General features: G+C 41.8%; 46 protein-coding genes and 2 pseudogenes. 17 read left to right on the forward strand and 31 right to left on the reverse strand.

Annotated elements, in window-relative coordinates; genetic code table 11:
- Window positions 1-70: 70 nt before the first annotated feature.
- Both A9479_RS10765 and A9479_RS10770 read right to left on the reverse strand, forming a co-directional pair.
- A pseudogene (locus A9479_RS10765) lies at window positions 71-955 on the reverse strand (PilT/PilU family type 4a pilus ATPase); the annotation flags it as partial.
- Between the two features lie 9 nt (window positions 956-964).
- A complete protein-coding gene (locus tag A9479_RS10770; RefSeq protein ID WP_013465851.1) occupies window positions 965-2,005 on the reverse strand; it encodes a type IV pilus twitching motility protein PilT in 1,041 nt (346 codons plus the stop codon).
- Window positions 2,006-2,007: 2 nt separating this feature from the next.
- Between A9479_RS10770 and A9479_RS10775 the strand changes: the two genes are divergently transcribed.
- The 8 genes from A9479_RS10775 (at window position 2,008) to A9479_RS10810 (ending at window position 8,992) form a co-directional block, all read left to right on the forward strand.
- Window positions 2,008-2,721, forward strand: a complete 714-nt coding sequence (locus tag A9479_RS10775; RefSeq protein WP_024600821.1) for a YggS family pyridoxal phosphate-dependent enzyme — start codon at window positions 2,008-2,010, stop codon at window positions 2,719-2,721.
- 17 nt (window positions 2,722-2,738) lie between these two features.
- A complete protein-coding gene (gene proC, locus A9479_RS10780; protein ID WP_013465853.1) occupies window positions 2,739-3,560 on the forward strand; it encodes a pyrroline-5-carboxylate reductase in 822 nt (273 codons plus the stop codon).
- A 26-nt stretch (window positions 3,561-3,586) separates the two neighbouring features.
- Window positions 3,587-4,120, forward strand: a complete 534-nt coding sequence (locus A9479_RS10785; RefSeq protein ID WP_008113334.1) for a YggT family protein — start codon at window positions 3,587-3,589, stop codon at window positions 4,118-4,120.
- Window positions 4,121-4,178: 58 nt separating this feature from the next.
- A complete protein-coding gene (locus tag A9479_RS10790) occupies window positions 4,179-4,622 on the forward strand; it encodes a DUF4426 domain-containing protein (protein ID WP_064663412.1) in 444 nt (147 codons plus the stop codon).
- A 2-nt stretch (window positions 4,623-4,624) separates the two neighbouring features.
- A complete protein-coding gene (locus A9479_RS10795) occupies window positions 4,625-5,224 on the forward strand; it encodes an XTP/dITP diphosphatase (protein ID WP_064663413.1) in 600 nt (199 codons plus the stop codon).
- Window positions 5,221-6,357, forward strand: coding sequence for a radical SAM family heme chaperone HemW (hemW, locus tag A9479_RS10800; RefSeq protein ID WP_064663414.1), 1,137 nt, complete (start codon window positions 5,221-5,223; stop codon window positions 6,355-6,357). Before A9479_RS10795 ends, hemW begins: the two co-directional genes overlap by 4 nt.
- A 37-nt stretch (window positions 6,358-6,394) precedes the next feature.
- Window positions 6,395-8,227 carry a DUF885 family protein gene (locus A9479_RS10805; protein WP_064663415.1) on the forward strand — a complete coding sequence of 611 codons (1,833 nt, stop codon included), beginning with the start codon at window positions 6,395-6,397 and terminating at the stop codon, window positions 8,225-8,227.
- Between the two features lie 105 nt (window positions 8,228-8,332).
- Window positions 8,333-8,992, forward strand: a complete 660-nt coding sequence (locus tag A9479_RS10810; RefSeq protein ID WP_013465858.1) for a hypothetical protein — start codon at window positions 8,333-8,335, stop codon at window positions 8,990-8,992.
- On the opposite strand, the gene A9479_RS10815 is transcribed toward A9479_RS10810, so the two are convergent.
- A complete protein-coding gene (locus A9479_RS10815) occupies window positions 8,984-9,700 on the reverse strand; it encodes an SIMPL domain-containing protein (RefSeq protein ID WP_064663416.1) in 717 nt (238 codons plus the stop codon). The two genes, A9479_RS10810 and A9479_RS10815, sit on opposite strands and share 9 nt — an antisense overlap.
- A gap of 380 nt (window positions 9,701-10,080) precedes the next feature.
- Between A9479_RS10815 and A9479_RS10820 the strand changes: the two genes are divergently transcribed.
- Entirely contained in the window at window positions 10,081-12,747 is a 2,667-nt protein-coding gene (locus A9479_RS10820; RefSeq protein WP_064663417.1) for a bifunctional acetate--CoA ligase family protein/GNAT family N-acetyltransferase, read from the forward strand.
- An 8-nt stretch (window positions 12,748-12,755) separates the two neighbouring features.
- A complete protein-coding gene (locus A9479_RS10825; RefSeq protein ID WP_064663418.1) occupies window positions 12,756-13,700 on the forward strand; it encodes an ion transporter in 945 nt (314 codons plus the stop codon).
- 24 nt (window positions 13,701-13,724) lie between these two features.
- On the opposite strand, the gene A9479_RS10830 is transcribed toward A9479_RS10825, so the two are convergent.
- The 3 genes from A9479_RS10830 to A9479_RS10840 are packed head-to-tail and all read right to left on the reverse strand — an operon-like array spanning window position 13,725 to window position 18,873.
- A complete protein-coding gene (locus tag A9479_RS10830) occupies window positions 13,725-18,230 on the reverse strand; it encodes an EAL domain-containing protein (protein WP_064663419.1) in 4,506 nt (1,501 codons plus the stop codon).
- A gap of 25 nt (window positions 18,231-18,255) precedes the next feature.
- Entirely contained in the window at window positions 18,256-18,657 is a 402-nt protein-coding gene (locus A9479_RS10835; protein ID WP_064663420.1) for a GNAT family N-acetyltransferase, read from the reverse strand.
- A 12-nt stretch (window positions 18,658-18,669) separates the two neighbouring features.
- The gene (locus tag A9479_RS10840; protein WP_013465864.1) at window positions 18,670-18,873 is read right to left on the reverse strand and encodes a DUF3283 family protein; all 204 of its coding nucleotides are present in this window, start codon (window positions 18,871-18,873) and stop codon (window positions 18,670-18,672) included.
- Between the two features lie 425 nt (window positions 18,874-19,298).
- On the opposite strand from A9479_RS10840, the gene A9479_RS10845 reads away from it, so the two are divergent.
- Window positions 19,299-19,943 (forward strand): transporter substrate-binding domain-containing protein, encoded by a 645-nt coding sequence (locus tag A9479_RS10845; protein ID WP_064663442.1) that lies wholly within the window; start codon window positions 19,299-19,301, stop codon window positions 19,941-19,943.
- On the opposite strand, the gene A9479_RS10850 is transcribed toward A9479_RS10845, so the two are convergent.
- Together A9479_RS10850 and A9479_RS10855 are read right to left on the reverse strand one after the other, a co-directional pair.
- Window positions 19,940-20,185, reverse strand: coding sequence for a DUF1289 domain-containing protein (locus A9479_RS10850; RefSeq protein ID WP_013465866.1), 246 nt, complete (start codon window positions 20,183-20,185; stop codon window positions 19,940-19,942). The genes A9479_RS10845 and A9479_RS10850 overlap by 4 nt on opposite strands.
- A gap of 102 nt (window positions 20,186-20,287) precedes the next feature.
- The gene (locus tag A9479_RS10855) at window positions 20,288-21,421 is read right to left on the reverse strand and encodes a 1-acyl-sn-glycerol-3-phosphate acyltransferase (protein ID WP_064663421.1); all 1,134 of its coding nucleotides are present in this window, start codon (window positions 21,419-21,421) and stop codon (window positions 20,288-20,290) included.
- Between the two features lie 440 nt (window positions 21,422-21,861).
- Between A9479_RS10855 and A9479_RS10860 the strand changes: the two genes are divergently transcribed.
- Both A9479_RS10860 and A9479_RS10865 read left to right on the forward strand, forming a co-directional pair.
- A complete protein-coding gene (locus A9479_RS10860; RefSeq protein ID WP_013465868.1) occupies window positions 21,862-22,806 on the forward strand; it encodes a D-2-hydroxyacid dehydrogenase in 945 nt (314 codons plus the stop codon).
- 174 nt (window positions 22,807-22,980) lie between these two features.
- Window positions 22,981-23,361 (forward strand): DUF3192 domain-containing protein, encoded by a 381-nt coding sequence (locus A9479_RS10865; RefSeq protein WP_013465869.1) that lies wholly within the window; start codon window positions 22,981-22,983, stop codon window positions 23,359-23,361.
- Between the two features lie 13 nt (window positions 23,362-23,374).
- On the opposite strand, the gene A9479_RS10870 is transcribed toward A9479_RS10865, so the two are convergent.
- From A9479_RS10870 to A9479_RS10935, 14 genes and pseudogenes are all read right to left on the reverse strand, one after another.
- Entirely contained in the window at window positions 23,375-24,274 is a 900-nt protein-coding gene (locus A9479_RS10870) for a diguanylate cyclase (protein ID WP_016900589.1), read from the reverse strand.
- The gene (locus tag A9479_RS10875; RefSeq protein ID WP_064663422.1) at window positions 24,264-28,034 is read right to left on the reverse strand and encodes an ATP-binding protein; all 3,771 of its coding nucleotides are present in this window, start codon (window positions 28,032-28,034) and stop codon (window positions 24,264-24,266) included. The genes A9479_RS10870 and A9479_RS10875 overlap by 11 nt, the downstream gene beginning before the upstream one ends.
- Before the next feature lie 66 nt (window positions 28,035-28,100).
- Window positions 28,101-28,346, reverse strand: a pseudogene (locus A9479_RS10880) (PhoH family protein); the annotation flags it as partial.
- Window positions 28,347-28,608: 262 nt separating this feature from the next.
- Window positions 28,609-29,451, reverse strand: coding sequence for a M48 family metallopeptidase (locus A9479_RS10885; RefSeq protein WP_156520094.1), 843 nt, complete (start codon window positions 29,449-29,451; stop codon window positions 28,609-28,611).
- 5 nt (window positions 29,452-29,456) lie between these two features.
- Window positions 29,457-32,774, reverse strand: a complete 3,318-nt coding sequence (locus tag A9479_RS10890) for a type I restriction endonuclease subunit R (protein WP_064663423.1) — start codon at window positions 32,772-32,774, stop codon at window positions 29,457-29,459.
- A 15-nt stretch (window positions 32,775-32,789) separates the two neighbouring features.
- Window positions 32,790-33,398 carry a histidine phosphatase family protein gene (locus tag A9479_RS10895; RefSeq protein WP_064663424.1) on the reverse strand — a complete coding sequence of 203 codons (609 nt, stop codon included), beginning with the start codon at window positions 33,396-33,398 and terminating at the stop codon, window positions 32,790-32,792.
- Window positions 33,399-33,402: 4 nt separating this feature from the next.
- Window positions 33,403-35,064, reverse strand: a complete 1,662-nt coding sequence (locus tag A9479_RS10900; RefSeq protein WP_082918329.1) for a methyltransferase — start codon at window positions 35,062-35,064, stop codon at window positions 33,403-33,405.
- Window positions 35,064-36,092, reverse strand: a complete 1,029-nt coding sequence (locus A9479_RS10905; RefSeq protein WP_064663425.1) for a radical SAM/SPASM domain-containing protein — start codon at window positions 36,090-36,092, stop codon at window positions 35,064-35,066. Before A9479_RS10905 ends, A9479_RS10900 begins: the two co-directional genes overlap by 1 nt.
- Complete coding sequence (locus A9479_RS10910) at window positions 36,089-37,384, reverse strand: glycosyltransferase (protein WP_064663426.1); 1,296 nt, start codon at window positions 37,382-37,384, stop codon at window positions 36,089-36,091. The genes A9479_RS10905 and A9479_RS10910 overlap by 4 nt, the downstream gene beginning before the upstream one ends.
- Entirely contained in the window at window positions 37,381-38,283 is a 903-nt protein-coding gene (locus A9479_RS10915; protein ID WP_064663427.1) for an NAD(P)-dependent oxidoreductase, read from the reverse strand. Before A9479_RS10915 ends, A9479_RS10910 begins: the two co-directional genes overlap by 4 nt.
- Window positions 38,284-38,304: 21 nt before the next feature.
- Complete coding sequence (locus tag A9479_RS10920) at window positions 38,305-39,192, reverse strand: GIY-YIG nuclease family protein (RefSeq protein ID WP_064663428.1); 888 nt, start codon at window positions 39,190-39,192, stop codon at window positions 38,305-38,307.
- Window positions 39,189-40,451 (reverse strand): restriction endonuclease subunit S, encoded by a 1,263-nt coding sequence (locus A9479_RS10925; protein WP_064663429.1) that lies wholly within the window; start codon window positions 40,449-40,451, stop codon window positions 39,189-39,191. Before A9479_RS10925 ends, A9479_RS10920 begins: the two co-directional genes overlap by 4 nt.
- The gene (locus A9479_RS10930; protein WP_064663430.1) at window positions 40,441-41,961 is read right to left on the reverse strand and encodes a type I restriction-modification system subunit M; all 1,521 of its coding nucleotides are present in this window, start codon (window positions 41,959-41,961) and stop codon (window positions 40,441-40,443) included. The genes A9479_RS10925 and A9479_RS10930 overlap by 11 nt, the downstream gene beginning before the upstream one ends.
- Window positions 41,962-42,062: 101 nt before the next feature.
- On the reverse strand, window positions 42,063-42,926 hold the full coding sequence (locus A9479_RS10935) for a WYL domain-containing protein (protein WP_064663431.1): 864 nt from the start codon (window positions 42,924-42,926) through the stop codon (window positions 42,063-42,065).
- 1,042 nt (window positions 42,927-43,968) lie between these two features.
- Between A9479_RS10935 and A9479_RS10940 the strand changes: the two genes are divergently transcribed.
- Together A9479_RS10940 and A9479_RS10945 are read left to right on the forward strand one after the other, a co-directional pair.
- Window positions 43,969-45,522 carry a PAS domain-containing methyl-accepting chemotaxis protein gene (locus A9479_RS10940; RefSeq protein ID WP_064663432.1) on the forward strand — a complete coding sequence of 518 codons (1,554 nt, stop codon included), beginning with the start codon at window positions 43,969-43,971 and terminating at the stop codon, window positions 45,520-45,522.
- 89 nt (window positions 45,523-45,611) lie between these two features.
- Window positions 45,612-48,905 (forward strand): EAL domain-containing protein, encoded by a 3,294-nt coding sequence (locus A9479_RS10945; protein ID WP_064663433.1) that lies wholly within the window; start codon window positions 45,612-45,614, stop codon window positions 48,903-48,905.
- A 325-nt stretch (window positions 48,906-49,230) separates the two neighbouring features.
- On the opposite strand, the gene A9479_RS19945 is transcribed toward A9479_RS10945, so the two are convergent.
- The 9 genes from A9479_RS19945 to A9479_RS10980 all read right to left on the reverse strand — a co-directional run bounded on the left by A9479_RS19945 (window position 49,231) and on the right by A9479_RS10980 (window position 55,059).
- Window positions 49,231-49,404 (reverse strand): hypothetical protein, encoded by a 174-nt coding sequence (locus tag A9479_RS19945; protein WP_004394002.1) that lies wholly within the window; start codon window positions 49,402-49,404, stop codon window positions 49,231-49,233.
- 10 nt (window positions 49,405-49,414) lie between these two features.
- Window positions 49,415-49,594 (reverse strand): M48 family metallopeptidase, encoded by a 180-nt coding sequence (locus tag A9479_RS19715; RefSeq protein ID WP_331711896.1) that lies wholly within the window; start codon window positions 49,592-49,594, stop codon window positions 49,415-49,417.
- Window positions 49,581-49,967, reverse strand: coding sequence for a cytochrome c (locus A9479_RS10950; protein WP_064663434.1), 387 nt, complete (start codon window positions 49,965-49,967; stop codon window positions 49,581-49,583). Before A9479_RS10950 ends, A9479_RS19715 begins: the two co-directional genes overlap by 14 nt.
- A gap of 108 nt (window positions 49,968-50,075) precedes the next feature.
- Window positions 50,076-50,786, reverse strand: a complete 711-nt coding sequence (locus A9479_RS10955) for an ABC transporter ATP-binding protein (protein WP_004393997.1) — start codon at window positions 50,784-50,786, stop codon at window positions 50,076-50,078.
- A 1-nt stretch (window position 50,787) separates the two neighbouring features.
- A complete protein-coding gene (locus tag A9479_RS10960; protein WP_064663435.1) occupies window positions 50,788-51,993 on the reverse strand; it encodes an ABC transporter permease in 1,206 nt (401 codons plus the stop codon).
- Complete coding sequence (locus A9479_RS10965; RefSeq protein ID WP_064663436.1) at window positions 51,990-53,141, reverse strand: efflux RND transporter periplasmic adaptor subunit; 1,152 nt, start codon at window positions 53,139-53,141, stop codon at window positions 51,990-51,992. Before A9479_RS10965 ends, A9479_RS10960 begins: the two co-directional genes overlap by 4 nt.
- Complete coding sequence (locus tag A9479_RS10970) at window positions 53,138-53,746, reverse strand: TetR/AcrR family transcriptional regulator (RefSeq protein WP_064663437.1); 609 nt, start codon at window positions 53,744-53,746, stop codon at window positions 53,138-53,140. Before A9479_RS10970 ends, A9479_RS10965 begins: the two co-directional genes overlap by 4 nt.
- 105 nt (window positions 53,747-53,851) lie before the next feature.
- Window positions 53,852-54,277 carry a DUF6088 family protein gene (locus tag A9479_RS10975; RefSeq protein WP_064663438.1) on the reverse strand — a complete coding sequence of 142 codons (426 nt, stop codon included), beginning with the start codon at window positions 54,275-54,277 and terminating at the stop codon, window positions 53,852-53,854.
- Window positions 54,278-54,465: 188 nt separating this feature from the next.
- Window positions 54,466-55,059, reverse strand: coding sequence for a tyrosine-type recombinase/integrase (locus A9479_RS10980; protein WP_064663439.1), 594 nt, complete (start codon window positions 55,057-55,059; stop codon window positions 54,466-54,468).
- A gap of 522 nt (window positions 55,060-55,581) precedes the next feature.
- Between A9479_RS10980 and A9479_RS10985 the strand changes: the two genes are divergently transcribed.
- Window positions 55,582-55,950 (forward strand): hypothetical protein, encoded by a 369-nt coding sequence (locus tag A9479_RS10985; RefSeq protein WP_064663440.1) that lies wholly within the window; start codon window positions 55,582-55,584, stop codon window positions 55,948-55,950.
- Between the two features lie 221 nt (window positions 55,951-56,171).
- Window positions 56,172-57,185, forward strand: a complete 1,014-nt coding sequence (locus A9479_RS10990; protein ID WP_064663441.1) for a hypothetical protein — start codon at window positions 56,172-56,174, stop codon at window positions 57,183-57,185.
- Window positions 57,186-57,394: the final 209 nt, after the last annotated feature.

Raw genomic sequence — 57,394 nt, forward strand, 5'->3', positions numbered from 1 at the left:
TCGTTCTTGGTCGAAAGATCGGATCTCGGAACAGGCATTTAGTTCAATTTTCTTAAACGAGATTCAGGTTAATTAGCTCACTGACCATTGGCGTATTAAGTAATACCTCAATGGCAGCAACACGCCCTTCCCCATCAGAGGTCGGAATAAGTTGCTGAGCAATGATAGCGCGTAAATTTAATGCTAAGTCATATTTAAGCTTATCGTGCTTTTCTTTTGGTACTAAGTGCATAATGCGGTCAATAGCTTGGTTAGCATTGTTGGCATGCAGGGTGGCAACACATAAATGACCCGTTTCTGCAAAGCTCAACGCATATTCCATGGTTTCTTGCGAACGAATTTCACCAATTAAAATAACATCAGGCGCTTGGCGCAAAGAGCTTTTAAGTGCCGATTCAAAACTTTCAGTATCTAAACCCACTTCACGTTGGGTAATAATACTTTTTTGATGTTCATGCACAAATTCAATCGGATCTTCTATGGTTAAAATATGCCCACGTTGATTGCGATTTCTATAACCAATAAGTGCCGCCAAAGACGTTGATTTACCGGTTCCCGTACCACCTACAAATAACACGAGTCCGCGCTTTGACATAATCACATCGGTCAATGCAGAAGGTAATCCAAGCTCTTTAACATCGGGAATTTTAGTGACGATTCGGCGAATAACCATGCCCGCTCTGTCGCGTTGCCAAAAAGCCGAAATACGAAAGCGCCCTTCGCTAGTTGCAATCGCAAAGTTACATTCTTTAGTGTTATGAAACTCTGCTTTTTGTTTTTCACTCATCGCTGATTCAACTAACTCTAGCGCTTGCTCATCAGTTAATTTATCGTCATTAAGAGGAGTTAGCTCGCCGTTAATTTTAGCGCTAATAGGAAGTTGGCTCGATACAAATAAATCAGAGCCCTTTTTGTCGATCATTATTTGTAAAAAGTGATTTAAAGATAAAGTCATAATAATTCCTTAAGCGCTAAACTGCGTCTTATCTTGCGCTTTTGTATACGCCGCTGAGTGAGTGATAATGCCACGGTTAACTAAGCTTGTTAAACATTGATCCATGGTTTGCATGCCTTGCGACGCACCTGTTTGAATTGATGAATACATTTGTGCAATTTTATCTTCACGGATTAAGTTACGAATAGCAGGCGTTGCCAACATAATTTCGTGTGCAGCCACTCGCCCTCCCCCTACTTTTTTTATCAGTGTTTGCGAAATAACTGCACGTAATGACTCAGAGAGCATAGAGCGGATCATATCTTTTTCTTCGCCAGGGAATACATCAATAATACGGTCAATGGTTTTAGGTGCAGAGGTCGTATGCAAAGTACCAAACACCAAGTGACCAGTTTCTGCAGCGGTCATAGCAAGGCGAATAGTTTCTAAATCTCGTAACTCACCCACTAAAATAACATCTGGGTCTTCACGGAGTGCGCTGCGTAGTGCGTTAGAAAAGCTATGTGTATCACGATGAACTTCCCGCTGATTAATTAAGCTGAGTTTATTATCGTGAACAAATTCGATAGGATCTTCGATGGTCAGCACATGATGATGCTTGGTCTGATTAATGTAATCGACCATCGCCGCAAGCGTGGTCGACTTACCTGAACCTGTAGGGCCCGTGACTAACACTAGGCCTCGTGGGTTATCTGAAATTTGTTTAAATATTTCAGGTGCGCCTAAATCTTCAAGAGTGAGTACGTCACTCGGGATAGTACGAAACACAGCAGCAGGGCCACGATTAGAGTTAAAGGCATTTACACGAAAACGTGCTAAATTAGGGACTTCAAAAGAAAAATCCACTTCGAGATTTTGTTCATAGTCCTTACGCTGGTTATCGTTCATAATGTCATAAACCAGACTGCTGACTTCTTTATCTCCAAGTGCTGGTATATTAATACGTCGCACATCGCCATCAACACGTATCATAGGTGATACCCCTGATGATAAGTGCAAATCTGATGCTTTATGTTGCACACTAAATGCCAATAATTCGGTGATATCCATTTATGACTCCACAACTAACTGATAAATATATGGTTACAATAGCAGAACGACTCACATCCGCCTACGCTAGAATTGCAGAGGCAGCGCACAAAGCACAACGTAATAGTAACGATATTACGTTACTTGCAGTATCTAAAACCAAACCCGCTACTGATATTATGGCAGCTTATGAGCAAGGGCAACGTCAATTTGGTGAATCTTATGTTCAAGAGGCTGTAGATAAAATAGCGCAACTAGACACATTTAGCGATATTGTTTGGCATTTCATTGGCCCTATTCAGTCAAATAAAAGTGCTTTAGTCGCTGCCAATTTTGCTTGGGTGCAAAGTGTAGACAGACTTAAAATAGCCAAGCGATTAAACAGTCAACGCCCTGAGACAATGCCGCCACTGAATGTACTTATTCAAGTGAATATTAGCGAAGAAGAAGCAAAGTCTGGTTGTCACCCCAATGAAATCACTGAGCTGGCGCAATATATAGATCAATGTGCCCATTTACAGTTGCGCGGACTGATGGCTATTCCCGCTAAAAGCGACGATGCAAACACACAAATTCAATATTTTGAGCAATTACAAACTTGCTTTGATAAACTACAGACCCAATATCCTCATATAGATACGTTGTCGATGGGGATGAGTAACGATGTAGAAGCTGCCATAGCGGCAGGTTCAACCATGGTGAGGATCGGCACAGATATTTTTGGAACACGAACTTAAAAGGTGATAACAGACATATGTCAGATAAAAAAATCGCATTTATAGGCACAGGTAATATGAGCTACGCCATCATTGGTGGCATGGTAAAAAACGGCTTTAACGCAAATAATATTATTGCGACTAACCGCAACCAAGAAAAATTAGCTAAGGTAGCTGCCGATTTCAAAGTGCAAACCACCAGTGACAATAACGAAGCTATGCGCGATGCCGATGTCATTGTTTTGTCTGTTAAACCACAAATGATGGGCGATTTATGCCAATCATTTCAAGATTCAGGTGTCGACTTTAGCGATAAATTATTTATCTCAGTCGCGGCAGGCTTAACCGTTAAGCGCTTACGTGAAATGCTTGGTCAAGATGTAAAAATGGTACGTTGTATGCCAAATACGCCATCATTACTTGGCCGTGGTGTATCTGGCTTATATGGTGCAGGCGAAACCCAAAGCGAGCATGATTTTGTACAGCAAGTATTTGAATGTACAGGCATTGTTGTATGGGTTGAAAAAGAGTCGCAAATAAACGACGTGATTGCTGTTACCGGCTCTTCACCGGCTTACTTTTTCTTATTTATGGAAGCCATTGAAGAAAAAGCCAAAGCGCTTGGGTTTAGTGATGAAGACGCACGCCGCTTAGTGCAGCAAACCGCCCTTGGCGCAGCTGAAATGGCACTTAGCCAAACTGATATTAGCATTTCACAATTACGTTCAAATGTGACATCAAAAGGCGGTACCACGCATGCAGCCGTTGAGCATTTAAAAGCACAAGGTTTAACTAAAACCGTAGGCGATGCAATGGATGCGTGTATTGCGCGTGCAGTGCAAATGGAACAAGAACTTTAAAACCATTTTTTATTGAAGGTTATACTATGAATGCCATGCAATTTTTAATTAGCACCTTGTTTGATCTATTTTTAATGGTGGTACTACTGCGTTTTTGGCTACAGTGGGCAAAAGCCGACTTTTACAACCCAATGAGCCAATTTGTGGTGAAAGCCACTTCGTTTGCAGTTAACCCGCTGCGAAAAATCATTCCAGGGCTAGGCGGGCTTGATTTAGCCTCTTTGTTGCTGGCATTTATAGTGGCTGCGGCAAAAATAAGTACCCTAATGTGGCTGATTTATAGCTCTTGGGCTATTCAGCCTGTGCTTATACAAGCGCTAATAACTGTTTTAAAAGAAGGTTTAAATTTAGTCTTTTGGGTATTAATCATCCGCGCTATTTTAAGCTGGGTAAGCCAAGGCTATAACCCAATTGAAGCGGTATTCCATCAGCTTACTGAGCCAATGTTAAAGCCCATCCGTAAAATTTTACCGCCATTAGGGGGATTAGATTTATCGGTACTGGTACTAATCATCGGCATTCAGTTTTTACAAATGCTGCTAATGGACCTTTTAGCTTAAGCATAACGTAATATAAAAGAGGCCTAGCGCCTCTTTTTTACATACTCAGGAGTTAACCATGCAACGTTTAATAAAGTTTTGTTTTATTGCTTGTCTCGCTTTAGCATTTAATGCACACAGCGCTCAAGAACAAGGCGCCCAATACAAAGAACTAGGCCCTTGGCAAGTTCATTATATAGCCTTTCCATCAACGTTTATTCAACCGCAAATAGCTAAAGCCTATGACCTTGAGCGTAGTGGCTATAAAGGCATTGTTAATATTTCCATCTTAAAAAATGATACTGATAAAACAGCGCAAAAAGCGACATTACAAGGCACCGCTAGAAATTTATTAGGCAATAAACAAAGCCTCAACTTTAAAGAAGTCGTTGAAGGCGATTCTGTTTATTACCTAGCACAAGTAGATTACACCAACGAAGAAATTTTACGTTTTGAAATTGAAATCCAACAAGGTAACCAGTTCCAAACATTAAAGTTTCAGCAAAAATTTTATGTAGATTAAATATGACCAACACCTTAGTACTTGCAACCGGCAATCCCGGCAAAGTAAATGAGCTGGCTAACATGCTCAGCTCGCTTAACATTAACGTAGTACCACAAAGCGACTTTAATGTGGGCGACGTGGCCGAAACAGGCACCACGTTTGTAGAAAACGCGATAATTAAGGCGCGTCATGCAGCTAAAATAACAGGATTACCGGCTATTGCTGATGATTCGGGATTAGAAGTTGATAGCTTAAATGGCGCACCCGGTGTTTACTCTGCTCGCTTTGCTGGTAAAGGCGCAAGTGATCAAGATAATATCGATAAATTACTGGCTGATTTAGGCGATAACCCTAACCGACGCGCTCGTTTTTGGTGTGTGTTAGTACTGATGCGTCACGCCGACGACCCTACCCCACTTATTTGCAGTGCTAGCTGGGAGGGCGAAATTACCCTTAGCCAACACGGTGAAGGTGGCTTTGGCTACGATCCTATCTTTTTTGTGCCATCAGAAAGTTGCACCAGTGCAGAGCTGACAAAAGCGCAAAAAAATACCCTAAGTCATCGTGGGCAAGCACTTAAAATGTTACTGCAAGAGCTACAACACAAAGGCGGCCTGTGAACCTTCCTCCACTAAGTTTATATGTGCATGTGCCATGGTGCGTGCAAAAATGCCCTTACTGCGACTTTAACAGCCACGGACAAAAAGGTGACATCCCTGAAGCTGAGTATGTACAGCATTTAATCGACGATTTAAAAGCTGATTTACACTTAGTACAAGGGCGTAAAATTCACAGTATTTTTATAGGTGGCGGCACACCAAGCCTATTAACCGGCGCGGCATACACCCGTTTACTCAAGGAAGTAGATAGCCTAATTGGCTTAAGCGATAACTGTGAAATAACCCTTGAAGCAAATCCCGGCACAGTCGAAACTGGCCGTTTCAAAGATTATGTAAAAGCAGGCATTAACCGTATCTCTATCGGCGTGCAAAGCATGCAGGACGATAAGTTAAAAGCCCTAGGTCGAATTCATGGTGCCGATGAAGCCAGTTATGCTGCACAGCAAGCCAGTGAAGCAGGGTTAAATAGCTTTAACCTTGACTTAATGCATGGCTTACCAGGGCAGTCTCTTGATGATGCACTGAGTGATTTAAAACAAATTATTGCGCTCAATCCACCGCATATTTCTTGGTATCAGCTCACCATTGAGCCCAATACGCAATTTGCTTCAAAACCGCCGACTTTGCCACAAGATGAAACCTTATGGGATATTCAAGAGCAAGGCCAAGCATTATTAGCACAAGCTGGCTATCAGCAATATGAAATATCAGGGTATGCAAAACCTGGCTATCAATGCCAACATAACTTGAATTATTGGCGGTTTGGCGATTATCTTGGCATTGGCTGCGGCGCTCATGGTAAGGTTACTGATGCGAAAACGGGGGTGATAACACGCACTGAAAAGGTAAAACACCCTCGGGGCTATATGGATATTATTAAACCCTACTTGTACAAAAGCTGGCAAGTAGAGCAAGACGACTTAGCGTTTGAATTTTATATGAATCGCTTTCGTTTAATAGAGCCATGCCCTATAAATGATTTTAATGCGCTGACGCAGCAACCACTGCAAAGCCAACAGCATGCACTAGATAAAGCCATTAATGCCGGTTTACTAACAAAAACAGACAGCCACTGGCACGTTACACTCCAAGGGCAACGTTTTTTAAATGATCTACTTGCGTTATTTGTTTAGTGACAATAATAGGTTTCTAACAACAAAAGGGAAACGAATGCGTAAACTTACTCTAATTGCTGCCACCATTAGTGTGGCACTGCTTGCAGGTTGCCAACAAGCAACACAACAATCAACGCCTGCACCTGCGGTTCAAGCTCAACCTGTTCAAAGTGAAATTGACAAAGCGAATGCTTTTTTTGAAGACACTTTTAATCGTGATGTAATGAACAGCCCGGTTTATCAAACCTACATGGGCATCAAAAAAGATTACGATAAATGGGATGACAACAGCGAAGAAAAAGCCCTTAAAGACTTGGCACAAGCTAAAGCCGATTTGGTCACACTCAACAGCATTGATCGTGCGCAATTAGATACAGCAACCCAAGTAAGTTATGATTTAAAAAAACAAGATTTAGAAGCCAGCATTGCTGATTTCAAATGGCGTTACCATAACTACCCAGTAAACCAAATGTTTGGTACGCACTCTATGGTGCCGGCTTTTTTAATCAACCAGCATCAAATTAGCAACGTAAAAGAAGCCAACGATTACATTGCTCGTTTAAATGGGGTACCGGGTGTATTTGATCAGCTTATTACTGGCTTAGAAATTCGCGCCGATAAAAACATCATCGCGCCTAAATTTGTATTCCCACACGTCATTGATTCAAGCAAAAACATCATTAAAGGTGCGCCGTTTGAACAAGGTGAAGATTCTACGCTTTTAGCTGACTTTAAACGCAAAGTTAATGCCTTAGAAATAGACCAAGCTGAAAAAGATGCACTTATTAGTAAAGCGACTGAAGCATTAAAAACAGCGGTTAAAGCTGCTTACTCTAAGTTAATTAACTACATTGCACAGTTAGAAAAACGTGCTGATGACCGTGACGGTGCTTGGAAATTCCCTGATGGCGAAGCGTTTTACAATAACGCACTGAAACGCACCACCACCACAGACCTTACAGCAAAAGAAATTCATGCCATTGGCCTTGCTGAAGTATCACGTATTCATGATGAAATGCGTGCCATTAAAGATAAAGTCGGCTTTGAGGGCGACTTAAACGCCTTTATGCAGTTTATGAAAACCGACAAGCAATTTTATTTAGCTAACACTGAAGCTGGTAAAGCACAGTACCTAAGTGAAGCTAAAGGTTTAATTGATAACATGAAAACACGCTTAGATGAGCTGTTTATTGTAAAACCAAAAGCCGACATGATTGTAAAACGTGTTGAAGCATTCCGTGAAAAAGCGGCAGGTAAAGCGTTTTATCAACAACCTGCGCCAGATGGTTCTCGCCCAGGTATTTACTACGCCAACCTATACGACATGGAAGCAATGCCTACTTACCAAATGGAAGCCTTGGCTTATCATGAGGGGATTCCGGGTCACCATATGCAAATTGCCATTTCACAAGAACTTGAAGGTGTACCTAAGTTCCGTAAATTTGGTGGTTACACAGCCTACATTGAAGGCTGGGGGTTATACTCAGAATTACTACCAAAAGAAATGGGCCTTTACGAAGACCCGTATTCAGATTTTGGTCGCTTAGCCATGGAATTATGGCGTGCATGTCGTTTAGTGGTTGATACCGGTATTCACGCAATGAAGTGGACTCGTCAAGAAGGTATTGATTACTACGTTAACAACACCCCTAACGCCACTTCTGACGGTGTAAAAATGGTTGAGCGTCATATTGTAATGCCATCTCAAGCAACGGCTTACAAAGTAGGTATGCTGAAAATTTTAGAACTACGTGAAGATGCTAAAATGCAACTTGGCGATAAGTTTGATATCCGCCAGTTCCACGATGTAGTGCTTAAAAATGGCCCTGTACCATTAAACGTACTAGAAAACTTCGTTAATGAGTGGATTGCCAGCAAACAAGCTTAATTTTTAAGTATTTACTTAAAGGTTATAAAAGGTCGCAATTGCGGCCTTTTGTTTTATAAAGCAAAAAATTAAGCTAGGATAAAGTTGGAATTCAAGGAGAACAGAATGGATCTAAGCATACAGCTACTCAATGCGCGTATTAAACAACAGCAGTTTGATGAGCTAGATAACGATTTTAAAAAGCTCACTGAGGCACAGCAAGTAATACAGCTTAATTACCTGTTTGAAAGTGCGCTACGCATGAGTATTAAATACGATTTTATGCAAAACATCGCCGTGCGTATTTTAACCACTAATACGCCACCAGCGCCGTTTATTGAAAAACTAACCAGTTTAGATGCGCTGAGTTTTTTTACGCCTGCACTTAAATTAAATAAGGGGTTTATTAGTACAGACGACTCTGGCAATAACGCCCTGCATAATGTATTTAAGCAAGCAATGCCCACACAACTGCCTTTTAACTATGTTCGCTCGTTAATGTTATTTGAATCTAACGAAGAGTTACTACATGCATTAGCACATACAAATAAGCAAGGGCTCACTCCGGTTGCCAGTTACATCGCCTATGCACATAAGCCAAACATTCCGGTAAAACATGAATTTTCGGCCTTGCTCGCATTAATGGAAATAGAGCAAAAACAAAATCCTGCAGCAAAATTACAAATACTTGAGGCATTAAAAAATAATCCCCCAAGCGAGATAACCTTGCTACTGAGCGCCGCTTATTTACAGCGCTCTACTGAACAAGTGGCGGCTCTAATCTGATAAGTAATATTCTACGCTGGTAACAACACGTACGTTTTTAATTTGCGGCGTGTTTGAATCCCGATCGCTAATGCTAAACTGCCCTTGGCGAGCGGTTTTAATTTTACCTAAGCGTGAATTTGAATCTTTAGCAAACTTATCTGCCACTTCACGAGCTTTTTCTGTGGCTTCTTGCACCATGGCTGGTTTTATATCGTTAAGCCCAGTAAAAATATACTCAATACGGGTTTGATAGTTGTCTTGCACAATAGCTATATTTTGTTTAGCTAGCTGACTCACTTTGCTCAGTGCGTTTTTAATTTTATCAGGAGCATTGGAGTAAACAATAATATTTGAGCTAATAACATACCTAAACTTTTGGTTATCATTCGCGTATTCACGGGCTTGCTTATCAATAATAGATTGAGTACCTGTCGATATTTCTTGATCATCAAAGCCGTGTAACTTTAAAAAAGCAATCACCGCATCATTTTTTTGCTCAACTCGCTCAACAAGCTTTTCAAGATTGTTGTCGGCATCGTTAAACTGCAAAGGCCAAATAACGGTATCTGCCACAACTTCACGTTCAGCTAACCCTTTTACCTGCACCGTGCGCTCCATCCCTTTAATATCAAGCGCAGCCCCTTTTATAATAAAACCCAATGCAATTAGGCCAATGCTTAAACACGCCGCTGCCATAACAACGGTTACATTCGATATTTTATTCACTTCACTCTCCTTGATTAGGGTCTGTTGACCTTTGCGGATTAAAACTTGTTCAAACTAGGGGCGATTTAATCGCGGCGCGAGGTTTGTAACCTAGTGGGCTAAGTAAAAACCGAGCAACAAAGAGTAAATCGCCCCTAGGCAGAACCCTTCGGGCAGCGCCTGTTTGGCATTGATGCTGCGTTATCGCCTATTTATGGGGAATAACCACACCACATAGGCTCTGCCTTGCCTAAATACCAAACAGACTGCTGCAAGTTTAACCTTGAAAGGTCAACAGACCCTAATATCAATAATATGCACGTTCACGCTCGAAAAAACACAATAAACAGGTTACATTGAGAAGGTATAGATAGCAAAACTTAATCAGCCAAGGAAACGCAATGAGTCTAAAACGTATTAGCCAGTTTTTTAATCCAAGCTCAGTCGCTGTTATTGGGGCATCAAACACCCCTACTCGGGCTGGTAATGTGGTAATGCGTAATTTATTACAAGGCGGGTTTAAAGGGCCCATCATGCCCGTTACACCCAATCATACTGCAGTGCATGGCGTATTGGCTTACCCAAGTATTGAAGCTCTCCCCAAAGTACCTGATTTAGCCGTTATCTGTACCAATAAAAACACCTTAATGAAAATTATTGAGCAGCTAGGTACGCTTGGGTGTCATAGCGCTATTATTATTGCTGATGGCCTAACAAGTACTCAAAAACAAGAACTTAAAGATAACGCTGCGAAGCATAAGGTAACGCTGCTTGGCTCAAATTGCTTAGGGTTACTTATTCCGCATATAGGTTTAAACGCGAGTTTTTCGCACACTGTTGCCACGCCAGGTAAACTGGCTTTTGTGTCGCAATCAGCGGCTGTTTGCTCAACGATTCTTGATTGGGCTAAAAATAAAGAAATTGGCTTTTCATACTTTGTATCAATGGGAGATTGTTTAGATATTGAGTTTGACGAAATACTCGACTTTTTAGGCCGCGATGCTAAAACCAAAGCTATCCTACTTTACATAGATAACATTAATGATATTCGCAGCTTTATTTCTGCCGCGCGTGCGGCGGCATTTTCTAAGCCCGTTATTGCCATTAAAACGGGCAGAACCACTGCTGGCGCTCTTGCCGCTGAAATACACACAGGCGGAAAACAAAGCTCAGATGCAGTATATGATGCCATGTTTCAACGTGCAGGGATGTTAAGAGTAAATGATTTGCGTGAGCTCTTTGCCGCCACTCAAACCTTAGCAATGCACCCCAAATTATTGCAAGTAGAGCAGCTAACTATATTAACTAATGGCGGCGGCCCTGGAGTGATGGCCGTTGATGAACTTATTCAAAGCTCAGGTAAACTTGCTCAGCTTAGTGATGAAACGCGCGAAGCACTCAATAAAGTGATCCCACATTCAGACACAACATCCAACCCTGTCGATATATTTGGCGATTCTGCGCCAGTGCGTTACAAACACGCATTAGAGATACTGCTTAATGCTAAAGAAGTTAAAAACTTACTGATCATTCATACTCCATCGGCATTGGCCCCGAGTGAAAATTACGCTCAGGTTATTGTTGAGGCACTGAACAAATTACCAAAAATGGCACGCCCGTATGTGATCACTAATTTCATGGGAGAAGATGCCGCCTTTGCTGCAAGGCGCATCTGCGCTAATAACGCCATTCCGACCTATCGTACCCCAGAAGGCGCAGTAGGTGCCTTTATGCACTTAGTAAGCTATCGTCGTAACCAAAAACATTTAACCCAAACACCAGAATCAAACACCGATGATGCGACTATTAATAAAGCAGCAGCGAAAGCAGCTATTAAAGAGTTTTTAAATGATGAGCAACATTACTTATCAACCCATCAAGCGAGTCAAATTTTAAGTAGCTACGGTATAGACTGTATCCAAACTGAAGTAGCCTACACCCCTACTGAGGCAAAAGAGCAAGCAATAGAGCTAGGTTTTCCGGTCGCATTAAAATTGATGAGCCCCAGTATTCCCTCTAAGTCTGAAGTCGGTGGCGTAGTACTCAACCTCAATGATGCGCAAGAGGTCGAGCAAACGGCATTTGCTATGCTATTAAGAATAAAAAACACCTACCCTGATGCTGTTATTGATGGCTTTTCGTTACAAAAAATGGCACCGAGAGCAGGTGCCAATGAGCTGCGCATAGCCATTAAAACAGAGCCTAATTTTGGGCCAGTTATTTTATTAGGTGAAGCTGGCACAGGGCTTGAGTACGCGCAAGCCGCAGTGGCCTTGCCACCACTGAATATGAACCTAGCTAAATATTTAATTGCCGCCGCCCATGATAAGGGAGTCCTTAAAGATCGCATTCTGCCAGAAAAAGTAGATAAATATCGTTTATGTGCGCTACTGACCCGAATTTCTCAACTCATTGTCGATCAACCCGATATCACCTCATTAGAGCTAAATCCTATTTTAGCCAGTAATGGGCAGTTTTTAGTCCTTGATGCCACCATGAACTTAAATCAGTATCAGGTTCAGGCGCACCGAAAACGTTTATCAATCCGCCCTTATCCTATTGAGCTGGTTGAAACGGTGACCCTAAAAAATAAGACCTTAGCAACGCTCAGACCAATCAAACCAGAAGATGAGCAGGCACATCAAGAGTTTGACCGCTCCTTAAGCAAAGAAGATAGGTACAAGCGCTTTTTTGGTGAATTGCCACAATTTAACCATGATCAACTCGCTAAAATGACACAAATTGATTACGACCGCGAAATGGCGTTTATTGTTACCCAAACACAAGACGAGCAACAACACACATTAGGGGTTTCGCGAGTGATTATGGATCCCGACAACTTACAAGCAGAGTTTGCCATTGTGGTACGTTCTGATTGCCAAGGACTTGGGTTAGGGCGTATTTTAATGAACGCGGCTATTTCTCACTGCAGACGCCAAGGCGTGAAAACGGTTGAAGGTATCACCCTGCCAGAAAATACCGGCATGATTGAGTTGGCTCGTAAACTCGGGTTTAAAATAAGTCGTGATTTTGAAGAAGGCAGTATCAATATGCTGCTCACATTGTAATAGGTACTATGCGTAAACTAAGACAAACCATAAACCAAGTATTTGAAGCGTCAGGTAAGTATCAGCGAGCGGGACACATTTTAGATGTCATACTGATCAGCATAATTATGATTAATGTGGTGGCGATTGTGCTTGAGTCGGTGCACAGCATCGCAACCGAGTACTATAGCGAGTTTTTAATCTTGGAGCTGGTATCAGTGGCTATATTTAGTGCTGAATACCTAATACGTGCTTGGACTTGTGTCGATCGCGTAAAGTACGCCTCCATGAATTGCTCAAATACACAAAAACGGATTCGATATATTTTATCACCACTGGCAATTATCGATTTAATTGCCATTTTGCCTAGTTTATTAATGTTTTTCTTTGCTATCGATTTACGTTTTTTACGGGTACTGCGGTTGTTGCGGGTATTTAAGCTCACCCGTTACTCTCGAGCAATGCAATTGTTATTGCAGGCGTTTATTGATGAGTCGAGTTCATTACTGGCGGCATTTTTTATTATGTCTGTGTTACTTATTTTAGCCTCTTGCGGTATTTATTTATTAGAGCACGACATTCAACCAGACAAGTTCGGCTCTATTCCTGCAGCCATGTGGTGGGCAATGGCAACCCTAACTACGGTTGGTTATGGCGATGTTGTGCCTATAACGCCTATTGGTAAACTATTTGGTGGCGTAATCACTTTGGTGAGTATGGGGATGGTTGCCATACCAACCGGTTTATTAGCGTCGAGTTTCTCAGAGCAAGTACGCAAACGTCGCCAGCTATTTGAAGATGCCACCCACGAGAAAATAACCGATGGTAAGCTCACTGATGAGCAGATGCATCACCTTGAGGAGTTACGCTACAAACTAGGGCTAAGTAAACTAGAGGCCAATAAAGCAATAAAAGCGGAGCTAAATAAACGCAGCTCACACTTATTTTGCCGTCACTGTGGTAAGCGTCCTTAATAAAATAATGTATTAAGCGGCGCTTTAAGCTTGTGAGAATACAGGATGCCAATCGTGCTCAATAAGCTCAAGCACCTGCTCTTTAGGCACCGCTTTACTAAACAAGTAACCTTGAAAGTAGCTACAACCTTGCGCTTTTAAAAAAGCCAACTGATGTGCGCTTTCAACCCCTTCAGCAATACACTCTTTACCTAAACTGCTTGCTAAAGTTAGTGTAGATTGAATAATCGCTTCGTTATCCGAATCAATACCAATATCTTGCACAAAGCTGCGATCTATTTTTAATACATCAATCGGAAAGCGCTTCAAATAAGTTAACGAGGCATACCCTGTTCCAAAATCATCCATGTACAACTTACAGCCTAGTTGCTTTAATAAGTCCATATTTTTAAGCGTATGTTCTGAGTCTCGCATTAAAATAGACTCTGTTATTTCAAATACAATAGCCTCGGGCGGCAGTGCTGCATTGTTTAGTGCTTGGCGAATTTCAGGGACGAGTCCGATAAATTCAAAATCCAGTGCTGAGAGGTTAATTGATAGGTATAGATCAGGACACACTTTACGCCAACGAGCTAACTGCACCAAAGCACGCTTAAATGTTTGTAGCATTATTTTAGTGATTAAACCTATATTTTCAGCTACGTTTGCAAACTCTTGTGTACTCGCTAACTGATTATAAGGCCAGCGTAGTAACACCTCAAAGCCCACTGTTTTTTGCGTAGACGCATTAATAATGGGTTGATAATAATTACAAAATTCATGTTCATGATAAGCTTTGATCAACTGTGATTCTAAATGCATCGCTCTTTCAACACGTTGATTCATTTCTTGTTTGTAAAACTTATAACACCCTTCCAAGCCATCTTTAGCATAATAAAGCGCCACATTTGATGCTTTCAATAGTGCTTTATAATGCACGGCATCATCAGGGAAAATAGCCACACCAATACTTAGGTGTACATTGACGCTTTGCTGATTCATAACAATGTCTTTACTCACGCAATCCATTAGTTTGGTGCATATAAGTAATACTTCTTCTATTTGCTGAATATCTTCAACTAGAATTACAAATTCATCACCGCCTAAACGCGCGACGCTATCACAAGGACGTAATGCTGTTTTCAAGCGGTTCGCCACCAGCTTTATTATCTCATCGGCGTTTTCTGTGCCAAATGAATCATTAAAATACTTAAACCGTTTTATATTAACGTGTAACAAAGCCACTTTACACTGATGGCGGCGCGCCTGATCGATGGCATGTATAGCTCTGTCGTTAAACAAGGTTCTGTTTGGCAGCCCAGTAAGTGAATCGTAATTAGCCAGTATATGCAGTTCGCTCTCAGCTGACTTTTGTGCATGAATATCCGTTAAAATAATCACGAAACTACTCAGCCTTTGGCTTTCATCAGCTACGGCGCTTATTTTAACCAGTACATGGCGTTGCTCTTTGTTTGCCAGAACGACAGTGTCTTCACATGAAAAATGTTCGCCCACTTCAAGCTTTTGCATAATTCGTAAATAATCAAAATAGCTACTGCGGGACATTCCCAAATTAAGCGCACGGGTTGAACGAGGCTCTGCTGATAAGCCAAAAGCGCTTTGCAGCGATTTATTTGAGGCACGTATATTAAAGTTTTTATCTAAGATAAACACCCAATCTCGGGTTTGTTCAAACGCGGCGGTAAATAACCGCGCATGCTCTTCAAACACCCTTTCGCGTGTCATATTGGTATACGTACCGGCTACTTTTTGCGGCGTTTTTTTGTCCCACTCAACCACCTTGCCAAAATCTTTGTACCAGCGCCAATGACCTTTGGCGTGGCGTAATCGGTAGGTACAATTAAAATACCCTTTATCTGTTGATAAAAATTCTAACCACTCCAACCTAAAAATAGCACGCTCTTGAGGGTGAATTTTTTCTAGGTAGGCATCTAAACTCACCGAGTCATCCTCGTAGCCTAATTCGTTGACTAATCTAGGCTGATAAATATTTAACTGGCTCGCCTGCCAATCCCATACCCCGGACTCACTTCCCTCTAGTGCAAGCTTTAAACGCGCCTCACTGTCTTGGCTTTCTTTGTGTGCTGCCAATAAGATACGCTGTATTTTGTTGCGCCTCATTACCCATGCAGTCACTATGGTGATCAATAAAATGGTATAAAGCGCTAAAAAGTATGGAGCACGCCATAGCGGATATTTCACTTTAATATTTAACGTTGCTGGCGCAGTATAGTCGCCGGTCAGTGGATCTTTTGCCCAGACTTTTAACTGGTAACTACCGGGGTTTAATTTAGGAAACACCACTCGATTATTTCGGGTATAACTTTTTTTACCTTTATCGAGCTGATATTCATAAATAATGCGCTCTTGGAAGCTAAATGACATCGCTGAAAATGCAATCTCAAGCCCGATATCATCATGATTTAAAGTGATATTTTTTAATGGCTGCTGTAAATTTATAGACAAGTCCCGAGACATTAAGTTGATGCGCGTGATATTGACCTGATCTAATAAACCTTGGCTATTTTTATTGTCTTTAGGATCAAAGTAGGTAAAACCCTTGAGGCTACCGAAGGCAATTCGACCATCCGCTAACTTAGCCATAGCGCCATTATTAAACTCAGCAGAGAGCACCCCATCTGATGTTGTAAATTGCTGAAAATGAATTGTTTCAGGATTTAGTCGCCATATTCCTTTATGGCTACTCATCCAAATCATTCCCTCTTCATCAAGAACCATATCGTACAACAAGGTGCTGAGTTTATTTTTATCTAAATCAATTGTGTGCACTAACTCATAGGTTGTTGCATCTATACCAATCAGCCCAAAATTAGATAACGATAGCCAAAGTATGCCCTGCCCATCTACCACGTAGGAAAGAATACTAACGGCTACATTTTCATGGTGTTTAGGCACTTTATAAATGGTGTTTAAACTTAAATCATTGGGGTTAAATTGATATAAAACGCCACCACTAAAAAATAATGGCTTCTCGGGTTGGTGCGGTAATGGGGGTAAAAAGCCATGCGCTAAAAAAGGGTCAAATTGTGCTAATTCGCCTTTTAAGTGAACTAATTGTCGGCTATCAATATTATATTTAAACATACCATGATCTGGGTGTACAAAATACAAATCCCCGTTTGGTAGCAATGTCAGGCCATGCATCCAATCATTTAAAAAAATCTGATTGGTAGGACTGTTGGTTTTTGGTTGGGTAAGTTGCTGAGTTTGCGGGTCAAAAATGAATAATCCTCGGTTTGAGTGCAACCAGAGTTTATCTTTGTAAGGCATAATTTTGAAAATAGTAAACTCTGTGGTCAGTAAATCGACTTTATAATCTTTTAAATACACCTTTGAGCGATTACTTTTTAAATCAACCGCAGTTAAACCATTGTGTGTGCCTAACCATAGCTTTTCTTGGAACTCCTTAATTGACCATACCGAATGATGTGATAAACCATCCCCAACCAGTGCATTTCCCTCTACATTATAAAACTTGTAATTGTCGCCCGATAAATAAAACGCACCATCGGTTTTAGTGGCTAGCCACATTCCGCCCGATTTATCTTTCACCATATCAATAATACTGTTATCGGCGAGGGTGTACTTACTCTGTTGGATACGTTTATTTTTTACCACTTTTTTAGTAGTTAAATTAAAACAAAGCAGGCCTTTATCTGTTGCTAAATCGAGCACTCCTTGCTGATTATCAATATCCCAAACATTCAAATCGGCCAGTAATTTTTGGCTTGTAAATGATTGTTCGCGGTTGTTAAACATTGCCTCTAAATTACTAATATCAACAGCGTATAAACCCTTAACCGCACCTACAAGCAACTGATTGTTATTACCTAGCGCAAATGATTTCACATTATTTTGATAAATATGTACATCCGTTTCGCTCAAGTGCTCGAGTGGCCTTACCTGCTGTGTTGCGATGTTAAAAACATACGCGCCGTCTGTGCTACCGATAAAAATATAACCGTTATAATGAAACAAAGTACGCACAAACGCATTTTCAAATTGCTCAGGAAGTGTAAATAAGGAGGTAATAGAGCCGTTGTCTATATCGAGTTTTGCAAACTCTCGGCCTTGTCCAATCCATAAGGTTTTATCATCGGTGGCTAACATAGTAAAAACGGACTGCTGTAGTATTTGCTCTTCTGTGACAGGTTTTTCTATGTATTGTTGGTAGGTATCCGTTTTCGGATCGTATCTGAACAAGCCTGCTAATAAGGAGGCAATCCAGATATGCCCTTGTTGGTCTTGATATATGCGATCGATGATCGCCTCTTCTAACTCACCATTAGGGCCATTGATTGGAATAACTTGATAGCCATCGTATCGGTTAAGGCCTCCTTCAGTAGAGAGCCATAAATACCCATTGTTATCGATAAGCATGGTATTAACGTAACTTTGAGATAAGCCTTCGCTTGGGGATAATCGTTTTACTTGCGCTGTTACTTCAACGCTTATGAGCATAAACAGCACAAATATGGCTGTGATAAACCCATTAATACTCATACCCATGCTTGTCCTATTACTAATTTATGTTTTATTGATATTTCAATGCGGTAATATTTCGGTGCTTATAAGCATCAAATAGCGTTAATAATGCAGGAGTATATGTTAACACTTGGTTAAAACCAAGTGCTTGATAAAAATCAGTAAGGCGTTGATAAGCAAAGGTGTAAACAGGTTCTGTTTGCGCATTTAAAAGGGCAACTAATAACTGGGTTGCCACCCCCTTTGAACGATAAGAAGGAGCCACGAACACCGTTGATAAAAATAAAAAAGTGGGCTTATTCTGTAACCGGCAGGCGGCAATAATCGTATTATTATCGTAAGCGACCCAGACTTGATCCTGTTTGTTAGCACGGCCGCGGACGTGATGTAACGTATAAAACTTATTAACTAAGGGCGTTTTAATTGATTCTAATTGTTTAATTACAAGCATAGTAGGCAAACCCTAGCTAAGCATAATTGCCAAATACTGCTCAAATTTTTGTTTTAAAACACCTTGCTCTGCAACAGGACGACTATGCAGAGTGTCGTACACTTGCTCACGCGTTTTTTTACCGCGCTTAATTTGATAAGCCCAAAATGAGGCCTCGTAATCTAACTGAATTTGATACTTTTGCTCTCGCGGCAAGTTACACAGATTAAAACTCATATTCACTCCAATTATTAGGGGCTATAAACTTATTGTTGCCTGCATGAATACAGGTAAGGGCCGTGAGTAGCACACGGAGGCTTTTACTAGCCCACTAGGTTAAACAAGTCGCGCCGAGCGCCCCTAGCTTGAACAAATTTTCGTCCGCAAAGGTCAACAGCCCCTCGCTCAATAAAACGTAGATTATACGTTTAAACTTATAAAAAACTAACTCTATAACTAATAAAAATAAGCGACTGTAAATAATTCAACGTAATCAATAATTGTTGATGGTAACTTTTGCAAGATTACTAATGCAAACTGTGCAAAAGACAAGCAATTTGTTACTATGGCTGCTTATTATCTTGCCGCAATTAATTGGAAATACTGACGTGCTTAAACGCTTTAACGGATTGCTGGTATTACTGTGCTTAGTTTTTAGTAATATGTCTTTTGCGCACAGTTATAGCTACACATTTAATCGCCCGCAAAACACTCAACAAGCAAACTATACCATTGAGCTATTACAATTGGCCTATGCAGATATGGGCTTTAAACTAAATATTGTCGATTTTAATCGTCAAAATGCATTATTTGCAGCAGATAATGGCATGTTAGATGGGCAGCTTGCTCGCGATATCAGTATTGAAAGTACCTATAAAAATTTAATTCGAGTTAACTATCCACTCTTTAAATTTAACCTTGAGCTTTATAAACACTGTGAGCCCAGCTCCACTAAAACCATAGATAGCATTGCCATTATTGCCAGTTACCCTGTGCAACAGCGATATTTAGACAGTATTGATTTTCAAGGTAAGGTAATTGAAGTTAAAAGTGATAATACGCAGCTTAACTTACTGATCCAGCAAAAAGTACAAGGAGCGTTACTTATTGATTTTGCGATGGCAAATAAAACCATTCCCCCCTCTTTAGGCTGCTATGAAAAACAAGTGGTTGCTACCTACCCGCTTTATCATTATTTACATAACAGTCATGCGGATATTGTTCCCCAGCTAGAAGCAACACTGGATAAGTTACACAATAACGGCACAGTTGCAAAACTCAGGTCAAAATACAACCTACAGTTTTAAAAATCAAAACCTTGTTGATCTGCTTGCGGTGATGATTGTGCCACTTTATTTTTTTGCTGTAAGTAACGTTTATAGCGCTGCTGGCATAAACTCAATACTTTTTTCTTTTGGGAATTCGTTAACGAATTCCAAGAAAAACGTTCATCGCGACTGCGATAGCAGCCTTTGCAATAACCGCGATTATTAACTAAGCAAATACCTTTACAAGGGCTAGGAATATCAAATATTTCAATTTGTTGCATTTTACCCTCCGGTATTAAAGCATAGCCTGAGTATAGCGCTATTTTTGTGCAAAAAAAAAGCAGCAAATAAATTGCTGCTTTGTTGTTAGCTTAAACTGTTAATTACTGCTCACAGCTTTGTTCATCTACTTGTGTTTTTCGATGAAATGGCTTGGCATACATAGCTAAAACCAAAGCCCTTAACTCTTCTGGCACCTTGGCCAAACGTTCTTCAAACTGTGCTGCGTCATTTTTATTGATCACCGCCTCAGTGCAGCCAGCAGCAATAAAGTTGCCTGGGTGTAAGTAAAACGAATCAATAATTTGCTTATCAATGGTTTTTGCCAGTTCATCGGCACTGTCACAACCTGACTCAATGGGCTGACCAAACGATAAATGCACATGCCCTTTGGCTGAACTAAACCCTTCAACAATGCTGGCAATATCTTCACCCGCCGATTTAACATACTTGCCATGATGTTGTTTATGATATAGCTCTTTTGCCTTGGCAATTGCACATGGTTCGTATTGGTAAGAGATTGCAACCGGCACCACTTTGAGCTCTTTAATGTATTCGCCAAATTCTTTCTTTTGTTTACGGCCATTAAGTTGCAACATTTTTAAAAGCGCAGGATCAGTTTCATCAACCCCATCTTTAGCGCGCCCTTCTTTTTGTGCAATCCAAATTGAGTGCCCGCTACTGAGTGAATCATAAATATAAGCCGATAACTGAGTCAGCGCTTTTAACATCTCTTTTGGGGCTTTTGCTGAGCGTTTCACAATAAAACTTTTATTTAAACGCATAAGCTCAGTAATGTAAGGAATTTGCAGCAAGTTATCGCCAATCGCAATTCTCACTGTTTTCATTTTATGCTGGAATAAGCCCCAATTAACCAGTGCAGGGTCAAGTACAATATCTCTGTGGTTTGAAACAAAAAGATAGGCTTGATTAGGGTCTAAGTCTTCTAAGCCAGAAAAAGTGACTTTTGAGGTGGTACGTTTTATTAATTTATTTAAGTAATGTGCCACTTCATTTTGTACATCTTCAACCGTTTTAACTTTGCCCCACTTTTTGCGCAACTGATGCTTTATTATAGCGCGTGCTAAAAACCCAACTGCGGATATAAAGCGTGGCAAATTGTATTTTGCAATTACATCAATAAACGCATTATCGTTAATTAATCGCGTTAATGAGGCGGCAACTTCATCGTCATTGTAAGGTCTTATATCTGCGTACTTATCTTCTAATTCAATCATTTACTGCATCTACAAAGTTAAAAACGGCGCGTTAAAACGCCCCGCTGTGTCTGATTTTGATTATAACTCAATCAAAAATACGAAACTAGCAATACTAAAGTTCGATTTACTGAGTTTTCATAGCGTTATAGTTTAACGCCGAGCCAAGCTGTCTTGCTAACAACGCATACGTATAAACTATGGCTATTAATTATTAATTTAAATGGGTAGACCCTACTAACAGCACTTTGTTCAAGTTAACTTAGCAAGGCAGTTGATCATAATAACATGCAAGTTAACCGTCAGTGGGCAGACCACATTTAAATATGGCTCTACAACTGCTAATGTAAACGCAATATGATAAACCCAATAACATTCAAATAGATGATACTCTTTTTATCACAAGCACTTCGCGTACAGGGGTTATTATTCCCTTAACATATACACTATTAGGACACACCGTGAACATAACAATTCTTGATAACGCTACACTGGCAAACACCTCACTTGATTGTATCTCAGCACTGGGAAAGCTTACCGTGCATCAGCTAACTAGCCCAGAGCAAGTGCTAGCACATAGCCAAAATGCAGAGGTGTTAATCACCAATAAAGTAGTGATTAATCGTGACACCATGGCACAATTAACATCACTCAAACTTATTTGTGTTAGTGCCACCGGCACCAATAATGTTGATTTAAATGCCGCGAAAGATTTAGGCATTGCGGTAACCAATGTTGCTGGTTATTCAACCCCCTCGGTTGTGCAGCACACCTTTTCGTTAATTACTAACTTATTAGGCAATACTCATCGCTACCAAGCGGACTGCCAACAAGGCGCATGGCAAAAAAGTGAAATGTTTTGTCGCCTTGATTACAGCTTTAATGACATTCAGGGTAAAACATTAGCCATTATTGGTGGGGGAACTCTGGGCAATGCTGTATCTAAAGTGGCTGAAGCCTTTGGTGCTCATGTCATTGTTGCAGAGCGCAAAGGTGCTGAGTGTCGCCAAGGACGCACGCCTTTTGAAACCGCAATAAAAACAGCGGATATTATCAGCGTACATTGCCCACTTAATGATGAAACGCGTGACTTAATTACGCTTAATGAATTAAAAATGATGAAACCAACTGCGCTTATTATTAACACCGCGCGCGGGGGGATCATTAACGAAGCCGACTTAGCACAAGCCTTAAAAACCAATGTGATTGCTGGTGCAGGTGTTGACGTACTAACCAAAGAGCCTGCTGAGCACAACAATCCACTGGCCAATTACACGGGAGATAACTTACTACTAACCCCACATATAGCGTGGGCCAGTACCGAATCTATTGTGCGCTTGGTTAAAGAAGTGAGTTTAAATATCGCTGCATTTAGCCAACAAGAGTCGCGTAATCGCTTGGTTTAATACCTTTAAATTAAGTTAGTCAAAATAACTAAAAAGTGGCTTTTTAATTTTATTTCTTAAAAAAGCCACTAACTCAAAAATCACTTTAAAAATAAACAATTGATTTTTAAAGATTAAAAAACTGGCCTAGTCTTTGCTCTAAAGTCTGTAATTAATCATCTAGGATAATAAAAAATGAAAAAAACACTTTTAATCGCCGCCCTCACCGCTCCTTTTTTAACTGGCTGTGTTATTGCTGTATCCGATGGCGAAGCGGAAGGTCATTGGGCTGGTAATAGTTCTTCTAGCTGGCAGGCAACACATAAGAATAATCGTGAAATTATTTCAGGCTTGGCAATGGATAGCTCTTATCAGTCGGTATTAAAAACCCTAAAAACACCTGACTTCACCGAATTACTCAAAAAAGAAGAGGATGTTTACCAAGTCTTATTTTATGCAACGCACAGCATCCATTCAGATGGTAAAATGACTAAAGATGAATGCACACCGTTGGTATTTAAAAATGATAAATTAGTTGGTATTGGTGCCTCAGCACTGCAAATGCTGACAAACTAAGTAACTACAGCATTTATTGGGCGCTAATTTGATTGCGCCCTAACTTTTTCGCATTATATAAACCGGAATCAGCTTCTTCTAACAATGCTTTTTCAGTGTAAGCTTGGCTACTCTCACTAGAAGCAATACCGATGCTAATGGTGACGTGTGTAGCGTTTAAAGACGCATTATGTTCAATATTCAAATCATTAACGGCGTTACGTAACTTGTTGGCAAAAGCGATTGCACCTTGCTGATTGGTTTCTGGTAATACGGCCACAAATTCTTCACCGCCGTAACGCGCAACAAAATCACTGCCACGCTCGCATTGCGCGGCTAACGTTTTTGCCACTGTTTTTAAACATTCGTCTCCAGCTCGGTGGCCATAGTAGTCGTTATAACGTTTAAAATGATCAATATCTATGAGTAAAACGCACAAAGGAGAGTAGTTACGCTTACTTCTACGCCACTCTCTTTCTAAGTTCTCATCTAAATAACGTCTATTGGGTATTTCTGTTAAGCCATCAATAGAGGCAAGCATTTCTAGCAAATCATTTTTTTGCTTAATTAATAACTGGTTCCGCACTCTAACTTTCACAATAGCGGCACTAAATGGCTTACCAATATAATCCATTGCGCCGAGCTCTAGCCCCTTTGCCTCATCTTCATGACGGTTGTTTGCAGAGATAAAAATAATAGGAATAGCCTGGCTTATACTGTTCTCTTTTAGCTGTACGAGTACTTCATAACCATTCATACCAGGCATCATGATATCTAAAATGATTAAGTCTACTTGCGTGTGTTTAACAAACGCCAGCGCGTCTTCGCCGCTTGTCACTAAGTAAACATCATGCTCATCGCTTAAGGTTTTTTCTAAAATGATTCGGTTAAGCGCATCGTCATCTACAATTAATATTTTTGCTTTATTTATCATTGCTTACATCTAAAATTTTTATATAAATATGAACTTGTTTTAACTGTATTATCAGCTCTTTAATTGCAGCATTAGCGTTCTTGTCGCCCACTTTTAATAATTGCTCAGTATGTTGAGCACATAATAATAATCGGTTAAACCCTAAGTTTCCTGCTATCCCTTTTAGACTATGCACTAAGCGTACCATTTCAATAGTAGGTATGTCTTTTTGAAGCTCAGCTGAATATGACTCACTTAATACCGCTAACTTAGTAAGCATGCTTTGCAATAGCTTCTCATCATCATTGAACTGTGTCAAAGCGAAGGTTTTATCAAAAAAGCAAGGCTTAGATATGCCTAAATCAGCTATCGATGCAAATAAAATAGGCGCAACCACGGGCTTAGTTAAATGTTTATTCATACCACTATTCAATGAACGTGCAATATCGGCAGGCTCACAATGTGCAGTTAATGCAAAAATAGGCAATTGCTGGGCGTCAAACTGTTGGCGTATTATTTGGGTTGCTTGATAGCCATCAATACCCGGCATTTGAATATCCATTAAAACTAAATCGGGGCGCAATATATTCACCCATTCAACCCCCTGTTTAGCATCACTAGCAGTCACAACATTCACTTCGGCTTTACACAATATACTGCTAATAATGTCGAGATTGAGCGGGTTATCATCTATGGCTAATACTAAGGTTCCCGCTATTTCTTCTTGTGGTTTATCCGCTTTATATTGAGTTACTTTCTTTAACTTTTCAGGGGTTAAACTAAGTAACCGCTGCGCCAATGCACTGCGCGGTAAATACTGGCTAATAAAAGAGTCATTTATTGAAAGCTGATTCGGTTGCGAGTGCTCTATAACGATGAGTGAAATAGTACGAGTATGTAATACTGCTTTTATTGCTGACGTGAGAAAGGCAGGTACGTCATCAGCATCGATTACAATGCTATGCGCTTGTTGCAAACAATCTGGATCAGTTACGACTATTTCAAGAGCTTGATTATTGAAAAAAGGATGCGCGGTAATAACCTGATTAAGCAACTGACTCTTCGCACTGGTGATCAGTAATAGTCTATCTGTAAAGCTTGCTGATTTCTCGGTATCTGTCGCTAAATCAAGCATGAAGTTAAAATGACAGCCATGGCCTTTATCACTACTGAGTGCTATTTCACCTCCCATTAATGCCACACTATGCTTTACAATTGCCAGCCCTAAGCCAACCCCTTGATGCAAGCGAGTAGATGATTCATCACCTTGCGTGAAGGCATCAAATAAACGGCGTTGATCCGCTTGAGCAATCCCCACTCCCGTATCAATAACCTGAAAACAAATACGCTGCTCTATATGGCTCTGGCTCGGCTGTAATGTCATTTTTAATGTCACACTGCCTTTATTGGTAAACTTAACGGCATTGGTAAGTAAGTTACCTAATACTTGTTGCAAACGAATTGTATCGCCGACTAAAAATGGAGAAATTTGCGAGTCTATGTCGATTTTTAGCTGTATCTGTTTTGCTTGGCATAAAGGTAAAATTAAACTTTCGCAGGTATCAATCAAATCAACTAAGCACAATGGCGCTAATTGCAGCGTTGCTTCTTTACTTTCAACACGGGCAAAATCAAGCATACTATTTAGCATCTGCAACAAATTATTGGCCGCATATTTTGCTTGGCTAGTTTGTTGAATTTGCCGCTGTGTTAACCCGTGCTCTGCGAGCATATCCAATAATCCCAACACGGCATTGAGGGGGGTGCGTATTTCGTGGCTTAAATTAGCAATAAAACGGCTTTTAGCTAACGTGGCACGCTCTGCATCATCTTTGGCTTTGGTAAGTTCTGTAACATCTTGAATATGAATAACATAATAAAGCGGCTGACTATTTTCATTCCAAATTAACGACATACTCAACTGTAACCAGGCATTTAATTGGGTATGAGCCAAGGTTAAGTGAAACACCCTTTTTTTATTATTTAATAATTGCTGTAGTAATGCTTCAAGCTCCTGCCATTGTGTATTATTAAAAAGCGCATAAAAAGGATTATCGGTTAATTTATCATGCTTGGAAAATAATTTTCGTGCGGCTTTGTTTACTTGTAAAATAGCGTACTCAAGCGAGAGTAAAAACACCCCATTTGCGGCAAATTCAATTGCGCTTCTAAATATAGATTCAGACTCTTTTAATGCATACAAAGTATGTTGTTGTTCTGTAATATCACGGCCAACCCCCATAGTTCCTAATAATTGCTGCTGTTCATTGTAAAAGGGAGCAATGGTTAACTGATAAGTTCGCTCAGCAACATCTATGCGCTGCTGAATTTGCATTTTATGCTGTAATACTTGATATTCCAGCAAACTAATTTGTTCATACTCGTTACTTATGTTGTGTATTTGCTGCCCAAGGAGTTCACCTTGAGTTTTTCCAATAAACAACTCAAACGCTTTATTACAGCCTAAAAAAATGCCTTCTGTATTTTTAAAATAAATAAAATCAGGCACGCTATTAAGTACTGTGTTTAATAACGCTAAATGACGCTCTTTTGCTTGGTCGCTATGTTTTAGCTTTTGCGATTGTTGCCGTACTTGATCATCTAACTTTTGATTAGCATTTTGCAAAGAAATAACTAAATGCTCATTTTTCGCAAAAATAGCTTTTACCCGAGCAAACCAAGGTTGCCAGTTTAACGGTATTTGGTAATTTAAATACCCGCTATTGTCATCGTTATGATGCTCTAAATAACGCATCAACTCGGTCATGGGTTTGATAAATATACGTTTGCTTAACCAAAAAAAGATGTAAAACATCAAACATAAAAATAAGGCTAACGAAATAAACTCTATCAATACTTCATACACAATACCGCTTGAGAGAGTGTGCTTGTCAGCAAGAAACGCCAGATGAATAGGGTTCTTTTTTGAAGGCTGAATTAAAAATAATGAGTCTGCTCGCGCATTACTCTTTTGTGAGGGGCTATTAATATTAGGCCAATAGGTCGATAACTTTATGGCTTGATTAATTGGCTGTTGTGAACTGGCAATAATTTCATTCTCTTGGTTGATAAAAACATACTCGCCTTGCTTTGAGGTTATTTTTTTCAACCAACTAGAAATAGCCTGTAAGTCATATATTAAAACAATATAATCTGAGGAGTTAAGCTCTCTCTGTCGGCCAACTGCAAAATATGCGTTATTGTCTACTTTAATAACGGCACTTGAAGTGAGTTTGTTCGCTGAAGGTAAAGGTTTAAAGTCGCCATTAAGTACCTGCGTTAAAATATAACTTTGTGTATTGTTACGCCGAGCTAAATAAGCAAAGCCGCGCTCATCAACATAGGCTACAGAATGCAACGACGAAAGCAGCGCTAAAGCAGTATTGAAAGACGGAGCCAGCGACATGACTTTTTGCCAGCGTAATAATGCCTGTTCGGAATAGCTGAATTGGCCTTTTCCTACTATTTCGCCATTAAAATGTGCTATCTGGCTATAATAATAATGCTCGTATTGATTAATGTTTTTTGTGAAGGCCTGATTCGCTGGTTGTGGGGCGTGTTTGTCATACATAATAAACATCGCATTAAGTAAATCGTCCATGGCTTGCATATCATGGTCAAGCTGCGCCGATAACGCACTAAAATCGGTGGTCTTTTTTGTTATTGCACGATCCATTTTTATATCATAAAAATGCAAACACAAAAAAGAGGCCACCAATAAAGGGATTGCTAACGCCACAAAAACAGAGCGATGATAATGTTTTAGCGGTAAAAAATTCAACGACCTACCTAATTATTAGCTCAAAAATCAAACTGTAGACTATAGAGCCAAGATGTTAAGCGCAAGTTATAAATTTTCCTCGGCGAACGAAGCCAGTCGACTGCGTACTACCCCATTAAGATTTACGGTAGCACCACCTTCAAAATGTTTAAACCGCTCTACAATATAGGTAAGCCCCGAAGTAACCGCCGTTAAATAATTACTGTCTATTTGTGCCAAATTCCCAGTACAAATTAATTTTGTTCCTTCTCCGCAGCGGGTAATAATGGTTTTTAGCTGAGAAGCTGTTAAGTTTTGGCTTTCATCTAAAATCACCCCCGAACTGATACCATACTATCATACCTAAAAGAACCTTGAATAAAAAAGTTTTTACAAATAAGATTTACCCAGAGGTGAATAAGCATGATTGCATCAACTACAACAAAATCTAAAATTATTAATAAACCTGTCAATTTTGGAAAAGGAATGTATTTTCACCTGGATAAAGCAGGAGAATAAATAACGTCAGATCTAGTACACCGGTAGTGATTAGTAATAGCTTCAACACTTATTAGTTAAATTACTAAGAAGTGCTTTACTCATTTAAATACATCTCAGCCATATCGTCCAGTTTAGCTTTTACTTCTTTCCAGTTTGGCATTACTTGGGTTAATAAGCGCCAGAAGCGCTCGCTGTGATTGTGTTCTGCAATATGGCAAAGCTCGTGCAGTATCACGTAATCAATACATTCTTTCGGGGCTTTAACTAGGTGGGGGTTGAGCATCAAGTTACCTTTGGTAGAGCAGCTTCCCCATTGCTTTTTCATTGCCATCACACGAAAAGACGGAATGCCTGTTACCCATGTGGTCTTAGGAAGTAGTTCGGCTAGTCGCTCATGGAAAATAGCTTTTGCTTTATGCTGATACCATTTATCGATTAGCGGTTTAATTTTCGCAGCGCGGCTACCTTGACTATCCGGGGCAGTATCTTTGCTTATTTCATACTTGAGTGTGACGTTTAATTTACCACGGCTGAGCTTCACACTGGGCACTTGCTCAGCATCAACAATGATCTTGAGTACATAGCGCTTTCCCAAATAAAATTGGGTTTCGCCACTTACATAACGCTTATGCAATACCGTATCTTTTTGCTTTGCAAAGTCATTAATACTTTGCCATATCCATCTTGCACGCTTATGCATGGCATCAACAATAGCGTCTTCGCTTGTATCATGAGGCACAGTCGCAACAACACGCTGATCAGGATGAACCTTAATAATTACTTTACGTGCTGTTTGTTTAGCGTTATCAGCAGGCTTTGTTTTACGAATAACGTCATAGCGAATGGTGTCGTTACCATAAATAAAAACTCCGTGTTCGTTGGTTGTTGCGCTGCTTGCTTCAGAATGAATAGCAGCGGCTACCGTTTTTTGTGTCACTTACATTAGCCTCTAGCTATGCCTAATCGGGTTATCTTTAACACTTCTTCAATCAGTTTTTGTGCGTTATCAAGGCCAAGCTCAGTAAACAGTATGGGTAATAATTTCATGTGAATGGCATTTTCAATTTCCGCTGGATTAATTGAATACTCAGCAACCGCGTCATTTACGACGGCATCAATATCAAAAGCAAGCGCTACCAATTTCTCATTATCCAGTGCCTTTTCAGTTAAAAATGCACTATCGAATAAATGTTTGAACAGGCCAAAATAGGCTTGGGCATGTTTGTTTAACTTGCCTGCGTCATCCATAAAGTCATTGGGAACATCAGCCACTTTGCGGTCTTTTACTTCTTGCTCAAAATCAGCGAACAATATGTACTGCTTTACTGGCGCATCAAACATCGCTTTGGCATCTTCAATGGCCTTTTTAAGCATCTTAGAAAAATATTCCTGCGCATACGGATCGTCTGCTAAGTCTTGCTCAATCATCTTAGTGATTCGGCCAGTGATTTTATCTGTTTGGTTACGAGCTTCGTCATCGCTCATATCCTGCGGCTTAACGTCTTTGCCTAAATTACCGACTAAATACGCCCCGTCAGGTTCTTTTACTTCAATACCCGCTATGTGTTTATCGAGCAAGCTACGGATATCTTCAGCATATTCATCATAATTAATGGTTTCGTCGGCATCCTCACGCACTTGTTTACGCAAATCGACAAAGGCTTTTAGGTCACGTTTGTATAAGTCACGTTTGTTATCGAATGACTTATCTTCAAAGTAGGTGGCAGATTGTAGCGCTACTTTCATACAGTTTGAAAATGCAGTGAGTATAGAGTAAAAGTCATCACGCTTTTTAAGGTTGGTGTCGGTAAGCTTACCATCAACCTCATGCACCTTTGGCGCTAACGCTTGGCGAAGTGCTGGGCCATCTTGCTTGTTTTTAACACCATCGAATATCGCCCATAAATCACCGTGTAATCCTGGGAGTTTTTTATACTCGGTGTCCATGCTGTTGTACAACCCTTTTAGGTCGTCTATATCAAAGCCGCCTTGAGTTCGCTCCGCAAGGTCTTGGTACTTTTCAATGGTGGTATCAAGCTCTTTTAAAATTCCACGGTAATCAATTAAGTAACCAAACTGCTTTTTGCTATGTAAACGATTTACACGGGCAATGGCTTGAATCAGGTTATGTTCTTTTAGAGGTTTATCAATGTAAAGTACCGTATTCTTTGGCTCGTCAAAGCCCGTTAGCAGTTTATCAACCACTATCATGATGTCTGGGCCGTCATCTCTGCCAAAGTCTTCAATAATGGCTTTGGTGTAGGCTTTTTCGTCCATTTTATCAACATTGGCTTTCCACCAATTTTGTACAATGTCTTTGCTTTCTTGATCAACTACATCATGTCCCTCACGCGTGTCAGGAGCCGACATTGCAACAACTGATGTTACTGTGCCAATTTTATCTAATGCCTCTTTGTAGCGTATTGCAGAGGCTTTAGAGTCACAAGCTAGCTGGCCTTTTAAACCTTGGTGTTTAAAATTTTGAAAATGGTCGGCAATATCATAAGCAATTAACATAATGCGATCGGCTGTTTGATATATTTGACCTTTTTGCGAAAACTTTCTTTTTAAATCTGTTTTCTGTTTGTCGCTCAGCTTACTGGTGCTGCGATCAAACCATGCATCAATCGCTTTATCGTTAACGTTTAGCTCAGGAATACGTTCTTCATACAAAAGTGGGGTTACGGTTTTATCTTCAACCGCTTGCTGCATCGTGTAAGAGTGAATGATTTTACCGAACTTGTTTTCGGTCTTATCGTCTTTTAATAGCGGCGTACCTGTAAAGGCGATAAAAGCAGCTTTAGGCAGGGTTTGCTGCATACGGATATTATTTTCACCGTTTTGGCTGCGGTGGCCTTCATCCACTAACACAATAATATTAGGGCTATCGTTGTAACAGTCTTTGTGTTTTATGGCAGAGCCGAACTTATTAATGATCGAGAAAATAACGCGTTCGTTACCTTGACCAATTTGCTCGGCCAAACGCTTACCCGTGGTCGCCATAGCATCTTTTTTATCGCGGTCGGTCAGTACACCACCCGAAGCAAAAGTACGGCTAAGCTGGTCTTCTAAATCCACTCGGTCAGTCACAATAATTACGCGGCACTGCGCAAGTTCTTCAAGCCAAATAAGCGCTTTTGATAAAAACACCATAGTAAACGATTTACCACTGCCCGTAGTATGCCAAATAACACCGCCTTGACGTGCGCCAGCGCCGCGAGCGGAAGAAGAGTCATCAAATGTATTAATTCGCTCAATAAGTGCTTTTATACCAAACACCTGCTGATAACGCGCAACAATCTTGCCTGCTTTTTTATCAAACAAAGTAAACAGGCGGGTCATATCCAGTAGGCGTTCAGGGCGTAATAAACTTACAATCAGCCTGTCTTGGTCGGTTACCGTCAGTTCACCTGCGGCAATAAGTGACTGGTAATCTGTTTTATCTTTTGCAGGGCGATGACTAAAGAGCGCATTTAATTGCTCATCACGCAGCGTATGGTTTTTAAGCCTAACAAATTCTGCTTCAGGGATACCTAAATAAGAGTGCTCTTCTTTCCACTTTGCCCAAAACTTCTCAGGGGTGCCGCATGTTGCATACAAGCCCTCATGTCCATTTATGGCTAACAGTAACTGGCTATAGGCATATAAATGCGGTATTTCATCCTGCTTTTGGTTACGAATATGTTGGGAGATTGCTGCAAAGTTGGTCGATTTACCTTCCTTGTTTGAATCGGGGCGTTTTGCCTCAATCACCACTAATGGCAAACCATTTACAAAACACACAATGTCTGGTCTGCGGTTGCCTGTACCCTCGGCATTTTGTACTACTAATTCTTCGGTACAATGAAACGCATTGCTATCAATATTATGCCAATCAATCAGCTTAATGGTGGGCGAGGCTTTTTTACCCTCAATAAATTCAGTCACGCTCACGCCATACATTAGCGCATCATAAATTTTCTCGTTAGCGGCTTTTAGCCCTAGGTTCATGGCAGGATTCAGCTCATGCATTACCTTATCAATGGCCGCTTCTGAGAGCGTATGCTGCTTACCCGCAAACGAAAAAGTCTGCTTTGCTAAAAATGCACGCATTACAGGTAACAACACCACCTGATGGGTGCTTTTTTTGTTACCTGCTAACGTGTTCCCGCGAAGGGCTTCACACTCACTTGGTGGAATAAACGTGTAGCCTAAGTTAGTCAGCAACGTGAGCGCAGGAATTTTTGCGCTAAATTCTTCTTGAAACTTAATGGTTGTCATTGTGCCTAATCATCCTTAATTTGCATCGCCTACTAAGTTAGGTTTTTGCGAATAACTTACATGTATTTGGTCATCACTTAACGTTATTTCCAAGTAACCCAAAAAGTTAGGCCAATCTTGAAGCGTTAATCGTTTGTCTCCAATACGAGCCGCTAAGGTGGCTAATATGGTGTCGTGAGTAACCCATAAATGCACTCCATCTGCTGAGTTACTTAACAGCTCTTTAATATCACTAAAAATACGTGCTACCGAATCGTTTAAGTCATAAAAACCATCCCATGATTCAGTACCCGAAAGCAAATGTAAATTTACGGCTTCATGACCTTTTTTCAGCCAATGTTGCCAAGCTAAGTCACCATCTTTAATAATAAAACCAGGGTCACCTAATAAGCGGCACTGCTCTATATCATCAAGTTTAAAATGAGTGGCCTGAGCTATTAGTTCGGCTGTTTGAACACATCGGCCAATAGGGCTGGTTTTAATACTCAATACTTGACCGTTTATTAGCGAAGCAAATAATTTACTCTGCTCAATACCTTCATCCGTCAGCATTACATCATTACCCACAGTGTTAGGTAAAATATCGGGCCGAGCAGCATGTCTTACAATGAGTATTCTTTTCATTTATTTATGTCCGTATTAACTTCATTACAGTTACTAAGCCATCTTTCTTAATAACCGAATCAATGCAAAGCCCTGCTTTTTTAAATAGCGCTTCAAATTGGCCTTGCGTCCTTTCTTGTCCACCTGTCACTGTAAGTAAATGTAAATCGCAGAGAGAGCCACCAAAACTGTACTCATCAAGTAACATTTCAAACACATAAATCGCACCATTATTTTGTAATGTGTCCGCTGCATTTAAAAGAATTTGCAAAGCATCGGTATCATTCCAGTCATGAAGCACACGCGCCAATATTATTTTGTCTACTTTAGTGGGCCATGTTTTAAAAAGGTCAAAGGCTATCTTATTACTAAAGTCGCTAGAATCAACAACACCTTCAAGGTCACCCAAAATCACATTTGAAGAGGGGAACTTATCAAGAACAAGCTGTGCTAATAAACCATTGCCTCCCGCAGCATCAAAAACAACATCGCCTTTTTCAATATCTAAATAACAAACAAGTTCTTCATAGTCTTTTAATGCGTAGCTACGCAGCATTTTGTGATGCCTTTGAGTATGCTCCTCTGACAAACTCACTTGTTTAAAAATGTCATCAGTTTTAATGTCTTCTTGCATTAATTGCGTGAGGTTATGCCATCTTTGCATTAACTCACCACGATACTCTATCGCAGCGCTGGCAAGCGATATAGCATGGCTTGTATTTAAAAAAGCCCCTTTGGGTAATACATGCCAAATGTGTTGTTCACATTTTACCAACCCCAACTCACCTAGGGCATTAAGCAGGCGAGTTAACCGTTTTTCTAATGTGTTTGTTTGTATGGCTAATTGAGCTGTGTTGTTAGGTAAGTAGTCAAATACTTTTAAATCAGCGGCGGCCGCAATAGTAAAAGTTCGCCAGTAACCAACCATATCAGCAGATAAAGCTCCAAAGTCATCGTTATTTGCAGCTCTAAGCTCTCTAACCACATCGCCTTGTTCGTTAATTATTTGCAGTGCGCCAAAATGCGTTTCAACGCGCGAAAACCCATTATAAAACGGCTCAACACTTGCGTAGCGCTGTGTGTAAATAGATTTGCCGCTTTTATCAATGTGATGCCAACCATCATCACTTTTTGCTCTTGCAAACCCCTTATGAAAAACATCCAGGTCTAAAAACCAATGAGAATGAATAAACCGACCTTGCTTATCAATGTGCGTACTCAGGCCATTTTCAGCTTGAGCAACGGCAATGCCTTCTCTAAAGTCGCCACAGTAATACCACTTATTTTCGTAAAGAGGTTGACCTAATTTATCAATATGAAAGTAAAAACCGTCCTTATCACATACAACAGCAATACTTTGTTGATAATTACCAGCAAAGGCATAACGCTGTGCATAAGCAGCAAAACCATTTGGTAATATATGAAACCAATCATCGTTCTCTACTACAGCAGCTAAGCCACAGTAAAAACCAAAAGTACGATTAAATTTGTGCGGGTAAATTGCTTCGCCTGTTTCGTTTATGTGCCACGCTTGGCTATTTAAACAAACAGGTGCAACTTGATAGGCGTTGTCTATGTCATGAAATGATAAAACTTCATCAAAGCGTGCAGGGTAAGCTGGGGTGCCATCATCAAGAGTGTGGTATCTACCATCATCTGAAACAGAGAGTTTAGCTAATATACTCATTAAACGCGCCTCATAGTGCACTGCTTACACAAAGGGTGATCTTGATATGTATTCATCAACTCAACATACTGCTCACTCTGTGCTAACTCTGAGAGTGACGACTCGGCAACCGAGCCAAATTCCCCTAATGATTTACGCTCTTGATCAGGCGCACAACACACATTAAAACGACCCGATGGATCAATCCAAATCTCTTTACCTAAAAATGGGCAGCGGCCATTCGGTGCTATATCGTTTAAATTATCTATGTGTAGCTCAGAAAAGTTATCCAGTTTAAAAGGTTTTATTGCGGTTTTATTATGCAATTCCACACGCTCATGGCAATACTTAACTATTTGATTCCAACGCTCTGCAAACACAATATCGTTACGTAAATTTTCAGTCGCTATTTCATCAAAGTGCGCCCATAACTGGTGACCCTTTATGCGGTCAAACCCTAGTGCAATAGCAAGGTCAACCATTTGAGGAATTTCCTCTAAGTTGCTGCGTAAGAACGTTAACTGCATTGTTATTGAACAGTAATGACGCTCGGCCCAGCTGTCTCTAACGGCAATAAAGCGTTTCGCATTTTCAATATGTTCGCTTAATTGAGCACCAAGCATAATGTTACTGTGGGTGGCGTCGGTAGCCCCATTCCACGAAATTTTTACATCACTACCAATAGGCACAATACGATTAGCCCAGTATTCAACATTGTGGTGTTTATCGGGGCTTGGGAAGGTGCCATTAGTGGTTAAATTTAACGATAAACCCAACTCATGGCATAAATCTAAAAACACATCAAAATGCGGATAAAGTAATGGTTCTCCCATTGTTGAGGGGATCACTTCTTTAATGCCCATTGCAGCCGCATCGCGGATCACCTGCTCAAGCATCACTCTATCCATATTAGGGCGCAATCGTCCTTGTTGCTTACGCAATTTAGGGCTATCAGAATAAGGCGAATGATCCTCACACATAACACAGTTTAAATTACAGGTATCAGGGTTAGTGTCTAAGGTAATGCGCCAAAAATCGGTTTCCCTCACTGCATTAACTCCTTGTAGCAAGCCTCTAAATCAATAATATGTTGGTCTATGCATGGAATTTCTCCATCGTCACTAAATGCGTAACCCTTTTCTCCAAGTTGCTTTGCATACTGTGGGTCGTCAACAAACACCTGCATTTTTTCTGCTAGTGCATCAACATTTCTATGCTCATAGGTCAGCCCATTTACGCCATCTATAACGTACTCCCCCATACCGCCATCGTTAGCTGTAATCACAGGTACTCTAGACTGTTGCGCTTCATGTATTACAAGCGGAGAATTCTCAACCCAAACCGAAGGCGTCACAATCGCATCGGTTTTGCTAAATACATCAACAGCTATGTGCTGGTTTTTATACTCTGGCATCCATTGAATACTGTTTTGCTTTTCGGGTGGCAACGTGGCTGCAATGGCACGCAATGCACGTGAATCTTGCCCTCTATCGCGGCCCCAAATACGTAAAATGGCATCGCCTTTTATTTTGCCAAATGCCTCAATTAACTGGTGAATACCCTTAGCCGGAATATGCGTACCAATGTACCCAAAAGTAAAAGGTTCATCTTCATTACGTACACGACCTAACATACGAAAACGATCAAAACCGTAATCTAAGTAAATGCTTTTATCGGTTGGCAAGCCAAAGTCTTTTTCGTAACGGTTTTTTAAATATTTGGCAGGAGAAATAAACAGGTCAACCTGCTCAACAACCTCTTTTACGTGGCGCATTCTGCGTTCAACCCAGTTTTCCCAATAAGCAATATCTTGGTCTAGCTCTTCTTTATCACCCGAAAAGTAACGGGCGTAACATTGTGTGGCACACTTTTTATTTTCTTGTCCATCACATGCAGCCCAAAGGTTATCGTCAGCAGAATGCATTTGCATAAACTGCCCACGCGGGCACATCAACCAGTAATCGTGCAACGTATAAACAACAGGAATATTGCGTTTTTTGGCTTCAAACACCAAAGAGGTCGATAAATGATTTAAATGGCCAATATGCACAATATCAGGGCAATACTCATCTAATAATTCGGCAAATTTCTGGTCAATAATCGCTAAGCGATATCTATCTCTGTGGCGTGGGTTATTAACAAGGTGTAATGCAATTTCAGGCACATCAGCATCGTGGCTAATTCTTATGTCGCCATCTGGTCTGAATGCATCTTCTTCACGGGTAAATACACGAACTTCGTGGCCTTTTTTAACCAATCCATGACAAATAGTTTGTGAATAAACTTCCGAACCCGCGTTATACAACATAGGGTAGCCATGTATTACTTTTAATATTTTCACGAATGCGCTCCTAATTTTAATTTTTTATTATATGCGTCAACTAACCTTGCAATCCCTTGTTCAGGCAAAACACTCGCGTGCCAATCTAGTAGCGATTTAGCACGAGACGGGTCGCCAATAAAGCGAGCCACATCGTAATCACGAGACGCCGCTTCAATAATGGTTGAAGAGCTATTGGCGGCCTTAATAGCCATTTGTGCGGCTTCTTTTAAGGTTGTGCCATGCCCGGGTAATAAATGAATGGGTGGCAATTGTTTTTCACCTTCACCCAGCAATGTTATGGCTTTGAGTAAACCCGCTACGGTGTCATCTACATGGGTAAAATCAAATAAATGCTCAAAGCCATCAACCCGTAAATCAACGCCTAAGGCGGCATTTCTGCTAAATGCAGGTAATACTCTATCTTCATGATCAAGCGTGCAGCCATACACGTTAGCTAACCTTACAATAGCGGTATTAATACCTGCACTTCGTGCGCTTAGAGCGGCACCTTCCATGTAAAGCTTAGAGCGACCATAAATGTTAACGGGTACTAAAGGCATGGTTTCTGTGACGGGTAAAATTTTTGGTTCGCCATAAACCTCGCGGCTACTGGCAACCAGTACCCAAGGCTTATGTGTACTGTTTGCCGCTAATTTAAGAAGTTGTTCACTAGCCAATGCATTAGTTTGCCAGCACTTTTCAGGGTCATTCTGCGCCCACAAAACGCGCGAAACAGCCGCTAAATGTATTACGCCACAGCATTCATTGAGTGCTTGGCTTAACTGCCATGTATTACAAATATCACCTGTTCCATCAGCAATATCAAAACCAACTACTTCATAACCTAGTTGAGATAATAGGGGAGATAAATGACGGCCAATCAACCCTAAGTGGCCTGTCATTAAAATTTTATTCATTAATTCTTAATCCTTTACTGCCTAATTAATATTACTTGCCTGCTCATTGGCTGATTCTAGTGTACGACCTTGATGATCGTGCAGTGTAATTCCTTGCTCGGTTTTCCAGTCTACCCAACCATTAGAACTGGCTAATAGCAAAAACATCGAAGCACCGCTTGGTGTAGGGAATAAATAATCACGTTGAAATACAAAGCGACCATTGTGCTCTGTGATTACACCTTTAGCTAGCAGCTGGTCCCGCTTATCATAAAATCGTTGCTCTGTTTTGCGCTTGGTGGTCATCGGGGCTGATGAGCCTTTCAATACCACCATACCCTCGTTGGTATAAATGCCCTTAGCATCAACGCCAGTGCGACTGCATAAAAAGACCTGTTCGGTTTTGGTTGGTGATGCTTCTGTCAGTGGTTCAAAAATGGGGTAGCCAAGGGTGGCTAACAACAAGCTACCAATTTCGTGAATTTCATCACAATCAGCTTTAAGCGGAATAGGTGTGTAAGGCTTTTGCCCACCGTTACCATTGAGTAGTTCATAACGCTGGCAATTTTTTGCTTTTTCTATCGATAGCGATTCTAAATACAGCACATGGGTTTGGGTTAAGTTATTGGTGAGCGACACCAAAACTAATGCTCGCTCCCAGTCTTTTTTCTCGTCTTTGTAGTGCTGCATCAAACGGTTGCCCACATCGCCCGACTGACCTATATACAATTCATCTTTGCTATCGCCAGAGACTAAAAAATACAACCCTACCTGTTTAGCTTCTGGCATTTTTACAAATTCAGCAATATCACTGCGCGGCACTTCAATTAAACGAATAATCGAAGTGGTTTGCTCGGCAATGCGAATACCCGCAGGGTCGCCCGTAGGTAAAAATATCTGAATGGTACGAGGGCGCTTTTGAGCAATCATGCCAGCGCCTCATCATCCACTTTCACTCTGCGTTTACCCGTTAATAACTGCTGCATCAGTGCTTTCTTTTCTTGCTTTAAATCGGCATGTTGTTGTTCTAAAAGTTCGATTTCTTTATCGGCGTTTGATAACACAGTTGCTATTTTTTTCTGTTCATCAATATTTTTAGGAATATTAAATACAAACTTACGCAAATTTCCAACAAGCACATTTGGTTGGGAGGATGATGTATTGAATTTTAAAATTTGTTTGTAAGACTCAACACTCAATAGCAGGTAAGTAAGAAATAAAGGCGTAATCAAATTCTTAGGTGTAATTTTCGCTATGTTTTGATTAATGTGATAGCAATCATTTTCTCTTATTAAACAAGCTTTGCCAATACTTCCAACGCAGGGGAAAACTATGTCTCCAACATTTAATTTTGATCTAATAAGTTTCAGAGAGAGCTCTTTAGTAATTCGCTCTACGTTGTTTAAAACTAGCTTATTATTGCCAATATTAAACCCTCTCAGAGCAGTAATTTCGCCTTTAGGGTCTGTTTCCCAAACATCCGAGTATTCAGCTCCAGCAAGGCGAGTGATTACACTCAATTCGTCCATAGAAAGCTCTTCCCATTCCACCTCAAACGGTTTACCTGAATCATCAAGTAGGCGTTTTTTACCTGTGAGCAGTTGTTGCATGAGGACTTTTTTCTGCTGTTTGCTGTTATCGATTAGGCGCTCGGTGGTGCTAATCGCTTTATCCCAAGTTCCAAGGATAGAGGCGATTTTGCGTTGTTCTGGGAGCGGAGGAACCAATAATGGCAATTTTTCCAGAGTCGCTTTATTTAACTTAAATCGACCCGCTCCTTGTCTCGAAAGAAAGTTCGTAATATTGCGGTGCTTGAAAAAAATATAAAACCACTCAGAATCACATGTCTGTGAGCTTTCTATAATATGAGCATGGTTGTTGACGGTACATTTCCCACTGATGAATTGAGTTTGTTTCATTGATGAGTATTTTAAGAAATGGTCACCATCCTCCCCAATCAATGCGTATATTCCATCTTGCTCATAATCAGAAATATAATCTTGAATCTTAGTAGGCCCATAATAAGGATAGTTTCCTTGGATAGTTGAGCGAACCTCTTGGCTAATCGGCTTTCTAAAATTGTTTTTAATTTTTAGCGCTTTTCCGACCTTATCCAGCTTCCATCCTTCGGGTATAAAGGATACTTGAGCTTGAATCAATTCAAGTTTTGTGTGCTCATTATTCACCATAACCCAACTCCTTTAAGTAGCCTTCCATCTCTGCTTCAAGGGTTTGCAGCTCACTTTTAAGCTGTACACGCTCAGTGCGTACTGCTACTAAATCAATCACAGCTTCTTCTTCAAAGGTATCAACGTAACGCGGAATGTTTAGGTTAAAGTCGTTTTCGGCAATTTCGTCAAAGCTTGCTAGGTATGAGTATTTATCGGTAGTTTCACGCGCTTTGTAGATGTCGATGACTTTTTGAATGTTGTCTGGCGTTAACTGGTTTTGGTTTTTACCTGATTTGAACTCACGGCTTGCATCAATAAACAGCACATTGTTGTCAGTTTTTTGTTTTTTGAATATAAGGATTGCCGCTGGGATACCTGTGCCAAAAAACAGCTTTTCAGGTAGTCCAATGACAGTATCAAGGAGGTTCTCTTCAATCAACTGCTGTCGTATTTTACCTTCACTGGATGCACGGAATAGCACGCCATGTGGCACAACTACCGCCATACGGCCAGTGTCTGGTTTTAGCGTTTCAATCATGTGGCTGATAAACGCATAATCACCTTTGGTTTTAGGTGGTACACCACGGCGAAAACGTCCGTAAGGGTCGCTACTGGCATCATCATGCCCCCATTTATCTAATGAAAATGGCGGATTTGCCGTCACTACATCAAAGTGCAATAAGCCGTTGCCGTCTTTATCAAGCAGCAGTGGGTTACGAATGGTGTCGCCCCATTCAATACGGTGGTTGTCTTCACCGTGTAGGAACATATTCATTTTAGCTAATGCCCATGTAGAGCCAATGGCTTCTTGCCCAAATAATGCGTATTTTTTAGAGTCTGAGTTTTTACGTACCATAGCGCCACACTTTAATAGCAGCGAGCCACTGCCCGTACACGGGTCACATATTTGGTCGCCCTCAACGGGTTCTAAAACTGTTGATAAAAGGGTTGAGACTTCAGGTGGGGTGTAGTATTCGCCAGCGGTAGCGCCACTGCCTGCCGCAAAGTGTTTAATAAGGTATTCATAGGCGTTACCGATAATATCTAAGCTGCCTACACGCTCTGTGCTTAGGTTTAAAATGTCTTTACCAAAGTCTTCAAGTAAGTGGCGCAGTAAATCGTTTTTTTGTTTTTCTTGACCTAAGCGGTCGGTGTTAAAGCTGATGTCTTGGAATACGTTTTTAAGCTTGCTGCCGTTTGCTTCTTCTAGTGCATGAAGGGCTTTATCAATGCGCTCGCCATTACCTGCTTCATAACGTTTTTCGTATAAATCCCAAAAACTCGCGCCTTCTGGTAACACAAAACGCTGCTTAGACATCATGGCGTGGATTAAGTCAGGGTTGTCACCATACTGAGCAATCAGCTTATTGTATTCGTCTTTGTATACATCAGAGATGTATTTTAAAAACAGCATGGTGAGGATGAAGTCTTTATAGGTATCGGCACTGATCACACCGCGGAAGGTGTCGCAGGCGTTCCACACCGCTTTATTAATATCGTCCTGATTGATTTGGTTGGTTGTGGTCATATTTTTTAGTCCTTGTTATTAATTTGTTCAATCTGATTTGTATCAGTCAATGCTTTCAAGTGCATGAGCGACAACGGTTTTAAGCCGTATATTGCAATGTGTTATTGGCCTGGCGCTATAGAAAAGTCGATTAAATCAACCAAGCTATTTTTATTTTTTAAATGTAATTGGTACTCACCACTAGTTAATGTTGCCTCATTAGTACAATCAACATTCCACTGTCGGAGTAAATACTCTGCTAATGCTGCTCTGACTTTTAGTGTGAGTACACCATCAATCATGCCATAATCCATTTCAATTGCTCTGCTATGAATGAGCTTTGGGTGTGGTACTAATTGCAATTCACATAAGGTATTCCATGCTGTGTCTCTATCAGCTAATTCATTATTTTTTGGTGTTTCTGTAATTAATTCGACGCGCTCAAATCGTGTGCAGACAAAGTCTCTAAACTCACCACTTTTTCGATCGTAAGCGCGCACATGCCAGCGGTGCCCATTATTAACAATGGCATGAGGTACTAGCTCTCGTTGAGTTGTGCCACTGGTTAGCGACTCATACTGGCACTTAATTGCAGAGTGTGTATAAATTGCTCTTACGATAGCCGAAACAACGTTCGGCTTAGGGTGAACTAATCGAATTGCGTCAAAACATACCTCAGAGCGTTCTTGTGGCAACGAGAAGCCATCACCAAAGCCTTTTGCTAATGTATTAAGCACAAATTCAGGGTTATGATTAAAAACAGCTCTGAAGCCCTCTGAGCGAATATAGCGCTTATTCTCGTGCATCAGCACCGCATTGCCTGGTGCTAATTCTTTATATAGCGCTAAGTCGCGCGTACATGAAGCTAAACCAGTTTTAAATTTTTGGATAAGGTCGGCTCTTGCTATTTGACCAAAAAACTCAAGGCTAAAGTCAATAAAAGCAAGGCGCTCGCGTTGTGAATGGGTCAAATTTTCTAGCTTCATAGTCTAATAAAACCAAGTTTTAATCACAGTACATTAGCCGAAATAGAACAAAGGAGCAATCAATATGATGAAATCATTTTGATTGCTCCTTTGTTTGTGCACCTCTTAAAAAAACGACGGATAGCTTACAGTTAATCAAAATACTCAAATTTGAATTAGGCTTATAACCTGGAAGCATATATGAATATCGAGTGTGAGCCAAAAGCCAAGAGAGAAACTTAAGGTCGCATTTGTGACATCAAATTTAATTAGGGCGAATTGGCTATAATTAAAATACTAAAATGATACTATCAGTATAGATAAGTATCTTAATCCCAATAAAATTCATCACATCTACACAAAAACTTAAAGACGCTTTAATGCGTGCGGATGAACTTTGTAATTAAGCCATTGAAGAACCATATGTAGCCTGTTCGAGGGAAATAAATCGTAAGAAGCTAGATAAGAAAAAGCAGATGGTTCACAACAATGATTCCCACTCAAATTCAAATGTGTGACTTATTTGATAAACGTATTTGCAAACGTATTTGAAAAGATGTCATGCGAGCTGGTGAAATTTTAACGAGAGCCAGAATTGTTCAGCATAAAATTGGCACCCCAGTGATGTTTGAAATCATCGCTCACACCCGCTAGTCATTGCTCGAATGGATTACTCTCGTAAATTGAAAATATAATGATTATTTATTTCCTTCACGCAAGCATTCGGTGCCGCATCTTGGCACCCGTGCTTATAACAGGTTGGTACATAAATGGGTAAGCTCGATTGGTCTTGATAGTAGCCTGTATGGCATACACTCTAAGCGTAGAACCAAAGTGTCTATTCTTCTTTATAAGCGAGATAAAAATTTACGCGCCATACTGTTGTCGCTGGGTCATAAGAAAATTTAAAGTGCGGTTCGCTATCTGGGTATTGATGTGCAGGATGCGCTTGAGTCTGCTGAAAATCTTGATATTAGAGTTTCCCTTTTTATAGTTAAAATACTATATTGCAAAGCATACGAAGCTACTGAATTATAATGCCCTGTACAAATAAGGAACATTTATGCTTAAAAACCTGCCAGTTACTGATCGAGAGAAAAAATTTGGAAGTGCAACTAAACTCATTTCAGTGACTGATACTAAAGGAACTATTCTTGAATGTAATGATGCTTTTGTTGAAGTCAGTGGCTTTGAAAAGCACGAGTTGATTGGCCAGCCTCATAATATGGTTAGGCATCCGGACATGCCACCAGAGGCATTTAAAAAGATGTGGCACTATTTGAAATCCGGTAAGCCATGGATGGGTCTTGTGAAAAACCGCTGTAAAAATGGCGACTATTATTGGGTGGATGCGTATGTGACGCCTGTAACACAGAACGGCAGAATAATAGGCTATGAATCAGTTCGCTCCTGCCCCTCAAGACAAGACGTGGAGCGGGCGTCTAAACTTTATAGTGATATCAATGCAGGAAAAAGTAGTCGCTCTACTTTACCCATATCGCTTGAAAATGCCTTCTTAGTATTATCGATAACTCTATGTGTTGGGTTATTGGGTTTTGGTTTCAAAGAACTTTCTGAGGGTGTACTACTAGCCTCAGTGATCATTTTTGCTATTTGGGTATCATTAAGCAGAAAGAAAACCCTCAATGCACTGAACGACATGCTCAACCATGCATTTTCAGATGAACTGGCGGTAAAAAGTTATACCGATGAAACTGATGATTTAGGCAAGCTTAAAGTTGCTATTTTAAGTCAGCTAGCGCATTTAGGAACAGTGATTACCCGCATCGAAAGTGCAGCTCTTGTTGTTGCCAAGGAATCGGAGAAAGGCGCAGAATTAACAGATAAAACCAGAAAAGACATTGAAAGTCAGCAAGCAGAAACCATTCAGGTGGCTACTGCTATGAATGAAATGTCGACTACTATTGCCGAAGTATCTAAGCATGTCAGTGATACCGCTACGCAGGCTGATACTGCTAACCATCTTGCAGTAAAAGGCACTAAGGTGGCGAATATTACCCGCGACTCTATTCAAAAGCTAAAACATACAGTAGAGCAAATTGGTAGTTCTGTGCGCGGTGTGTCAGAACAAACTTCACATATCGCCAGTGCCGCGCAAATAATTGAACAGATTGCAGATCAAACTAACTTACTTGCCTTAAATGCTGCTATTGAGGCTGCTCGTGCAGGTGAGCAAGGGCGAGGCTTTGCAGTGGTTGCAGATGAGGTAAGAAATCTTGCCCGGCGAACTCAAGAATCCACTAAAGAAATCTATGGTATCGTCACCGAATTAACGCAACGTGCAGGTGATGCTGTGAACGTCGCTGATGCTGGCGCGACTGATGCAGAAGATGGTCTTTCTCATGTCATTGAGAGTGGTAAAATGTTAAGTGGCATTTCCGAGTCTGTTGGTCAAATTGCATATATGTCTATTCAAATGGCTGCCGCAGTTGAAGAGCAAGCTCATGTTGCTGAGGATATAAACCGGCAGATAGTGAACATTTCAACGCTTGCCGATATGAGCTCTGAAAGCTCGATGAAATTATCAGAAACCATTATTTATCTTAATAAAATAGCTGATGAACTACATGAGCTGGTTGTTCGGTTTAAACGATAAATTCATAAATACGGTCATAGTGTTTTAGAATATCTTTCTAAAGCACTATTGGTAATTTACGACTGAGTAAAACACTACTGGAGAGACTTTTGAGTGCACCTGATTATCCTGCTGATGAAGCCATTCGTTTACTCGCGTTAAAACGCACAGCATTACTGGACTCGCCTGCTGAAGAGCGCTTTGATCGTATCACTCGACTGGCGGCTTTAATTTTTAATGTCCAAACGTGCTTAATTTCGCTAGTCGATGTTGACAGGCAGTGGTTTAAATCTAAGGTAGGACTCGATGCTTGTCAGACTGACCGTGATATCTCTTTTTGCGGGCATGCAATATTGCACCCGGATATTTTTATCGTTACTGACGCAACAAAGGATGACCGCTTCTCTGCTAACCCGCTTGTGACCGAGGAGCCGCGTATACGTTTTTATGCAGGAGCGCCGGTTTGCGAGCCAGGTGGGCAACCTATTGGCACATTATGCCTTATAGATCCACAGCCTCGTGACTTGACGATAAGCGAAAAACGAGTATTACGTGAGTTAGCTGACATGGTTGAGCATGAGATTGCCAGACTAGATCAGGAAACGCTCCAACAAAAACTGTCAGCTGGCATGACAAGAACGGCATCAATAATGGCAACGTTGCCAGATATGGTTTTTGTCATTGACCGAAACTTTCGTTTTTCAGTGTGTAACGACCATCCTGATTTGCTTAAGCCTCAACATGAAATTTTAGGGCAGAAAATCCTTGATGTATTGCCTAATGAGTTAGGTCATCAACTGATGGATAATGTTAAACAGGCTTTTGAGAACGGCAATGTCATTCATCACAACTACACCTTTAAAAAATTGAATAAATCCTTTGAAGCGCGATACAAGAAAATTGATGAAAATGAAGTTCTGATTATTATTCGCAATACTACTGAGCAAACCGCTGCACACTCTGCCATCAGACGTCTTTCGGAAGTTGCCAGGCAAACAACGAATGGCGTAGTGATAACCGATATACGTGGTTTTGTTGTCTGGATAAATGAGGCGTTTACTAGCATCACTGGTTATAGCATCGAAGATATGCTGGGTAAAAAGCCAAGTGAACTATTGCAGGGAGCCGACACTGACCCCGAAATTGTTGACGAAATGAGAGAGGCCCTGTCTTTACAGCAGAGTTTCAATGTTGACGTACTCAATTACTCAAAAGAGCAGAAACCATATTGGGCGAGAATAGCTTGTAATCCGCTGCTCAATGAAGAAGGCGAGCTTAGTGGCTTTATTGCAATCCAGACCGATATCACGAAAGAGAAGCGGGATGAAGAACTCATTCGCAATAGTGAGAACTTACTTAAGGCGGTGATTGATGCCAATACTATTGGCACATGGCGTCTTAATTTACAAAATGGCGAGTTAGTAATTAATGATAAATGGGCGTCATTGTTGGGCTACGAATTTTCTGAACTACTGCCAACTACCAGAGAAACCTGGGAACGACTGACCCATCCTGATGATTTAGCCTATTGTGCTGAACAAATCGAAAAACATGCAGCCGGTCTTATTCCGATATACGAAGCCAATATTCGAATGAAACATAAAAACGGCGAATGGATTTGGATAAACACCAGGGGGCGAGTGTCCGCAAGGACAAATGATGGTAACGCTGAGTGGATGCTGGGTACGCACTTCGATATTAATGACCAAATACAGGCCGAAAGCTCACTCAACGAAAAATCAAAACAGATGGAAGCTGTTGTCGAGAGCTTACTTGATGGCATTATTACCATTGATAGCAAGGGTAAGGTACTTACATTTAATCAAGCTGCAAATGAAATTTTTGGTTATTCTGATGAAGAAATTATAGGCAGAAATATCAGTATGCTTATGGGCTCACCGCATCGTGAACATCACGATATCTACTTATCAAATTATATTAACCGTGGTATCAGCGACATTACCGGTCGTATTCGTGAACTTGATGCATTGCACAAAAATGGTACAACATTTCCTATTGAGCTGGGTGTTGTTGAAGTAAAAATGGCTGGTGAAACTAATTTCATTGGAATCGTGCGGGACATCACTCAGCGTAAAAAGCGTGAGCAAGAAATACATCAGTTAGCATTTTATGACCCACTCACATTACTACCAAATCGACGGTTGTTATTAGACCGATTACAGGGGGCAATGACACATTGTTCACGCGCCAACAATTTTGCGGCTTTAATGTTTCTTGATTTAGATAACTTCAAAAATCTTAACGACAGTGCTGGTCACAATAAAGGCGATTTATTGTTATGCCGAGTCGCTGAACGATTGGTTAGTTCAGTTAGGCATGGTGATACGGTGTCACGGTTAGGGGGTGACGAGTTTGTTGTCGTAGTATCAGACTTAAGTAATGATAAAGAAACGGCTGCTAATCAGGCTGAATCACTTGCGCAAAAAATCATGGCTCACTTAGCGCAGGAATATGACTTAGAGGGTTTAACCTACAATAGCTCCGCAAGCATCGGGGTAACACTGTTTAATAGCACAAGCGTCCCAACAGAGGACCTATTAAAACAAGCCGACATGGCAATGTATAAGGCTAAAGAGACTGGTCGCAATGGCGTGCAGTTTTTTGATCCCAAGATGCAGGTTGCAGTTAGCTCAAGAGCGACCTTGATCCACGACTTATATAACGCAATACAGCAAAGACAATTTACTCTTTTCTATCAAAAGCAGATTGACCAACATGGACAGGTTATCGGTGTTGAGGCCCTCTTACGCTGGTTTCATCCAGAAAAAGGGATGATTTCACCGGCGCAGTTTATTCCACTAACGGAAGAAACGGGTCTTATTGTGCCTATTGGGGATTGGATTTTACAACAGGCGTGTGAAACCTTAGTCGATTGGGCTTCTAAGCCTGCTATGAAGAACCTGAGCGTTGCGGTTAATATTAGCGTAGTTCAATTTAGCAAAGATGATTTTGTTCAGAAAGCAATCAACTCATTGAAAAATTCAGGCGCTAATCCTCAACTGCTAAAGTTAGAAATAACAGAGTCACTCTTGGCTAATAATATTCCAGATGTTAAAGCTAAGATGCGAGAATTGCAGCAATGCGGTGTTACGTTTTCTATTGATGATTTTGGTACTGGTTATTCATCTTTATCATATTTGAAACAGTTGCCTATAAACCAGTTAAAAATAGATCAGAGTTTTGTCCGGGACATCATGAACAGTAGTAATGACAAGGCGATTGCTCAGGCTGTTATAACTTTAGCTAGTTCAATGGATCTGCAAGTAATCGCTGAAGGCGTCGAGACAGAGGATCAGCGAGCATTGTTAAAGAGCATGGGCTGCAATACTTATCAGGGATACCTTTTTGGAAAGCCATGCAGACTTGAAGAGCTAAAATTATAAGTGTGGTACATGAGTGCAATTATGTGACAATGATTAGCGTTTTATGTCCCAGTTTTTATGATTAATATAAGAAAGTAATTATTAACGTATGCTTTTTGAGCAGTGCTGGCCTTTGGTGCATATGACCTGAAAGCCTGTTTTTCGCTCAAAGCCACCTTTAGAGTAATTAAGTTAACTTATTGTGGGGCAAAGGCGAGTTATATACATAACCCGTCTCTGGACATTTATTGGTTAGAGTAAAGATTCGATGCATCGAAACCTTCATGGAACAATGAAAATACTTATTCACCTTAAATGAATAGGCACTCGGATATAAATAATTTACCTAATCATCCACAACTTCAATCGTTACATGCTGAGCACCAAGGTAAGTACCTTCATCCACTTCATAGCGCAAGGTTTCATCACAGTGTGGGCAGTCAAAGGCTTCGTTTGGCTCGATGCACTCATCTTCGAGCCAATCCCAGCCAATATGCTTTTCACAAGTTGGGCATGTCATTCAACAATCCTTACTCATTCAAATACAGCTCCGCCATTCCATCTAAACGGGCTTTTACTGCTTTCCAATTAGGCATCACGCTTGTTAATAAGCGCCAGAATTTCTCACTGTGGTTGTGCTCAGCGATATGACAAAGCTCGTGCAGAATCACGTAATCAATACACTCTTTAGGCGCTTTAATTAGATGAATGCTCCACGAAAGGTTTACGGAAAGCTTGGTGGCAGCCCAAGCAGCTTTCCTGCACGTGGGCGAATGATTGGATCACCGCCTTGCCGTCGCTGCTCGCAGCAGCCAGCTTCATGGCCAGCGCCGCCTCGTGAGTCTGCGCGTCAAAGTTTCTGAACTTGGTCGCATCAGCGCCGAGGTAAGCAAGGATGCGCATTTTTTCAGTAAGCGGTGGCTCGGGGTGTGCAGCAACTTTTGGGGCGAGCTGAACGACCTGAACCCATTCCTCCTGCGAAATCGCACCGGTAATAGCCTGCATGTTGCGCCCGAGTTCCTGCATGATCTTGCGTAGCGCCAGTAGCTCAACCTGGGTAGCGTCACCAGCCCAAGCTGGCAACTGAAAACCCCATAAAGCAGGCAGGCCGTAACGGTCAGGGTGATAGTTCCAAATTCGTGGCTGTGTTTGCGGTGGGTCATGAAATTCTCCTGTAATTCAATCGTTCTCTCATTCGAACTCCCGCCCTTCGCCAGCTTCCTCATGGGTCACGCCGTCGCGGATGTGGTAGATGCGCTTGAATGTGGGGATGATCTTTTCGTCATGGGTGACGACGATGATGGCGGTCTCGAACTTCCGGGCCATGTCGTTGAGGATGCGGATTACAGCCATGGCGCGCTCGGAATCCAGCGGCGCAGTGGGTTCATCGGCCAGGATCACCGGCGGACGATTGACCAGTCCGCGCGCGATGGCGACCCGTTGCTGCTCGCCACCGGAGAGTTGCGAGGGCATTGCGCGAGCTCGGTGTTGCACATCAAGCGCTGTGAGCAATTCCAGTGCCTTCGCGCGCGACTCTCCATTCGCGACGCCTGCAAGCATCGGCAGCAGCGCCACGTTGTCGGTGACATCGAGAAACGGAATCAGGTACGGCGCCTGGAAAACGAAACCGATCTTGTCACGCCGTAAGGCGCGCAGGTCGCGGACTTTCCAGCCATCGGCGTAGATCACTTCATCGCCCAGCGTCATGCGACCGGCGGTCGGTTCGATCACCGCACCCAGACACTTGAGCAGCGTGCTCTTGCCGGACCCGGAAGGGCCGATCAGTCCCACCACTTCACCAGGCGCAACATGCATATTCACGTCTCTCAAGGCAAAGACAGCGGTGTCACCATCGCCATACCGCTTGCTTAAACTTTCGATGTGTATCCCTTTGCCACTCATCTCAACCTCCAATGGCTTCGGCCGGGTCGACCTTGAGTGCCATGCGAATGGCGACGAGGCTAGCTAGAACGCAGATCACGAGCACGGCAAAAAAACCGGCGACAGAATCCATTGGCGTGAGCAGGACATATTTTGGAAAAGCCGGTGCTGAAAAGGTGGCTGTGATCTTGCCGACCACGAAGCCAATCACGCCCAGGGCGAGCGCCTGCTGCATGATCATCGCGGCGATGGTTCGGCTGCGTGTGCCGATGAGCTTCAACACCGCGATCTCACGGATTTTGTCCATCGTCAGCGAATAGATGATGAAGGCAACGATGGCCGCGCTAACGATGGCCAGAATCACAAGGAACATGCCGATCTGCTTGGCTGAGGTGGCGATCAGTTTGCCGACGAGGATGTCTTCCATCTGTGCCCGGGTGTAGACCGTCAAACGCTTCCAGCGCTGGATGGATTCGGCAACCTCGTCCGGCGCATGACCAGGTTTCAGAGTGACCAGCACGGCATTGACGAACGCGTTGCTGCTCTGTGAAGCAATCACGGCATCCAGCAAACCTGGATCACCGGGTCGATTGAAGACCGGGTTGGCTTCGGTGCGACGCCGGCTTTGCCAGATGGCATCGTTGTCCTTGAGGAACTGGGCCTCCTGGGCATCTTTGAGCGGAATGAATACCATCGGGTCGCCGCTGGACGACACCATGCGCCGTGTCAGCCCCACGACGGTGTAATGATTGCGGCGAATGGCAAGACGATCTCCCAGTTTGAAGCCGGTGGCGATGTCGGCCACAGCCTCGTAGTGACCGCGCGTGATTTGGCGTCCAGCGACGAGATAAGGAGGCCATCCGGGTGTAGCCCCCAACGCACCGGGCGCGATGCCGACCACCATGGTGCGTACATCACTCTCGCCCTTGCGTACCTGCATGGTCAGGTAGGTCGCGTTCGCTGCCTGTGAGACTCCCGGCATGGCGAGAATGGCGCGATACACGTCATCGTTGAGGCTGGACGACTCCGCATAAGGACCCAGAGTATCCTTTTGCACCACCCAAAGGTCAGCGCCACTGTTGTCGAGCAACGCCTTGCCGTCGTCCACCATGCCTCGGTACACCCCAGCCATGACTAGGGTGACGCCGATCAGCAGACCCAGACCGATGCCGGTGAAGACGAATTTCCCCCAGGCATGGAGAATGTCGCGGCCGGCCAGGCTGATCATCGTGAAACTCCCGGGATATGCTCGACCACATGGATGCGGCTGCGCGCCGTCAGTGCCTTTTCGCTATAGGTCACAACCTGGTCCCCATTCTTGAGCCCTTCGCGCACCTGCACGTAACCATTGAGGTCGGAAGTGCCGAGCTTGACCGGGGAGAAATGCAGATCACCATCCACGATTTGCCAGACACCAACTTTATCGCCTTCACGCTGGACGGCAGCGTTGGGGATCAGTGGAGCGGCCGGGAGCGCCGGCAAGTCAACCGTGACTTCGGCCAGTTCACCCACTGGTGGCAAAGGTTCTGGTTTGTTATCGAATGTCACCTTGGCAAGCGTTTCCTCGGTTACCGCGTCGGCCTTGGGTTCCACCCGCAGCACGCGACCTTTCAAGGTCTGGCCACCACGCGAACGCAGGACGATATGAGCCGGCAGCCCCCCAGCCAGCCCCGATGCGCTGATCTGGTCGAAGCGCACATTGATCCACAAACTCTTGGGGTCGATCACTTCCACCACGGCCTGGCCCGCGACGATGGTCGTGCCGGGATCGGCATCGCGCACGGTGACTACACCATCGACCGGCGCGATCAGGCGCAGATTGCTCCGCTGCGCGAGGAGTACTTCGCGGTCGGAGCGTGCCCGGGCAATATCTTCCCGAGCGGCGGATAGGGCGGCATCGGCGATCTGCAGTTCCTGCCGCTTGGTGGTGACGATTTCCTCGCTGGTCAAGCGCACCGCAAACAATTGCTCATAGCGGCGCGCCTGGGTTTGCGCGTAGGCTTGCCGGGCTTCTGCCTCGCGCAAAGCCGCTTCCGCCCGCTTGAATACAGACTCCTGTGAGCGCACCCGAGCATCAAGGTCGACCGGCTCCATCTCGCCGAGCACCTGTCCGGCCTTGACCTGGTCGCCTACATGCACCTCCAGGCGTTTGACGCGCCCGGCAAACGTCGGCCCGATCTTGTAGGTGTAGCGCGCCTCCACCGTGCCGATGCCGAACAGCGCCGGTGTGATAGCCCGTGATTCCACGCTTGCCACCGTCACAGCGACCGGGGCGAGCGGCCCTGATCGCAGACCGACATAAATAAAAAGCACCAGCAAAGGAATGATGACGGCAAGCAGTGCCAGGGTGCGGCCTTGCAAGGGTAACTTTTTCATTGCGCACTCCTTATGCCACGCCGATAAATTGCAAAGACGCGCGGCGCATCGCGGTGCATACGTCCCACATCACCCGCCAACAGCGATTGCATGACCAAGCCCTGGATCGTGCCAATGAACAGCGTTGCCGCCGCCTCGTTGTCAAGCGAGGGAGACAACTCGCCGCTGGCCTTGCCTTTCTCGATGAGACGATGCAAACGTTCGCCGTAGCGCTGAATCAAGGTTTGCACCATGCGCTTGGCCGGTGTCGATTCGACACGCTGAAGCTCACCAAACATCATTCTTGGCACGCCTGGGTGCTCAGCTACGAATTCGATGTGACTCATGAACATCGCCTCCATGGCTGCCAAGGGCGACTCGATTCCTTGTGCGGATCGATCGATTCTGGCTAATAGGCGCTCTGCTACCCACTCCATGACCGCCTGCCAAATGGCTTCCTTGTTCGGGAAGTGCCGAAACAGCGCACCCTGGGTCAAGTTCATGTGTTTAGCGATAGCCGCAGTGGTTATCTCGCTTGGGTTTTGTGAACCGGCAAGCGCCACGACGGACTCGACAGTTACGGCACGACGTTCATCGGCCGGCAGATGCTTTGGATGGGGGTCCACGAGCACTCCTTGTAAGATAGTAATTGATTACTATCTTACCACAAGAGGCAACTCAAACAAGAGAAAACCCGACGTACTCGTCAATATCTAGAGTCTGCAATGGGCTTAACGTGCTTTATTTTCCGTTTTCTGAGACGTCCCCAGTACTCGATTGCCGACTACCAGCTTGCGATTAAACTGCTTAGGATTCCATGAATAATGAACGGATGATGGTATTTGAGTGCTTTCACCTGAGAGGCTTTGCAGAGATAGGTTGTCCATCTCAAAATCGACCCCTTTCATCTTTAATATCTCACGCATCAGGGCATCGCATCCCCCTGGGTTAGTAGGCATGGGTCTGCCTGTTAAGCTGTTAATCCTTGCCTTGGTATACAAGCCATAGCCAAGCTTGATTAACTCACCTTTTTTGACTAGTTGTTTTAGCGCACGACCAATTTGATCGTAGCTAGCAAAGCCATCAAAGTCTTTGCGCTCAAACACATAGCGTCTTGAACGCTTTATCTTATGATAAATACGGTCAACGGCTGTCATTTGAACCTCCTAATTTCCTAAGTGTTCAGATTATAACTCAACCCTGTTGCCATAGGAATAAATACGGCACATGCATATGAGTAAATGCGACACTTGATCAGTTGATAGTTAGCATAAAGCATTGAAATAAAGATACAATATTGATTCAACTCAAGATCGACATAATTTGAATTTAGTGTCTAACCTTGTTATGAGTCTATCCCTTCAGAGATGTTCAGCGCATCCTCTATCTCGACCCCCAAATATCGAATTGTATTATCTAGCTTCACGTGACCAAGTAACAGCTGAACAGCCCGAATGTTTTTGGTGCGAGCATAGATTAACGTCGCCTTGGTACGGCGCATTGAGTGCGTACCATAAAGATAAGGATCGTAGCCAAGTTCAGTTGCCCAGCGGCGAATAATGGTGGCATAGCAGCTATAACTCATTGGCTTACCTTGTTTGCGAGGGCTTGGGAAAAGATAATCTGGTGCAGATAATTGGCTGAGTATTAGCCATTGAGTCAAGGATTGTGCTGTGCGGGAAGTGATCTCAAACTGTACCTCTCGACCAGTTTTGCTTTGGCTGTAAAGAACACGATCTTGAATGACACCGCCAGAAGATATATCTCTAACTTTCATCCTAAGTAAATCGCATGAGCGTAACTTGCAGTCGATGGCGAGATTCAGCAACGCTAGCTCCATGATGTTTCCTTCGATTTCGAGTCTAGTGCGAATTCGCCAGATGTCTTCGAGCTTGAAGGGCTTTTTCTGCCCAGTTAAGTGACCTTTCTTCGTCCACATAATTGACCTCCAGTCTAACTTTAGAAGTGGCCTTAATAAGTTTAGATGAGGAAATTGAATGGCTATGCAGTTAGGGGGCCGAAAAATATTGCAGACTAAAGTGGGTTAGAATCTTTACTCTAGATGATAAAGGGGCATAAATGAGTTGGGGGAATGTCCGCTTTATAGAATTGAGCTGATAGCACATGATTACAGTGAGTGTCTCTTGGTCGCTCTTAGCTGCCTATAAGATAAAGTCCTATTTTATTCATCGAAACTTTTAGGTCAAATATGAGCGACTAAATATTGAAGTCGAAATTTAACTCTGCTGAACATTGTTTAACGTATTACTTTATTCATTATTTATAAAAATATGTAATAATAGCCATAGCTTAATTTTTAAAGCTATGGCCTCGCAGGGAGGCCAGCTCCCACTGGCGAGCCAAATAGTTTACCCTGAATTATCAAACTAAGTTTTTCCAATAAATATACTCGATATAAAGTGCGTGGGCTTTGTGTTGAAGTATTTCTATTGGTGAAATAATGTCGCTATCAAACGACGAACTTCTTTCGAACATTAAACGTCAAGCAAAACGTCTCTCTAAAAATACTAATGTTCCATTGAGACAAGCTCAATCTCATTTAGCTATGTGTGTCTACCAATGTGATGATTGGGTTCACTTGAGAGATTCACTAAATTCTGACCTATTAGATAACCAATTATTGCTATTGGCTTCACTTCAGCCAAATTCTGATATTTTCTTGTACAAATTACTTGATGCCCATATGAACAATATTGTGCGTAACCTTAACAATACATTGAACACCAACTATGTGGATGGAAAAATAGAAGATATAATAATTAAAGCTTTTGGTATTGAACCTTCTGATTTCATGAGAAAAATAAAATAACATTTGTATAAATTACAGAGATGGGTATTACCCTCACTCTTTACAGACCGTTTCTTATCCTTTAGATTGTAAACAGGCTGAACGGACAGCCTGTGCCTACCAATTTATTGAAATTAACAATGAATAACGGCAAAGCGGAGCATCCGAAAATTTGTTTATCTATAAGATTGAAACCGGCGTTTGGTAGGCTAGTGTTTTGATCGAAAAGTTGGATACAACAAATGCTCACAACAACTCAATTAGTCTATAAATTAAATCTTCAAGCCACATTTTTAGAAAAGTACCTTAATTTGCCTGTATACTTTGGCAAAGACCTACTAGCAAAAGCAATTTATGAAAGTATCAATTTTGATGATTTATGTTCTTCCGTTAAAAGTGATGGAGAAGAGAGAGGGCTTTATCGTTTATTAGAGAATGACAAACTTAAATATTTACTCATTTGTGAAGTTGATGACTGTAACTTAGTACACGCACTACACCAAAATATAGAAAAAATGGCTCTTCGATTAGAAAAGTTAGTGACTATAAACATAACACGAACTCAACTTATTTCACTTTTATACAAACTCTTTGGGCTTGATGACGAATCGAAGTATATTATTAAAGTCGATGAGTTAAAATTAAGCTGGGAGCCATATTTTAAGACACAGTCAAATAACCACTTTGTTTTATTTTCAGATATTCAAGTGAATAACACCCCATTTAGATTGATTGCCACCAGATTTAAATTAGATGAGTTATCAGCTCACTCTTTGAGCAACAAGGCAAAAACTAAAGCTAATCGCGCCGAGTACATTTCTTGTAAAAATACAGAATATCATCTCGACTGGCTCTTAAACTGTGCGGATTTTTTAACAGGTATAGGTAACAATAATCCAGATTTACTACCCATTCCATTTCAAATTGAGGGTGAAAAATATACTGTATTTGGCTTTCCGCTCTGTCCTACTATTTCAATTAAAAGTGTTGTAGCTTCGCCTGAAGTGAACTTCTTGGTAAAAAATACAAATGAAAAACAGAGATTTATCATTAATTTTGGATTGCAAAAGCTAACTTTAGAGTATTTAGTGGTAGATGATGAACATGTTAGATTCCCTCAGTTCTATCACGAAATTAAAAAGAATCTGTTAAGTCATAAAGATGCTTGCGACTACCCTATAGCTTTGGATCCAGCCTCATGTTTTTTTTGGGTTAGGCCATTCGCTTGTGTTGATTTTATTGAGAATGCATTGTGAGCACTCAAATATATACTTAAGAATATTTTCTGATACGAAAAATAATGCTACTAGATATGCATGGCAGGACACTTAGCTTTTGAGTTAGATTAAACCCATTTTGTCCGCTATAGTGAATAGTGCCCTCTTTAAAAGTAAGCGTCTAGCCAAATGCACCTGCAAGTAACTCGTCAAAACGATTAAGCTATCCCTGAATTTCAATTAGGAGA

Origin of the sequence: Pseudoalteromonas sp. MQS005 (assembly GCF_001661605.1) — a bacterium.
Taxonomy (GTDB): domain Bacteria; phylum Pseudomonadota; class Gammaproteobacteria; order Enterobacterales; family Alteromonadaceae; genus Pseudoalteromonas; species Pseudoalteromonas tetraodonis.

What these genes read in the sequence shown, in the direction of transcription:
- A9479_RS10770 (WP_013465851.1), bottom strand. Translation starts at nt 2,005, where the DNA reads ATGGATATCACCGAATTATTGGCATTTAGTGTGCAACATAAAGCATCA.
- A9479_RS10775 (WP_024600821.1), top strand. Translation starts at nt 2,008, where the DNA reads ATGACTCCACAACTAACTGATAAATATATGGTTACAATAGCAGAACGA.
- proC (WP_013465853.1), top strand. Translation starts at nt 2,739, where the DNA reads ATGTCAGATAAAAAAATCGCATTTATAGGCACAGGTAATATGAGCTAC.
- A9479_RS10785 (WP_008113334.1), top strand. Translation starts at nt 3,587, where the DNA reads ATGAATGCCATGCAATTTTTAATTAGCACCTTGTTTGATCTATTTTTA.
- A9479_RS10790 (WP_064663412.1), top strand. Translation starts at nt 4,179, where the DNA reads ATGCAACGTTTAATAAAGTTTTGTTTTATTGCTTGTCTCGCTTTAGCA.
- A9479_RS10795 (WP_064663413.1), top strand. Translation starts at nt 4,625, where the DNA reads ATGACCAACACCTTAGTACTTGCAACCGGCAATCCCGGCAAAGTAAAT.
- A9479_RS10805 (WP_064663415.1), top strand. Translation starts at nt 6,395, where the DNA reads ATGCGTAAACTTACTCTAATTGCTGCCACCATTAGTGTGGCACTGCTT.
- A9479_RS10810 (WP_013465858.1), top strand. Translation starts at nt 8,333, where the DNA reads ATGGATCTAAGCATACAGCTACTCAATGCGCGTATTAAACAACAGCAG.
- A9479_RS10820 (WP_064663417.1), top strand. Translation starts at nt 10,081, where the DNA reads ATGAGTCTAAAACGTATTAGCCAGTTTTTTAATCCAAGCTCAGTCGCT.
- A9479_RS10825 (WP_064663418.1), top strand. Translation starts at nt 12,756, where the DNA reads ATGCGTAAACTAAGACAAACCATAAACCAAGTATTTGAAGCGTCAGGT.
- A9479_RS10830 (WP_064663419.1), bottom strand. Translation starts at nt 18,230, where the DNA reads ATGGGTATGAGTATTAATGGGTTTATCACAGCCATATTTGTGCTGTTT.
- A9479_RS10835 (WP_064663420.1), bottom strand. Translation starts at nt 18,657, where the DNA reads ATGCTTGTAATTAAACAATTAGAATCAATTAAAACGCCCTTAGTTAAT.
- A9479_RS10840 (WP_013465864.1), bottom strand. Translation starts at nt 18,873, where the DNA reads ATGAGTTTTAATCTGTGTAACTTGCCGCGAGAGCAAAAGTATCAAATT.
- A9479_RS10845 (WP_064663442.1), top strand. Translation starts at nt 19,299, where the DNA reads ATGTCTTTTGCGCACAGTTATAGCTACACATTTAATCGCCCGCAAAAC.
- A9479_RS10850 (WP_013465866.1), bottom strand. Translation starts at nt 20,185, where the DNA reads ATGCAACAAATTGAAATATTTGATATTCCTAGCCCTTGTAAAGGTATT.
- A9479_RS10855 (WP_064663421.1), bottom strand. Translation starts at nt 21,421, where the DNA reads ATGATTGAATTAGAAGATAAGTACGCAGATATAAGACCTTACAATGAC.
- A9479_RS10865 (WP_013465869.1), top strand. Translation starts at nt 22,981, where the DNA reads ATGAAAAAAACACTTTTAATCGCCGCCCTCACCGCTCCTTTTTTAACT.
- A9479_RS10870 (WP_016900589.1), bottom strand. Translation starts at nt 24,274, where the DNA reads ATGATAAATAAAGCAAAAATATTAATTGTAGATGACGATGCGCTTAAC.
- A9479_RS10890 (WP_064663423.1), bottom strand. Translation starts at nt 32,774, where the DNA reads ATGACAACCATTAAGTTTCAAGAAGAATTTAGCGCAAAAATTCCTGCG.
- A9479_RS10895 (WP_064663424.1), bottom strand. Translation starts at nt 33,398, where the DNA reads ATGAAAAGAATACTCATTGTAAGACATGCTGCTCGGCCCGATATTTTA.
- A9479_RS10900 (WP_082918329.1), bottom strand. Translation starts at nt 35,064, where the DNA reads ATGAGTATATTAGCTAAACTCTCTGTTTCAGATGATGGTAGATACCAC.
- A9479_RS10915 (WP_064663427.1), bottom strand. Translation starts at nt 38,283, where the DNA reads ATGAATAAAATTTTAATGACAGGCCACTTAGGGTTGATTGGCCGTCAT.
- A9479_RS10920 (WP_064663428.1), bottom strand. Translation starts at nt 39,192, where the DNA reads ATGATTGCTCAAAAGCGCCCTCGTACCATTCAGATATTTTTACCTACG.
- A9479_RS10925 (WP_064663429.1), bottom strand. Translation starts at nt 40,451, where the DNA reads ATGGTGAATAATGAGCACACAAAACTTGAATTGATTCAAGCTCAAGTA.
- A9479_RS10930 (WP_064663430.1), bottom strand. Translation starts at nt 41,961, where the DNA reads ATGACCACAACCAACCAAATCAATCAGGACGATATTAATAAAGCGGTG.
- A9479_RS10935 (WP_064663431.1), bottom strand. Translation starts at nt 42,926, where the DNA reads ATGAAGCTAGAAAATTTGACCCATTCACAACGCGAGCGCCTTGCTTTT.
- A9479_RS10940 (WP_064663432.1), top strand. Translation starts at nt 43,969, where the DNA reads ATGCTTAAAAACCTGCCAGTTACTGATCGAGAGAAAAAATTTGGAAGT.
- A9479_RS19945 (WP_004394002.1), bottom strand. Translation starts at nt 49,404, where the DNA reads ATGACATGCCCAACTTGTGAAAAGCATATTGGCTGGGATTGGCTCGAA.
- A9479_RS10955 (WP_004393997.1), bottom strand. Translation starts at nt 50,786, where the DNA reads ATGAGTGGCAAAGGGATACACATCGAAAGTTTAAGCAAGCGGTATGGC.
- A9479_RS10960 (WP_064663435.1), bottom strand. Translation starts at nt 51,993, where the DNA reads ATGATCAGCCTGGCCGGCCGCGACATTCTCCATGCCTGGGGGAAATTC.
- A9479_RS10965 (WP_064663436.1), bottom strand. Translation starts at nt 53,141, where the DNA reads ATGAAAAAGTTACCCTTGCAAGGCCGCACCCTGGCACTGCTTGCCGTC.
- A9479_RS10975 (WP_064663438.1), bottom strand. Translation starts at nt 54,277, where the DNA reads ATGACAGCCGTTGACCGTATTTATCATAAGATAAAGCGTTCAAGACGC.
- A9479_RS10980 (WP_064663439.1), bottom strand. Translation starts at nt 55,059, where the DNA reads ATGTGGACGAAGAAAGGTCACTTAACTGGGCAGAAAAAGCCCTTCAAG.
- A9479_RS10985 (WP_064663440.1), top strand. Translation starts at nt 55,582, where the DNA reads ATGTCGCTATCAAACGACGAACTTCTTTCGAACATTAAACGTCAAGCA.
- A9479_RS10990 (WP_064663441.1), top strand. Translation starts at nt 56,172, where the DNA reads ATGCTCACAACAACTCAATTAGTCTATAAATTAAATCTTCAAGCCACA.